This is a genomic window from Pseudomonas sp. DR48, from assembly GCF_019823085.1.
Lineage (GTDB): Bacteria > Pseudomonadota > Gammaproteobacteria > Pseudomonadales > Pseudomonadaceae > Aquipseudomonas.
The window spans coordinates 5013411-5071081 of the sequence record NZ_CP081946.1 but is presented as its reverse complement, the minus strand read 5'-3'; the positions used below and the strand labels follow the sequence as shown (position 1 = coordinate 5071081).

Sequence of the window (57671 nt, the reverse complement as noted above, 5' to 3'; positions counted from 1 at the left end):
TGGTTGTTTGCGTTAGACGCCCCGCATAACCTGTTACTGCAGACATCATGTTCGCTCTCCCCTGATGCACCTTAGATACACATTAGCGTCGCCGTTATTGAAGTTGTTTTTTTCGCTCGTCGACCATGGCAGGCGTGATCAATCCGCTATTTCGCCCAAGCCGCCCGGCAATGAAATTACTTACGGCGGCGATCTCACGGCTTTCGTAAGTCCGAATGAATCCCGGCATGTAATAGTCTCTGGAACGCTCGTCTGTTTCATGCCCCAAAAGGAGCGTTCCTAACAGATTGGCGGCCGAACTGTCGTTCAACGATTTGATGCCCTTGAGGGTCGCAACTTTGGTGTTGACGCCCTGCCCGGTAAGCGCATGGCATCCCGCACAGGCATCGGCAAAGATTTTGCGGCCTAACGTATCGTCCACCGTGTTCATGTCCGCTGTTGCGACGGCCAATGGAGGCATGACCCCGGTCGCCTGGGGCAGTGTGCTCTTCAGGTAAACCGCCATTGCCCGGATGTCGGCTTCACTCAAGTGGCGCAGGCTGCGCTCCACAACTTCAGCCATTGGCCCGTTCGCGAGGCCTCTGTCCAGGGTAAAACCCTTGGCCAGATAATGAGACAACTCTTCGACTGACCAATTGCCAATTCCGAACATGGGGTCCGAACTGATGTTGTAAGCATGCCACCCCTCGACGAGAGCGCCCGCATACGCGTCCGACGGTTTGACCGCTTGCATGAAGTTACGCGGCGTGTGGCATTCCCCACAGTGCCCTGGGCCTTCCACCAGAAATGCGCCACGGTTCCACTCTGCGGATTTGTCCGACGATACTTCAAAGCGCTTGTCATCGAAAAACATCCAGTTCCAGACCACCATCCCCCACCGCTGATTAAAGGGGAACACAAGGCTGTCGTCCTTGGACGGTTCGTGGATAGGCGGCAGGCTGAAGAGATATGCCTTGATAGCAAGCACGTCCTCACGCGACATAAGCGAGTATGAGGTGTAGGGGAACGCCGGATAATAATGTTTCCCCCCCTTACCGACACCGCGCCGGACAGCACTGTCAAAGTCGTCATCACTCCAAAGACCGATACCGGTTTCCTTGTCGGCTGTGATGTTGGGAGTAAACAAAGAACCAAAGGGTAATTTGAATTCTCTCCCTCCGCTGAATGACGCCTTGCCAGGCACTGTGTGGCAAGCGACACAATCGGAAGCCAGCGCGAGGTACTCGCCCCGAACAAGCAAGTCCGGCTCTGCGGCACCAGCAGGCGCCGCGCCGCATAACAAAACAGCAACGCAGATCATATAAGTAGCGACGTTCATGACTGCGCCCTATTCGTTGTGTAAAAGCCAAACCGCTTCAACGGAAGCTGTCTGATGCGTTGGCCGGAAGCGGCATACAGTGCGTTCACCAGCGCAGGTGCGATGAGTGCAGTACCCGCCTCCCCAACACCGCCGGGAGACTCATTGCTGCTGATGAGATGCACTTCAACAGGAGGCGCATCGCTCATGCGTAACTGACGGTATTGATGGAAGTTGTTTTGCTGCACGCGGCCGTCTTCGACCGTGATCTCGTTGAACAGCGACGCGGAAAGTCCAAAAAGCGTGCCGCCCTCGATCTGCGCCTTGACCGATCGCGGATTGGTCACCAGCCCGCAATCGATCACGCTGACCAGACGCGTGATTTGCAGCTCAGTGCCGCTGCTGACGCGCAGTTGAACCAAGGTCGCGACAAAACTTCCAAAAACGCTGCTTACGGCGACTCCCCGTCCCTCCCCTGCAGGCAGTGTGCTGCCCCAGTCACTTTTCTGAGCCAGCATTCGCAACACTTCTCGCGCACGCGGGTTTCGTATAAGCGCCAGCCGATACTGGACCGGATCTGTTTTCGTGTGGTGGGCAAGCTCATCGATAAAACACTCGACGGGGAAAGTGCCCCTCAAGGCGCCGACGCCTCGCCACCACGAAACCGGGAACACATTGGGGTCTTCACGAATGTAATGAAGTTTGAGGTTGCTCAAGGAGTAGATAGGGTCGCTGGCAACTTCCACTGCATCGGCATCAATGCCGGAAGCTGGCAGGTTACCGAGGAACCGGGCAATGATCGATGCGCCGGTGATTTTATGCTGCCATCCGAGAAGCCGGTTTTGCGCATCCAGAGCAGCGCTCATCCGGTCGACATAGTGGGGGCGATACAAGTCGTGAGTCATGTCCTCCTCCCGACTCCAGATCAACTTGATCGGGTAACTGACTTGCTTGGCAATTTCGACAGCCTGGGTGATGAAATCAAAATCCAGGCGTCTGCCAAATGCTCCGCCAATTAGCTGGTTATGAACTTGAATACTGGCCAACGGCAGCCCGGTGACTTTGGCTGCTGTCCGTTGAGCTGCGCCCGGTACCTGAGTGCCAACCCAAAGCGTGCAGCGGTCACTTTGAACGTGTGCGACGCAGGTCATGGGCTCCAATGGCGAGCGAGACAGAAACGGTTGCTGATAAACCGCGTCGAATCGGCCTGCAGCAGTTTTCAGGGACTGCAGCGCATCCCCGGTGTCCACAACGATCACGCCCTCACCCGTACTTGCTGTCATCAGTGCGGCCTCCAGAGCTTCGGAGTTCACCCCCGCCGACTTTCCGTAGTCCCAGATAATCTCCAGCGCCTTCAGCCCTTTAAAGCAAGCCCAAGTGGTTGTTCCCGTGACGGCAACAGCGTTTTCCAACTCGATGATGTCCAGCACGCCGGCAATCGCCTTGGCTTTGTTGCCGTTGACGCTGACTAATCGGCCGCCAAAAACCGGGCAGGCCATCACTGACGCAATCTTCATATCAGGCACAACCAGATCGATTGTGAACTGTGCCTTACCATTGACCTTGTTCGGCGTATCCAGACGCTGAGCGGGCGAACCGATCAGGGTGAAGTCTTGGTACCGCTTCAGGGGTACAGCCTCGGGCACCGGCAATCTCGCGGCGTCCTCGACCAGCTCACCGTATGCAGCCTGGAGTGTGCCGGGTCCATAAACATGTCCCAGGCGGGCATGGCATTGGCTCGGCGCGACTTGCCAACGAATCGCCGCGGCTTGAGACAGTAAAATTCTGGCCGTCGCTCCAGCCTTACGCAGCGGCTCCCAGACATAACGTGTCGAGGTTGATCCGCCCGTTACCTGTCCACCAAGCAACGGGTCGGTATACAGCAGGGCATCGGGAACGGCTTCTTGCACCAACACCTGACTCAAAGGTACTTCCAGTTCTTCGGCAACCATCATTGCGATGCTGGTTTGAATCCCTTGGCCCATTTCGATTTTGGGCGATATCACCGTCACGACACCGTCCAGACCGACTCGGACAAACGCCCCGAACCCTCCAGCGCCATCACCCAGTCGCGCGGACTTTACGACATCGGCAGCAGCACTTCGCGGGAGGGCCAAAGGCAACCAGGCCGGAACAAGAAGACCACCAGCCAAAGCACTACCACCTTGCAAGAAACGCCTGCGCGACAGCGGGTCGGGAGATTCGGGCGGCTTACTCATTGGCATTTCCTTGCGCAAGTTCAAGCGCGACGTTTTTGATCGCAGTGCGAATTCGGGTATAGGTTGCACACCTGCAAATGTTGCCGGACATAGCAGATACGATGTCCGATTCGGTCACTGACGGGTTCCGATGTAAAAGTGCCACGGCACTCATTATTTGACCGGACTGGCAATAACCACATTGAACAACTTCTTCGGCCAACCACGCCGCCTGAACTTTTTGTCCGATACGGTCACTAGCAATGACTTCAATAGTAGTGATGACTTGTTCCGCGATACTGCTGACAGGCAGCACACACGAGCGCACAGCGATGCCATCGAGATGCACCGTGCAGGCACCGCATTGACCAATACCACAGCCGTACTTGGTACCGGTCAACCCCAGGCTATCGCGCAAGACCCATAGCAGCGGAGTGTCTGGAGATACGTCGACCGACAATGTTTTGCCATTTACCGAAAGTTTTTGCATCACCGCCCCACTCGCCATTTGTCAGCCACAATAAATACCCAGCCGGGCACGCCGTTACTGCACGCCTCGGTACACCGATGAATAGCGGATATCCGTTAACGCTTTCTAAAAAACCCGATGAGCTAAAGCAAGTCACCGTACTTTTCTTTTCGCTTGAAAAACTTTTCCATCCGCTTGCTGATTGCCCGGAGTGTCGAAGTTTGTTCAATTAGCAGCTCGCGCAGCGGGCACTGAAAATAAACCCGCAAGAAGCGCAAATAGTCCCGTCGACTCAAACCAATATGTGCGGCGGAAAATGCCAGTGCGGCCAAATCTTTGATAAGCCATCGTCCTGCCACTTCACGGCGAACCTGAGCGCGATGAAGATCGATGACCGACAGTTTTATCGGTGCCTGAGGTGCGCCGGTATGCAACAGAAAATGGCACAAGTAACAATCTCGATGACTCACACCACCCCTGTGCATATTGCCTACGACGCGCGCCAACTCGTCGATCAGGGCGTTCTTGAACGCAATCGGCGGTGGCGATTTGCGCCAATCAAGAGTGAGCACTTCAAGGTCTGTTGTCGGCGTCAGTTCATCGGTGATGAGAAAAGAGCGTGAGCTGGCTGGAGTGCCCCCACTCATGCCGAAGGCCCTGACCGATAACGTCGGCACGCCGAGCGTGTGCATGCGTTCAACCGCACTCAACTCCATGCGAGCACCGATAACTGGCCACTTACCGACGCAAAGGTTTTTGAGAACCTCACTCCAGCCGACGCCCTGATGGGTTTTGACGAAATACGCAGCACCATTGATCTTGGTACGAAACGTCCGTCGTCCAGCGACATTTCTGAACTCTTCGCCGTCCAGTGCATTCACCAAAGCGAACACATCCTTGCCGCGCCACATAGCATCAAATGGCGCTGCGAGGATCAACGCTGGCACAGGGCTGCATATTCTGTTCAGCATCGCGATGCCCTCTTGGCACAGCTCGTGCGAGGATTCATTCCAACTCATTGAGCATTGGAAAATCCTGTTGATGCCAGGCCGGGTATGCCGGGCGCTGAGCACTGGCGGCATCCAGGCTCGAAAGCTGTTCAGGTGTCAGATCCCAGCCAATGGCACCCAGGTTCTCCAGTAACTGCCCTTCATTACGGGCACCGATGAGAATGCTGGCGACCGTCGGTTGCTGAATCAGCCAGTTGAGCGCGATCTGCGGAACCGTCTTGCCCGTTTCTTCGGCAATCACATCAATCGCATCAATGATGCGGAACAGGCGTTCTTCCGAAAATTGAGGGCCGGTACCGGCAATATCATAGGCTCGTGTGCCTGGCTGAGCGGCCTGCCCCCGACGGATCTTGCCAGTCAATTTGCCCCATCCCAGTGGACTCCAGATAATCGCACCGACCCCCTGATCGCGTGCGAGCGGCTTCAACTCCCACTCATAATCGCGATTCAACAACGAGTAATACGCTTGATGGGCAACGTAACGCGGGAAGCCATAACGCTCTGAACAGGCCAGTGACTTCATCAAATGCCAACCGGAAAAATTCGAGGCACCGATGTAACGAACTTTACCCTCACGCACCAATTGATCCAGAGTGCTGAGTGTTTCCTCAACCGGCGTATTCAGATCCTGGCCGTGCAACTGCAGCACATCGATATGATCAGTACCCAAACGGGTCAGTGCTCTTTCCACTGCCTCGATCAGGTGAAAGCGAGACGCACCGTAGTCGTTAGGCCCGTCACCAGTGGGAAAGGTCAATTTGGTCGAAATCAACAATCGATTGCGCTTGCCCTTGATAGCTTCACCAAGGATGCTTTCGGACAGTCCATCCGAGTAAACATCGGCACTATCGAAGAGAGAGACACCGTGGTCCAGGCACAGGTCGATCAGACGCGACGCAGCATCTGCTGCGGTTGAACCAAAACCGCGAAAAAACTCATTGCCGCCTCCGAAACTGGCGGTACCAAAACTCAGAATCGGGACTCGAAGACCCGACTTACCTAAACGACGATGAATCACGGTGACATCCTCATAAAAAGTTGATACGACGGCCTTGCTTACAGACCAGGCAAGAGCGTGGCGTGGAGCGTAATGTCGGAGGTGAACAGCTTTGAAACCGGGCAGTTCAACTTTGCCGCCAATGCCAACGCCTGGAATTGTTCTTCAGCGACACCAGGAATCGTGGCCTTCAACACCAGATGAACAGAGGTGATCGCAAACCCTTTCTCAACAGACTCGAGTACGACTTCTGCCGAGGTCTCAAGCTGAGTAGCGGTTAATCCTGCCTCACTTAACACCAAGGAAAATGCCATGGTGAAACAACCCGAATGCGCCGCTCCGATCAGTTCTTCAGGGTTTGTGCCTGGCTTGTCATCAAACCGAGTTGCGAGGCTATACGGGTAGTCAGATAACGACCTACTGTGGGTTGAAATGGTCCCGCTACCATCCTTGAAACCACCTTGCCAACGAGCTGAGCCAGTGCGTTTGATCTTCATGTAACGGTTCCTTAAGCAACGTTGAAAAAAGCTACTGTTAGATCGACGCCGACAACTGGTGTCGATTGGTTTTCATCGTGATTGCTCTTTGCAAAGCAACGCACTCAACGCAGGAAATCCTTGAGGTGGGCCAGCAATTCGGCAGGTTTCTCTTCAGCGATGAAGTGCCCGCTGCCTTCGACTCGAAACGTTTGCGAGTTTTCAGTCTGGGCTTCAAGAGCGCTCTTAAGCCTTGGATACCCTGGCCCACCGAGGCCCAGTACCGGCATGCTCAATTTCTGGTACGTCTGGCTGTCCGCGATGTCCTGATTAAACGCCTGATACCAGCCATTGCCGGCGCGGGTCGCGCCGCGGCGGTTATACGCAGCGGCAAAAACCGCGCGGTCACGCTCATCGATCGCTGCTTCGTTCTTGAGCATGTAACGGAAGAACCAGGCCTGCTCGATGCCTGCCCGGCCCTTTAGCAGATCTTCCGGCAAGCCCTTGACCTGGTGGAAGGCAAACCACCAGAGATAGGGATGGTCCTCATCAATCTTGTCGTTGAATGTGTCCGGATCCGGAAGCATCGGTATTTTCAGATAGCCAACAGTGGGGTGTGCCACATCCAGCATGACCAACTTGCGTACCTGGTTGGGATGGTTGGCCGCAAGGCTAAAGGCAACCATTGAACCGATATCGTGTCCGACGATGTCGGCCTGTTCATAGCCGAGCGCATGGATAAGCTCTGCAATATCCGCAGCCATGGTTTTCTTGTCGTAACCGCCGGAAGGTTTCGAAGAGGTACCCATCCCCCTGATGTCTACCGAGATCACACGGTGGGTCTTGGCAAGTTCCGGCATGATTTTGTGATAAGCCCACCAGGTCTCTGGCCAGCCAGGAATTAAAACTACCGGACTACCCTTTCCTCCAGTTACATAGTGCAGACGTACACCGTTGACCTCCGCGTAGGCGTTGCTGAAACCAGGCAAACTTTTGACCAGTACAGCGTCAGAGATATCTTTACGCTCACTGGCGAACACTAGCGGAGTCAAGGCCAACAAAGCCGAAGCCAGCGCAATTGCGCCAAGGGCACGAATCGGTTTGATCAACATAATATTTCTCTACTTTTAGATTTAAGGACTCCGTCGACTCTCGCGTATTCCAAGCCTTCGTCAGGTCACCCATAGGCCGACGACCGACATCAGCGCGTCAAGCAGTCGTAACAGAGCTCACCGGCAAGCTCCCGGGCTTTCATACGATCCAGCTTGTCGACAGCGACCGTTGATGACTTGGTCTTATCCGAACCATCTGAGGCCAGACCACGTTCGCTGCGACTGTCAGCAACGGCCCCCGCACCCACATGATCAGATCCATCGGCTGCCAGTGAATGCGCGCCAACGTGGTCGGCGCCATCGGCTGCCAATGAATGCGCACCAACATGGTCGGCGCCATCGGTTGCCAATGAATGCGCACCAACATGGTCGGCGCCATCGGTTGCCAATGAATGCGCGCCAACGTGGTCGGCGCCATCGGCTGTCAATGAATGCGCGCCAACGTGGTCGGCGCCATCGGCTGTCAATGCATGCGCGCCAACGTGGTCGGCGCCATCGGCTGTCAATGCATGCGCGCCAACGTGGTCGGCGCCATCGGCTGCCAATGAATGCGCACCAACGTGGTCGGCGCCATCGGCTGCCAATGCATGCGCCCCAATGTGGTCCGAACCATCAGATGCGAGCGAATGGACGATCACATGTTCTGGACCGCCTGACGCTACGGAGCGAGGTCCGACATCAGCTCCTTTCTCAGCAACGACTGGAGGTGCAACGCCTTCAGACGATGCATTTACCGGCAACTCATACAAACCGAGCATTGAGAAAAACATCGTGTAAACAATGGCTTTTTTCATTACGAAACACTCCAGATTTAGTTTCAACTTACCCTACGTTTTGCCGAGGTTCGTCAGTCAAACTGTCAGCCCTTTTGTTGGCTCAATGCTTCCGCAATTGACAGCCCATACGCCTGATCAGCCTTGTAGAAATGCAGCAACTGTCGATCCACAACGTCCTTTGAAACGCCAGACATCGCACCAGCGATATTGCTTACAAGCAGCGATTTTTGCGGTGCGCTCATCAGGTTGAATAACCGTCCAGCCTGGCTGTAGTAATCCGAGTCCTCACGATGGTCATAACGGGTTGCATCACCGTGCAACTGCAAACCAGGTTCCGCGATACTCGGGTCTTGTTTAGCCGATTCCGAATAGCTGTTGGGCTCGTAGTTAGGTGTGTTTGCACCGTTATCGCCAAAGCGCATCGCACCGTCGCGCTGGTAATAACGAACGGTATTGATCGGCACGTTGATCGGTAATTGCTGGTGATTGGTGCCCACTCGATAACGTTGAGCGTCGGCATAGGCAAACACACGACCTTGAAGCATTCGATCAGGTGACAGACCAACACCCGGCACGACATTGCTGGGTGCGAACGACGCCTGTTCCACTTCAGCAAAGTAGTTGGCGGGGTTTCGATTGAGTTCGAGTTCACCGACTTCAACCAACGGGTACTCTTTTTGAGACCAGGTTTTTGTCACATCAAAAGGGTTTTCCAAATGGGCGGCGGCCTGATGCTCCGTCATCAACTGAATGCACACTCGCCATTTCGGAAAGTCACCACGGTCGATTGCGGAAAACAGGTCGCGCTGCGCATAGTCAGGATCAACACCTGCAAGTCGAGCGGCCTCGGCCGGCTCCAGGTTCCTGATACCTTGCAACGTCTTGAAGTGCCACTTGACCCAAAAACGCGCACCTGAACTGTTGATCAGGCTATAGGTATGGCTACCAAAACCGTGCATATGGCGATAACCATCAGGGATGCCACGATCAGAAAAAAGCGTAGTGATCTGGTGCAGGGCCTCGGGCGAATGCGACCAGAAATCCCACATCATCTGGGCGTCTTTCAAGTTACTTTGTGGGTCACGCTTTTGCGTGTGAATGAAGTCGGGAAATTTCAGTGGGTCACGAATGAAGAACACAGGGGTGTTGTTCCCAACAATGTCCCAGTTTCCGTCTTCGGTATAGAACTTAACGGCAAACCCACGCGGATCACGTTCGGTGTCCGCTGAACCACGCTCCCCTCCCACGGTAGAGAAACGCAGAAACACTGATGTCTTTTGCCCAACCTCTTTGAACAACCTGGCACGGGTGTAGTGACTGATATCACGGGTAACGGTGAAGGTTCCATGAGCTCCTGAACCCTTGGCATGTACTCGACGTTCAGGAATGTTTTCTCGGTTGAAGTGTGCAAGTTTCTCAACCAGGTGAAAGTCGTCCAGCAACAATGGCCCTCTACCGCCGGCAGTTCGAGAGTTCTGGTTATCGGCAACTGGCGCGCCACTAGCGGTGGTGAGGGTATGGGTCTGAGTCATAAAGGATTCTCCAGCTATCTTTTATCAGGGAAGATTTAAACAGTCCGAACACACAAGTGCCGCGGCGTGGGCATTCAACGTTTATTGGTTGCCCAGGATCATCGAACATCTGGATCGGAGCCAACGGCTTGCCGGGTCATTGCTGGAGCTCGCTTGCCATGACATGAACAATCCAAAATCAATTTCACTGATCGGCACAGTTTCCGAGCGAAGTCCCCCCTTTTTCACCAACTGCTCAGCAACATAGTCCGGCACAATGGCTAGACAGTCGGTACCTGCCAACACCCCTGGTAAACTTTCGAAATGTGGAATCTGCATAACGACGCTTCGCTGATGACCTAGCTCACGGATAGCGCCATTGATATGCAAATCAATGTCTACAGCGAAACTCACAGCGGCATGCGGCCGGTAGCAGATTTCCTTCAACGACAGCGCACCAGGTGAAGAATCTGCACGCAGAACCATCGATCGCCCGCTACGCAACCAATGTGTGTCAGGCACACGGCGGGAGAGCGAGTCAGGCCCAATTGCGAAAGAAATTTCACCGCTTGCCAGCATCGACGGCATGTGCGACGGGTCAGCGCTTCGAATAATCACTGGAATGCCGGGCAGTTCCGAGCGCAATTTACAAAGTAATTGCGGAAGAAAAACATACTCCACGTCAGTTGAGATTCCCACGTGCAGCCCCTGGCTAAATGCACCGCGTAATGCCGGATTGACAACAGTATGGGGCGTCCGGTAATTCATTATTCCACCTGTCTCTTAATAGACGACATCCAAAGGGAACCCAATAACAGAGACTTATTAAACTAACCCGACTATCAACGCACCACAGAGAGAACAGTAAAACACTTGGAAATATTAAACCATCATACAAGAGTATTAGAGCGATCAATGAAACCCAAACCAACAGATAATATTAAAACAACACCTCGAACGCGCACTGAATAAGGATCCATACACCGAGCAAATTACTTAACTTAGTCGCTCAACTGCGCACTGCATTTAACAACTCCATACATCGGCAATTGAAAACCAACTACCGCACCACCTGTTAACTCGTTCGCAGCCCAAATCACTCCGCCATGCGCTTCAATAATCTAACGGCAGATTGAAAGGCCCATTCCCATGCCCGTCGGCTTGGTAGTGAAAAATGGCGAGAAAATACTTACCAATTGCCGATCAGAAAACCCCGAACCATTATCAATGACCACCAATTCCAATTGTTCGGCGGCACCACGTCGTACATGAACTTGCATATCTCGCTCACGTGTGGCGCATCTGCGTTCATATAGTCCCCCCACTTTTCGCGCGCATCTCACGACGATCATTTCAAGCTGTCCGGACACTTCGGGCTGGCTTTGAAATAGCGAGGGCAATCAGCGCTGCAATGAAGCACAACAGTCCGGCGATGAAAAACGAAGGGGTATAGGAGGCGAGTAAGGTGCGGATTAGCCCGGCACCATAGGCCGCAAAAGCCGCGCCTAACTGATGGGCCGCGAAAATCCAGCCAAAAACGATGTTGGTTCGCCGCACACCGAAGGTCGACGCGATAATTTTGATGGTTGGCGGAATGGTAGCAATCCAATCCAAACCATACAGCACCGCAAAAATCGTAAGTCCCGAAACAGCAAAATCGGTGAACGGCAGAATTATCAGCGACACGCCGCGCAGGCCATAGTAGAAAAACAGCAGTATTCGATTATCGTAACGATCGGATAACCATCCCGAACCAACTGTCCCGATAAAATCAAACACCCCCATCAACGCGAGCATGCCAGCGGCGCTGGTTGCGGCCAAGCCGAAGTCACCGCACATCGAAACAAAATGAGTTTGAATCAAACCCGCCGTCGTGGCGCCGCAGATAAAAAATGTGGCGAAAAGAATCCAAAATGTCATCGAGCCCGAAACATCTCGAAGCGTTCGCAACGGCTCTAGGAACATCTGTACAAGATTGCTTGAGACAGTTTTGTCAACAACCGCCACTTCGGTCTCGCCATACAAGGGCAATCCAAGATCGGACGGCCGATCACGCATCAAGGCTATTACGGCTACTGCTGCGACGACGAGCATCAGACAGATGAATGTCAGTGCGGTACGCCAACCATAGCTCTCGGTCAACTTCGCCAGCAGTGGTAAAAATACCAACTGCCCCGTTGCGGAGCTTGCTGCCAGCAGTCCAATGATTAAACCGCGTCGCGCCGTAAACCATCGCGTCGCTACCGTTGCACCGAGCACCATTGCAGTCAACCCAGTCCCGAGGCCCACCATCACACCCCAGAAAAAAACCAACTGCCAGAACTGGTTCATCACTGTTAACGACAAACCAAACCCACACACAACCATCGTCAGTGCGGTCAAAATAACCCGGCGCGTACCGAAGTAGTTCATGAACACAGCAGCAAATGGTCCCATCAAACCAAAGAGCACAAAGCGTATGGCCAATGCGGAAGAAATGTCTGCAGTTTGCCAACCGAACTCATGCTGCAAAGGCTGAATAAACACACCCGGTGCTCCCACCGCCCCAGCCATGACCAGCATCGTCAGAAAGGTAACAGACGCGACAACCCAACTGTAATGAATATTACGTCGAGCCATTGAGCCGGCAAGCAAAGATGAAAACATAGTTCGGCCTCTCCCAGACAAAGACGCTTAAAATATTACCGCTATAATTAATTATATGTTTTAGTTGTAATCTATTTGCTTGGCTTGCAACTATCTCTGCACAGAAAACTTGGCAGCACATAAGCTTTAATTATTAAACCATGCATGGCATGCGTCAAGCGATAATTGCTTCATTTATTAAAGCAACGTGCGATTTCTTATAATAATTTGCTGTTACCCAACATCAAGACGGTGCTGAACGGAGCATCGCGATAATAGCGATCCCCAGCACCGCAGTTGCCGCCGCTAGCAAAAAAGCGTCCGAATAAGCCAGCGTCTGCGCCTGTTCTCGCACCTGATTGGCCAGCAGTCCCACACTGCGCACACTGTTGGACGGATCCGTCACACCGAAACGTACCAACGGCCCATGGCTCAAACCGGATAAGCGCTCAGTTACAGAAGCATCACCGGTCATGACATGCACTCCCAGGAGATTTGAATGAATTTGGGTAGAGATCCGCGCATAGCTTTGGACCAACGCGCTGGCAAGCTCGCCACCCAGGAGCCTTGCAGTTTGGATGACTGCGCCAAACGTGATGACCAGTACAGGGTTGAGATGACGAACCGTGTAGTAGATCAATGATGTCAGGACCATTGTCTGGCCTACGGCCTGCATGAGCATCGAGGGTATGAACTCACTTTCCGACCAGGCAGACGTGAGCTCGCTGGCGACCAGACAGGCAACGAGAATCAGGCTCATCCCAACCGCCATCAAAATCCGCGCATCGATATAACGCAAAACGATGCCGACGCAGGGGCCGATCAGAAATTGCGGAAGCGCAACCCAGAGCAGGATCTGCCCCACTTGTTGAGGCCTGAAACCCGCCACTTGCGTCAGAAATTGAGGAACGATGAAGTTACTACTCAGCACCAACAATCGGGCAATTATTAACAACAGCAACAACGGAAGGATGTTCCGCTGGATAAGAAATCCAAAATCAATGAATGCATCGGGATTGCGATAGCCATGCACGATGAACGCGATAATCAGCAGGCCTCCCCCCAACAACAACCCAGCGACAAGCCCCGATGATGTCCAGTCCAACCGATTACCTTGATCGAGTGCCGCATATAACAAAGCAAAACCCAAACCGGCGAAGGCCATGCCCCAATAGTCACCCTTGCCTTTTACGTCCTGCTTGATGGGTTCACGTGGAATGCCAAAATAAACACAGGCAATCAGCGCCAGGGTCAATGGCAGGTTCTGCCAGAAAATCCACTGCCACCCACCATGATCGAGATGCCATCCTTCAAGTGTTGCCGCGATGTTCAGCGACAGTTCAAGGTTCATGGCGTAGACGCTGATACCCAGCGGCCAGAGATTGCGCGGAAGATTTCTTACCACCACCCCGATGGCCAAAGGCACAAACGTTCCCGACCCCAACCCTGCAACGAAATGCAAAACGAGAAACCCATCAAGCTCGCGACAGATCGGCAGCAACAATTCTGCAAAACCAAAGGTGATGGAGCCAGCAAGCAGGACCCGTCTTGGGCCGAATACCATCCCCAGCCAGACTGCCAACGGTCCCATCAGCATTTGAGCGGCACTGAAGGATGTGGTGATCCAGGCCCGCTCATCGAAACTGGCGCCGAGAGCGCCACTGATGTCGGCCACGCCGAAGTTGGTCAACCGACTCGACAAGGTAGAAATGAACGCCGCGAGTATGACTGCAAGAATGCCGATCCAGGGCCGGGTCGACTCGACACGGGGCCCATCCGAAAGGTGCAGCATGCCCATTAACCCATGCTTGCCCGCGCTTTCCATGTTATCGGTCTACCGACGAAGAAGTGTCCACCGACACCACCACCGACAGACCCGGTCGTAACAACGCGCTGGCTGCCTCGTTCGACAGATCATCCAGGACGATTTTTACTGCGACCCGCTGAATCACCTTGGTGAAGTTTCCGGTCGCGTTATCGGGCGCCAGCAACGCAAACCGAGAACCGGAGCCCGGTGCCCAGCTGTCAACGTGACCGTGAAAAACCGTGCCTGGAAACGCGTCAATCTCCACGGTCGCCTTTTGCGAAGCTCGAACGTGAGTCATCTGGGTTTCCTTGAAGTTGGCAATTACCCAGATTTCCGGCAAGCCGACCACAGTAATTACCTGAGTCCCAACCCCCAAATACTGTCCCGCCCGCACTTGTCGCGCCCCTACCACACCATCGACCGGCGCACGTATACGAGTGTATTCAAGGTTGATCTGGGCAAGATCAAGCGCCGCTCGCTGATTGGAGACGTCTGCTAGGGCAACGACGATTTGCGAATCGATGGTATCCAGAGCGCGGCGCACCGCCATCAACTGCGCCTGCTGCTGGACGTGTCCGGCAGTTGCTTGCTTGTCGCTTGCGTCAGCTTGGTCAACCGCCTGCTGCGAGGCAAAATTGCCCCTTTTAAGCAAGTCATGCTGGCGAACGGCCTCGAGTTTTTTCAATTGCGCGCCCGCAGCGGCAGCGGTAACGCCGGCGCTACTTGCGTTGATGGTGGCCTCCTGCTGAGCGCGTTGGCGTTCAAGGACCGATACCTGTGCCAGGCTCTTTTCCAGCCCCGCCTTGGCCTGAGCGACTAAAGCCTGGTAATCACCATCGAAAAGCTGCACCAGCAAATCGTGGCGATGCACCGCCTGGTAGTCCTTGACGGGAACGTTGCTGACCAGCCCGGGCACACGTGCAGACAATGGAATGACGTTACTTTCAAGGTAAGCATCATCAGTGGTTTGCACGGCTTTGAGCCCGGTCCAGAAGTTCCAGTTATTGGCGAACACCCACACCGACGCCACCGCCAAAAGCACGACTGCAAATCGAGCCAGCAGCGGCCAATGGTTTTCCTTGGGTGCTGGCAATGTTGTTCCCGCAGTCTCAGATGCCGGAATGGGATTTACTGCTTCATTCATACTCAAACCACAAACAGAAAAGTTGAAAACAGCGGCCTCAAATCAACGCAGTTCGAGTCAATGTTGACGCCGCGACGCTACCGAAAATCGACTAATCATCGAACTGCCGCCACTCCTCCAACCCGCCGATATTCCGACGGCGCGACTCGGTTGCACTCACGCGCAGAGGCGGAAAGGCTGTCGCACCCAGCATCCAGCGGGAGGTGGTGCGGGCGATGCGTCGGCCGAAACGTTCGGCAGTCAATCGATCGCCTGGATGAGGCGAATTTTCAGGCTCGACATCCCCTATGCTTTGGGTAGCCAGCCCCAGCCAGCTTCCATTGAGATTGACGTCGGTGACCTCGCTCGCCGAGTAGTTACCGCCAGGTTGGTCGCCCACACCGACCCAAACCATGTTCATCTGAGCGGCGAACACCGCTATCTGCTCCAGCGTCACCAGTTTGTCGCCTGAACGAGAACTTGAGTTGGTGAAACCTGCGGCGATTTTGTCTTTCCACTCTTGGCCCAGCCATGGCGCAAATGCGTGCTCCAGGAAAAGTTTGAACAGCCCATGCATCGAGCCCATGTAAGTTGGCGAACCAAAAACGATCGCATCGGCGGTGGCAAGACTCTGCATGATCTGCTCGTCGTACCAGCGGCCTTTTTCGGTAATGTGCTGTGGCAGGACTTCAATCAACTCACACCGCACACCGGCAAAAGCACTCGCCCCTTTTTGAATATGCTCGGCGACCGTGCGGGTGTGTCCTTGACCAGATGAATAGACAATCGCGACCTTGACCATTAGTTTTCCCGAAAGGTTTGTTTGGAGTAATGATGTCGCGGCAAGACTGACCGCAAACGACTCGGGTGTGTGAATCTCACCGAAACGCAGTCATCAGTTGAAATCAACAGTTAATAGTGCTGTCATCCACACGATGGATGACAAGAAGATTGACCTGAACCTGTTGCTCGCTCTCGAAGCGTTGCTCGCCGAACTCAACGTGACCCGTGCAGCCCGACGACTAAACCTCAGCCAGCCAGCCTTGAGCGCACAGCTTTCCAGGCTGCGGGGGGTGTTTGGCGATGAACTGCTAATACCCACCTCCCGTGGCGTGCTACCCACTGCCATGGCATTGGAACTGCAAGCACCGCTGCGCAAGACCCTCGACCAGATGCGCGAACTGGTGAGTAGCGCCCGGGCGTTCGATCCATCGACCGCCACCGCGACGCTGACCATTGCTTCCAGCGATTACATGCAGATCGCGATCCTCATGCCTTTTCTGCTGCAAATGCATCTAGCCGCCCCCAACGTGAGAGTCATGGTTCGCCTGCTGCAAGATAGCCATGTGGTCAAGACCGAGCTGGAGCGTGGCTTGATCGACATCGCCTTTCTGCAGTCCGAAGATGTCGAAGGCAGTGACCTGCGCCATACCGATGTATTGTTCGAGCGCTACATCGGCATTGCCCGCAAGGGCAGCATCGAGAATCGCCCCATGCCGATCGAGCGATTCATTCAGTCAAAACACATCATCGTCTCGCCCCGAGCGGAAGGCTTCCGCGGCTCTACCGACGAAGCGCTGGCCGCAATGGGGTTGAAACGACAAGTAGCTTTCGCCGTATCGTCCTTTATGTTTCTAATTGAAGCCGTCGCGCAGTGCGATCTTTTGGCCGTGGCACCGGAACGACTGGCATCACGATATTCTGATCGCATTGACATGTTCGCCACACCGGTCGCGGTGCCAGGCTTCAGCATCGCGATGGTGTGGCATGACCGCACTCACAATCATCCAGCACGTATCTGGTTACGCGAGCGACTTACGGCCTTTTGCGCGGAGCATTGAGGGCTACACGTAAAGGCCGCGAACGGCTGCTTCAGGCAGCGATCAGCTTCGCATCCATTGATATCTCGCATTTGAAAATCTTTGCCAACGTACAGTGCGTCCGCGCGCGTTCGGCGCAATGCATAAACATCGCCACGGATATTCCAGGAACAGATGCCTGCGTGACCACATGCACGTTTTTTATCGCCGGATGACCGTCGTCGCCAGTCCCCAACTCCACCGTCACCGAGGTCGAAATCGAATCGGCGACAAAGTCGTTCATGCCAAAGTTGTTGGCCAACGCTTGGTTGAAACAACCCGCGTGTGCAGTACCCAGCAGTTCTTCAGGGCTACCACCGGGCGAGCCTTCGAAGCGACTGGAATAGCTGTAAGGGCTGTCTTTCAGGGTATGAGAATCGGTCGACAAGGTACCGGAGCCCTCTCTCCATGACCCATGCCACGTCGCGTATCCGATTGCCTTCATGTTCACAACTCCTGAATCCAAAAAACGGAAAGCGACATCGCTTTAGTTTTTGAAGCATACACCAGTAATGTGATTCGAGAACAAGCGCTTTTTCACGATTTGATGAATACCTGATTGCGGCCGTCAACAGACGCATTGACCGCTTCAATTTATAAAGCTACTGTCCTAAAGTTGTGGCCTCGCTACTTGCTGCCCGTCTCATACCGGCTTGCGTAGCGCAGCATTGGCACGAAACCAGACAAAGTCCTGGAGTGTTTAATGGATTTTTTAGCGTTTTCCCACCCACTTGTCTGCGCAGGCGTCGTTCTGGTGACTGACTTAGTGCTGTGGCGAATGATCGGACTCAATCATGCTCACTGGAGAACGGCCTCTCGCTCGCTGCTATTTGCGCTTTACAGCACTGCATTGCTGAAGGCGGACCTCATGCCACTGACCACCATTCCCGATAAATTTAGCGGTGCCGAACATGCGATGGCCGTGACGCTGGGGATCGCTTGGTGGTTATTCGGCGCCCGTGCAATCACTGGCTTGATGATCCTGGCGCTAGAGTCTCGAATCGAGCGCAAAGGACATCTGCTGCAAGATCTGATCGGTGCCGGGATCTTTTTAATCGCCATCGTGGCTGCCGCGGCCTACGTGCTCGATCTACCAGTCAAAGGCCTGCTCGCTACCTCCGGCGCAGTGGCGATCATCTTCGCGCTGGCCGTGCAAAGTACGTTAGCGGATGTGTTTTCCGGCATCGTCCTGAATGCGACCAAGCCATTTCGGGTCGGCGATGTGATCAACATCGACGGTGTCGAGGGCAAAGTCGTGGAAATCGATTGGCGCTCGACTTATTTGCTGACCTCGGCCGGCAGCCTGGTGGTCATCCCCAATGCCATGGCAGCCAAGACCCGTATCATCAACCTGAGCCGGCCTGATCACTTTCATCCGGTAATCTTAACCATCGAATTGCCCGTGCGACTGCGGCCTGCGTCGATCCTCGACTCATTGCATAAGGCGCTGAAAGGTTGCCGTGAATTGATGCTTGAGCCAGAGGGCAGTGTTGTGGTGAAAAAGTCTGGCTTGCGCAGCGTCGAATACGAAGTGACTGGATACGTGAAGTCTCGCGATCGACGCAGTACTGCACGCAACCAGTTGTACGATTTGATCTACCGCCAGCTCGCGGCATCCGAAGCCGCCCGACCCAGCTCAACGCGTACGATCGCGAGCACCCGACAATCAGCAGCGCTCGATAGCGTGAATGTGCTCCGGACGCTGCCAACAGATGATCGCAAAGAGCTTGAACGGCATATGCGCCTGAGCTCCTACCCTGCTGGTGCCGCAATACTGCAACTGAATGTGATTCCGGACGCTCTTTTGATCGTCGAGTCCGGCGTTGTCACCGTCACGCTGGAACGTGTTGACGGTCCGTACGAATTGGGCCGCATGGGGCCCGGGGAGATAATGGGCGAAGGTGGACTCGTCGATCAGTCACCCACGGTGGTGATCTTCACCGCCCTTACCGATTGCGTGATTTTCAGAATAGATCGATTAGATCTCGAAGAAAGATTCGACGAACACAGCGAGCTTAGGCGTGCCTTGACAGGATTGGCACGTACGCGAACTCAAGTTAGAGAAACACTGCTGCAATACCGCCCCTCAGAAACCACTCCCGCCGGACTATTGCATTGGTTCCGCGGACGCGTTGCACGACCACGGGACTTGGGAAAACATCACCACCCCTGAGTCATTTATTCAGGGTAGTTATAAATCACGACTGGCCGCTTCGAAGATCTGCGCAACCACAGCCGCCCCTTCACCGACGGCAGCAGCAACGCGCTTGGTCGAGTTCGCCCGCACATCGCCAATGGCGAATATACCTTTACGATTCGTCTCCAAGGGCAGTACGGGCCAATGCCTCTCAACACTTTGCGCAAGTGCCGAGCCGGTCAGGATAAAACCTGAATCGTCAGTCTCAAGACAGTCGCCCAACCACCGAGTGTTGGGATCCGCGCCAATAAACAGGAACAAATGGTACAACTCGATTCGGTGTGATTCGCCGCTCAGTCGGTTTCGCAACAGCACGCCTTCAAGCCCAGTTTGCTTTTCGCCATGTAACTCACTGACCTCGGTGTAGGTGTGTAAGGTAACATTGCCCAAAGCGGAGATTCGATCGATCAAATATTTCGACATTGACGCTTCTAGCCCTGGGCCGCGAACCACCAGATGCAGATGCCTGACCAGAGGAGCCAAGAATACTGCAGCCTGCCCGGCAGAGTTGCCAGCGCCCACCAGAGCCACGTCCCGGCCTTTGCAGATAAAGGCCTCTACCGGAGAGGCCCAGTATGAGACACCAACCCCTTCGAACTGCCCCGCCGTTTCAACAGGGAGTCTGCGATAGTGCACGCCCGTCGCGACAACAACATTTTTTGCCTGGATGGTAGCGCCCGTGGTCAACAACAGCTTGAACGGTTGATCAGGTTCGATACAGTCCAGCTGTTCGACTTCTAGAGGAATGCCCATTGTTGCGCCGAACTTCTGCGCTTGGACAAATGCCCGGCTTGCCAAAGCCTGACCGGAAATGCCCGTGGGAAAGCCCAGATAGTTCTCGATGCGCGCTGAAGCACCGGCCTGCCCACCATAAGCACGCTGATCCAGAACCACTACCTCCAACCCTTCAGACGCAGCGTAAACGGCTGTTGCCAGGCCCGCCGGCCCAGCGCCTACGACGGCTATGTCATAAACCATGAGCGGGTCTATCTCAGGAGTAATTCCTAAAAAAATCCCCGCCTGAGCGTCGGTAGGTTGCTTGAGCACCGCACCATTCGGACAGATCATTAGAGGTGACTTTTCCTTGTCCATCCCCCCTAGCCTATCGACAAGCACACGCGTCTCTTCATCCATTCCTTCAATATCGACAAAGGAATGAGGGTAACCATTGCGGGTTAAAAATCCTTGCAAACGCACCGTCTGCATATCACCACGTTGTCCCACGATCACCGAACCCACACGATCCGATTCCAGCATTCCCACGCGACGTAATATCAAAGCGCGAACAACGATTTCGCCAAGGTCCGCCGAACCGATGATTAAACTCCGAAGATGCGTTGCATCAAACGGCACCGCAACACAGCCTTCGGGACCCGCATTGCCTTGTGCCAGAGCAGCACGTCCACCCAGCAGACCAATTTCACCAGTGAAATGCCCTCGCCCACCGCTACCTATTGAAGCTTCGCGCCCCAAGCCATCGCGACGCAAAACACTGACCGATCCTTCCAGCACCAACCAGATCGCCGCGCCCTGCGCGCCGACGTCAAAAATCAGCTCACCGGCAACGAAGTGCTGGGGAGTGTTGATCGCGAACCTCAGGGCATCCTTGATTTGCAGCTCGGTCAGAATCGGAAATATCTGGTGTTGGCGGGAATCACTTGAACTCATGGCAGACACCTTGGATATATCACGTTCAGTGAGCGGGATGAGAGCGATCTATTGACCGCTCTTGAGGTCCGGGTTTACTCAGGCAGACAACTGCTCGAGCAGTTGCGCGGTGGTCAGGATCGCATGAGCATAGGTCGGGCCATTGACGTCGAAGGCGGCATGCATGCCCTCATGACTGAATGCGGCGGCGGCATCACGCACCAAGGTCACGTGATAGCCAAGTTCCATCGCGAATCGCCCCGTTGACTCTAAGCAACTGTTGGCGATGACGCCCACCAGAATTACACGTTTGATATCGTGCTGCTTAAGCTGCTGGTCGAGATCGGTGTTGGCGAAACCGCTCTGAGCCCAGTGCTCCTGGATGACCACATCGCCCTTTTTCGGGCCGAACTCTTCATTGAACTCGCCACCCCAACTGCCCACGGCGAACGCTTGGAGCGGTACGCCGCTCTTTTGAAACGGGGTCATATGCTGCCAACCATCGAAGTCACCAGCATGAGAACGGTGGTGAGGCAAAACAAAAATTTGCAACCCCAACTGGCGCACGGTGGGAATGATCTTGCGCAGGTTGTCGAACATGCCCGACTCATCGGCCGTGGGCTTGATCGCCTCGAAAAGCTTGCCACCTTCGGACATGAAATCGTTGTAAGGATCGACGACCAGCAATGCCGTACGAGCGGCTGGGTATTGAGTTGTCATGTGCATAATCTCTATCAAGTGGCTGTATCAACGCGGAATCAGACGACAAGGCGCCTAGCATTGCGCGACTCAGGTAAACCCGATCAGGCAGGTAGCAGCTCGATCACTTCGGATGTGGTCAGCACAGAGTGGGCGAACATGGGCGCGTTCACGTTGTGTGCGATGTGCAGCGCTTCAGCGCTGAATGCGGCGGTGGCATCACGGACCAGTGTCACGTGGTAACCCAACTCCATGCCGTAGCGGGCAGTGGACTCGATGCATGTGTTAGCGACCATGCCCACAAGAATAATTTTTTGAATACCGTGCTGCTTCAATTGCTCATCGAGATCGGTATTTGCAAAACCGCTTTGCGCCCAATGCTCCTTGATAATTACATCGCCTGTCTTCGGCCCGAACTCAGGGTGCCATTCACCACCCCAACTGCCTTCAGCAAATGCCTGACTGTTTTTAGCGGCTACCTGCATAGGGCTCAGATGTTGCCATTTCTCGTAGTCACCTTCGCGGTAACGGTGATGAGGAACAATGAATACTTGAACGCCCGCAGACCTGACCTTTGCGAGGATTGCGCGAAGGTTTACGAATAAATCGACCTGCTCCGCGGTATCTTTGATCATTTCATAAAGCTTTCCGCCTTCGCTCAAAAAGTCGTTATACGGATCAACGAGGAGCAGTGCCGTCCGCTCGGCGGGATAAGAGGTGTTGGTCATGGGAGCTCCAGAAAGAAAAACGTATGCCGCCCGGCGCTTTTTCAGGCGCACCGCAAGTGGCCAATACTGCCGGGAAGGTACTGGTTTTGTTGGTCCATGCAGCGTGATTGGGGCTACACGCTTCAAAATATAAAGCAAATAGAGGTAGCGTCAAGGCTTCAATAGATAAAGCCTGTAATGTATATTTATAGGGGTATTGAAAATAGCGCTGCTGCATTGAGAACGCCGTATTGAAACGGTGGCAAAAGCAGGCTGATTGAAGGAAATAAATGATGGGTTGGGATGAAGAAGTCGGCGCCACTGTGTGCCCGATCGCAAAATCACTGTCTGCCGTGGGAGACCGCTGGACCCTGTTGATCATGCGCGAGCTCAGCCTCGGAGTGCGCAGGTTCGATGATATCCAGGCGCAACTTGGCGCCTCCTCCTACCTGCTTTCTACTCGGCTCAAGCGCTTGGAAAAAGACGGCATTATCGAGCGCAAGCTCTATAACGAAAAACCCGAACGCTATGAGTACCACGCCACTGCGAAAGGACGTGCTCTGGAACCTATCATGTTGATGCTACGAGCATGGGGCATGAAATATTGCGATCACAACCCGGGGGACGAACCTGCCGTTCATCTCAGCTACAAACCCACCGGTGAAGTGGTAGATGAAAACTGGAAAATCCCTGAGCATGAGTGGCCGTTCACTTTTGACAAGTTGGAAGCTCGCATCAGCGACACCTTTGAAGCTGAACGCGAGCAAAAGCGTCGAGGTTTTCGCAGGTCGAAAAAAACAGTCGACTCTTAAACGCCTGCTATCCACCCGCTGGATAGCAGACTCAACATCTTTCGATTTCAAATGATGACTGCACCTCGGTGAGACTATTCATGTCGGACACAATCCTGTCCGACATAAAGCCCAGGAGCAGCAAATGAAGATTCTTTTTATCGTCAGCAGTTCGAAGCTTGGCTATTGGCTCGCCGAATTGACCCACCCTTTCTGGCATCTGGCAGAGCGCGGAAACGAGATCGATATCGCCAGCCCCTTGGGCGGCAGAGTAACGTTCGACGCCACGAGCGACCCTTACTCCAGCAACTCTTGGGAAAAAGACGACTTGGTCAGTAAAGGATTTCTGAGTGACCCGTCGCTACTTGAGCGCCTCGACAATTCCATCCCACTGATAGACGTCAACCCTGCTGACTACGACGCCATTCATATCGTCGGTGGCGGTGGCGCAGCGGTGGATCTGTACCCCAACAGTGAACTGGCGAAGATCCTTGAACACTTCTGGAGCGAGAACAAGGTCATTGGTGCGGTCTGCCATGGTGCCATTGCGCTGGCCAACAACCCCGAGCGCGTCGCAGGCAAAACCGCTACCGGTTTCTCACGCGCCGAAGATCGCCAGGTAGAAGAACTTTACGGTAACGACTTCATTCCCAACTTCCCACAGCCGGTCATGGAACAGGCGGGGATCAAGTTCGTCCACACCGCCCCATGGGGTCTGCAGGTGGTGGTAGATGGACAACTTATCACCGGTCAAAACCAGCAGTCGGCCTCGGAATATGCTATCGCGCTCAACCATTTGTTGAGCGGCAATAGCCCTGTATTCACAGTCTGAGATCAGGATTCGGGGCAACCTTGTTACCCCGAATACGACACCAGTGTCCGCGATGATCAGAATGGTACGAACCTTAATCCATGACCACGAGGCCCCATGCCCAGAGTTTCCCGCCAGCAATCAAAGCTCAATCGCATAAGCATCGTTGAAAACGCGGCACGCCTGTTCAGAGAGCGTGGTTTCAGAAACATTCCGCTCTCGGAAGTCATGTCCTCTTCAGGCCTTACTCTCGGAGGATTTTATGGACACTTCGAATCCCGGGAAGCATTGGCCAATGAAGCCTGCCGACACGCATTCGAACAGGCGATCGCATTCTGGAAACGCCTCATTGACGAAGCACCAGACAGGCGCACCGCGCGACGCGACATCATCGACGACTATCTGTCACCGAAGCGAGTCATGAAGAGTGACAGCACCTGCCCGGTTGTAGCATTCGCCAGTGAAGTTGCGCAGGAAGCGGACGACTCAATAATACATAAAACCTTCTCCGAAGGTTTGAACGGCCTAGTGGATACTTACATGGAAACCCTGGGCTGCCCGCCTCACGGCGCTACTCAAAAGGCACAGAAGCAACAGGCGCTACTTGAGTACTCAGTGATGACCGGCGCTTTGACCTTGGCACGCGCAGCACGCAATACCGAGCTATCTGAAGAAGTCGTGCTGAGCGCCCGCAACTTCTTGGGCGTTACCGCAATAACCGAAGATCCCGCTTAACCGACTCATGCCCCCAAAACACGGATCTCTCACCCAGATCCTGCACCTGTGCAGTGCCTCAACCAGTCACTGCACAGGCTGCATACGATTGAAGGATCAGGTGCTGACAACGACCCCCAAGAATTCGTCCACAGTAGTCACTTCGTGGCCGAAAGCAGGATAGGAAACCTCCAGCGCCACCTTGTGCAGATCCTCCGTAAATTCGGCTACGGCATCAGCGACATAAGTTACATGGAAACCCGACTCCAACGCCTGAGTGCCAGTGACCTGAATACAGGTATTTGAAGTCAGTCCGGCCAACACCACATTTTGAATGTTCGCCGCCAGTAATTGCTGATGAAGGTCAGTCCCCTCGAACGCATTGAAACTTCGATGACGGCTGATCACCACTTCACTATCACGCGGCTGCAGGGGCTCATAAAACTCCGAACCCCATTCCCCAATCCAAAAAATCTTGTTGGTCATTGCCAGTTGCCAGCGCGGCAACACATGCTTCACTCCATCGAAACTATGCTCATGGAAACCGTGCGGCACATAAAAGACTTTTACACCCGCCGCGCGCGCGCCCTTCAGCAAGCGAAGCAGGTTAGGCTTGAGATTGGTTTTTACAATCATTGGGCCTATCGCGCTTGCCAACTTACCCTCTTCATTAAGGAAGTCGTTTAGCACATCAACGAGCAACAGCGCAGTGCAGGATGTTGAATAGTGGTGTGTCATTAGCCATATCCTATTTGATTCATTGAAACCAATTTGCCGCTCACATAACTCTTTGTACCGGCTATGACCTATCAATAGAAATCCAAAGTTATACGTACTGCCATTCACGCAGTGGATGACGGAAACCATTTAGGGCGCGTGTTTTCTCACGGCAGGCCGTCAGCCATTTCCCGCGGCCCCACCCATATCGGTAGGCAAAAAATCACGATCGGTCTTTAGATAGGCTTCCAGCGCCCCCAAGTTCATGGGAGAAAGAGTCAACGCAGCCTGAGTAGCCCACCAAAAATTTCCGCAAAAACAAAAACCCATCAAAGTCAGGGAAATGTTGTGCAGCATAGAATTTCCTTAGTAGAAAGGTGGTCGCCTGACGCCAGCAGGAATATACTTCATTTTTTGAAGCGTATATCTGTGAATAGACCGAGGCCGCATCCAATGAAAAAACCGAGCGCAGTCGTTGTCGGGGTAGGCGCCTTTAACGGACTGGGGGCCACGCTTTGCAAACTCTTTGCGAGCAAAGGCTTTCACGTCTGGGTCGCCGGCCGTACGGAAGAGAAGCTAGAGGCGATAGCCGATCACGTCAGGCTAACAGGCGGGACAGCCAATGCGTTCGTCATGGATGCCACAAAGGAACAGCAAGTGCTGGCGTTGTTTACCAAGACCATGCAACACCACGAGGACCGTGAGCCGCCAAGCCTGGTGGTCTTCAATACCAGCAACTTCGCACGAACGCCGATCCGGGAAATCTCTGCTGAGCAATTCGAAGATCATTGGCGCGTCGGCTGTCTAGCAGGTTTTCTGGTCGGCCGCGAAGCCGCCAAATGTATGTCAGCCAATGGCGGGGGTACCCTATTATTCAGCGGAGCAAGCGCTAGTCTGCGCGGCAAGGCCAACTATGCGCACTTCGCTTCTGCTAAAGCCGGCTTACGAATGGTCGCGCAAAGCATGGCTCGCGAACTGGGCACACTGGGCGTGCATGTTGCACATGTTGTCCTCGATGGCGGCATTATGCGCGAGCATCAGGCGGCGGCTTCCAGGCTGAATGTTCGTAACAATCCAAAAGAAAATCTGATGGATTTCGATGCCATCGCCCAAACGTACTGGCAGATTCACGAGCAACCCCGCTCCGCTTGGACCCACGAAATAGACCTGCGCGCCAGTGGCGAAGCATTTTGATCGTGCTGTCCCCCTGGAATTTAGTAACTCCGAATTTTTCTAGACAACTCACCGCTTGTAAATCGCGCCGCGAGTCAACGGTCGCGGCCTACATTAAGTTCGGCCTGCTGCATCCGCACATGATCCAGTAACACGGTTTACCGACTGAAGAAGAGAAAAGGCGCGTCGTGATCTGCTATGAGAGCGTTGGTAGATGATATGTGTAATATTTTCTTTATGCTCTCGGCATGAATAGGGTTGGGATCTGACCCACGGCGATCGACTCAGTTACGTTGGCATCGCAACATCATGGAGATGGGAAATGGGATGGGAAGAGGAATCCGGCTCCACTGTATGCCCGGTCGCAAGATCGCTCGCCGTTGTAGGTGATAGATGGACCCTCCTGATCATGCGAGAACTGAGTATGGATGTCCGCAGATTTGATGACATCCAGGCACAACTTGGTGCCTCTTCTTACCTCCTTTCAACTCGCTTGAAGCGACTGGAAAAAGATGGCGTCATCGAGCGTCGTCTTTACAGCGCTAGGCCCGAACGCTACGAGTACTACGCCACGGTAAAAGGCACAGCGCTTGATCCCATTCTACTAATGCTGCGGTTTTGGGGCATGCAGTACTGCGCGGACAAGCAAGGCGAAGAACCGGCTGTCTACCTTAAGTACAAACGAACCGGTGAGGTAGTTGATGAACACTGGCAGATACCGGCGAGCGAATGGCCTTTCTCTCTCACCATTCTTGAGGTAACTCTAAGCCCCCGCTTCGAGGCGGAGCGCGAGAAAAAACGTCGGAACTTCAGAAAATGATGAGGAAGGAGGCGAATGCCGTCGGCTTAATGATCAACTCCTGCGTCAAACGACCTGATCAAGCGCGGCATCAACCACTTCGCCGGAATGGGCTTCGAACGAACCACGATCGAGGAATAGAAACACCACGCCAGCAGTCAGAACAGTGATTGCGGATAGCACCCAAAGCAACGTACTGAACGCCGAGCTGTAGCCATGGGCCAAAAGCGCCGAGTCTGTTGCTGGCAAATAACCGACGGCGCCGGCCATGTCGCCTGTTATCAGGTGCTGAGCTGCGCCGATGACGTCCGCCGTGGAACCAGGAGCGAATTCGCTAATGTGACTGGCGGTGAACGCTGAAAGAAGCGCCGTGACGACGGCCACAGCCAAGCCTTCACCTGCAACGCGAGTCGTACTGAAAATGCCGGTGGCCATGCCGGCACGCTCTTTCGGCACCACGCTGACTGCCAAGCCATCCATCAGCCCCCAAGGCAAGCTGATGCCGACACCAATGATCAACATTGGCATCGCCATATCGATTTGAGCGCTACCCACTGGAACATAACTCAACCAGAAAAGACCAGCCGCCGAGATTAGCAGGCCCACTCCGCAAAGGATGGTAGGGGAAAGCCAACGGGTGAGGTAACCCGCGACTATCGGCAGGATCAGTAGTGGTGCCGACAAGGCGATCATCAATTTCCCTGCCTCAATCTCGCTCATGCCCTCGATACCGACAAAGCGAATAGGCAGCAGCAACAACAGAACGACAAACGCATAGGCAGGAGCGGCAGCCAGCAACTGCACACCGACGAAACGTGGGTAATGGAACAACGTTAGGTCGAGCATAGGCTGTGCAACCCGATGCTCGATCATGACGAATGCCACGAATGACACCAGCGCAATAGCAAACAGGCCCACTACCAGCGGATCACTCCAACCGGTTTCCGGGACCTTGAGGATGGCAAAAGTGAAAACCCCCAGCGCCCAAGTAAACGTGATAGCGCCAAGCCAATCGATACCCGCAGCGTCAGGGTTACGTGACTCGTGCATAAAGCGCGCGGCCAGCGTGAATGCAACAGCCGCCAGCACGGTAATCAGTAAAAAAATTACATGCCAGCCGAAGGCTTCAATCATCAAGCCTGCGGCAATGGGGCCAAACGCTAAGCCAATTCCGAAGCTGCTACCGACGAAGCTGAATGCACGGATTCGAGCAGGCCCATCGAACACTTGAGCTAATGCCGACATGCCCCCCGAAAAAGCGGCTGCTGCACCGACACCTTGGACCGCACGCAAAATGTCGAAGGTCAGCATTCTTGGAGCGAACGTTAGCGCAGCGGAAGACAACGCAAATGCCGCGATACCGCCCATGAACACTTTCTTGCGACCAAAACTGTCTGCCAATGCACCAGCTGCCATCAGCAAACTACCAAAGGTCAGCATAAACGCATTGGTAACCCAATTGATCTCCATCGGCGACCCGCCAAATTCACGGCCGATGGCAGAAAGAGCAACTGCCGCTGCAGTGAAGTTGAAAGGCATGGTAATAGCCGCTATGCACACGGCCAGTAGGACCCATGTGCTACTGACTGAATTTAACGCTCTTGAAACTTGCATAGCCGGGTCCTCGAGAAAGATGTGCAGGCCGACCATTACAGTCGTACCAGTGGCGAACGGTAACTTCCGGTATCGCCAAGGCTTGCAAGGATGTTAGATAACCGCCAATCAACTGAAAAACGGTAATTATTCCGCTCATAACGGAATAAAACGCTCGAATAGGAGGTAAAAATGGATCGACTGAGCGGGCTTATGTCGTTTGTGAAAACGGCGGAATTAGGTAGCTTTGTTGCAGCTGGTCGATCACTCGGCCTATCAGCTTCTGCGGTAGGTAAAGGCGTGACTCGCCTTGAGGAACAATTGTGTGTTCGCTTGTTCCAGCGCACCACCCGAAGCTTGAGCCTTACTGACGAAGGACGCATGTTTCAGGAACGCTGCAGGCGCATTTTGGATGATCTGGATGACGCCCAAGCGGCGCTTGCGCATTCGACAGAAACCCCACGCGGACGCCTGCGTATAAGTCTTCCGATCGCGAGTTATCACCTGTTCCGATCGGCATTTCTGGCTTTCATGTCGCTCTACCCCGATATCGAACTGGATGTGGATTTCAGCGATCTGAGGGTCGACCTGGTTGATGAGGGCATGGACGTGGCGATACGCAGTGGAGACTTACCGGACTCTAGGCTTATGCGGAGTACGCTACCTCCCGTGCAACTCATCCTGTGTGCCTCGCCCGCCTATCTTGAAAAGTATGGTGTACCACAAGTCCCTCGCGACTTGGATAACCACTTGGGCGTGCGTTTTCGGTTTTTCAAAAGTGGCAAGCTTCAGGATTGGCCATTGAAGCGTAAAGTCGGAGACCCAGAGCTGCGGACCAAAACCGCATTGATCTGTAACAACATGGAAATGGTTCGCAGCGCCCTGCTCAATGGCGCTGGCGTCGGAACCATTCCTGACTTCCTCGCGCAGGAGCCGCTGGCTGATGGGTCACTCCGAGCCATCCTTAAGGACCACCTGATTGCGCCAGATCCACTCAGCATGGTCTGGCCTTCCAGCCGTCAATTATCGCAAAAGATACGGGTATTCGTAGATTTCATCAGCCACCGCATGGAACAGGAAATGGCGATCGTCAACGCATCCATCGCTGAGAGTTTTCGCGCGTAGATCCTCGCGTTCTGTTGAAGGGCCATTTCAGATCGAGTCAACAGGCGCTGACAAAACCCTCAAGGCCCTCTCCTCACTAAGCAAGCAGACGCTCAACTGTTCTTATGGCCCAACGCTTCATTAAATGAAGCAGCGTTGACGCGACGGAGTTTTTGCTTCATATTTTGAAGCGATCTGAGCTATCGCAAGGTCGAAGATGAAAAGCGCTTATCCAGCCCCAAACTTTCAGGGGCTCTAATCATGACCGCTTCCCTATACGCTCAACAATGCTTGTATTAATACAAGGCCATGAAATCGCCTTTCTAAGTAGGAACTCACTATGCCTTTAGCCAGAATTGATGTTGCCGCTGATACATCCGAAGAGATTCTCGCTTCGATCAGTGAGGTGATTTACGATGCTATGGTCAGTACAGCCAACGTACCCGAGCATGACAAATTCCAGATTATCAACCGCCATTCTCAAGATGAATTAATCTATCCATCTGCCGGGTATTTGGGCATCTCGTACACGACGAAGATTGTTTTCATTCAAGTAACTTGGAATGCGGGGAGAACCATTGAGGTCAAGAAAGCTTTTTACAAAGCTATCGCAGAAGGCATCAATGCAAGAACAGGTCTGCGCAGAGAAGATATTTGGATCAGCTTAATTGATGTGAAGCGTGAAGACTGGTCGTTTGGGAACGGTGAGATGCAGTACGCCCCAGTAGAATGATTTAGGGTTGGCCTAACATCGTTTGGCAAAACCGTGAGAATGTTGTTTCTATATGCACAGTCGCAATCCTCCGCCAACTTCAGCGTAGGCTCCTCCATGTACACAGGCGTATAGGCCGCCATCGATCCCCCTAGAACTTCTCCATCCTGATAAGAAGCAGGCGAGCGATGAAATAGCATCAGTAGCTGAAGTCATGCCCCAACTCCTTCTGCATCCACTCTAAAAATCTTCTGACCCGAGGAAAGTTTGAGTGCGCTCTCGGGAACACCAAGTGATGTGCCGTGATGGGCGCACTCAACTGCGGCGCTACTTCGACCAGCGCTCCCCGCGCCAGATAATCCTGCGCGAGCAGCGTGCTTTCCAAGGCAAATCCAAGCCCGTGGCTGGCTGCTTCCAGCGTCATGTAGGAGCGGTCAAAGCTCAGGGTGTAAGGTTTTTCGGGACGTGACAGGCCATGTTGCGCAAAAAGCTGCGGCCACTTTATCAGCGTCGCCTCCGACAGAATCAAATTGCAGTCCAGCAAATCCGCAACGGCGCGAATGGGGCGTTTTTCCAAGAGTTTTGGTGACGCCATGACCGCGATTTTTTCATTGCGCACCGTGCGCACTTCGAAACTTGGCCAGTTGGGCATGCCATGGCGGATGTCCACATCGATCTTGTCGCGACTGAAATGCAGCGATTCGTAGGAGCACGACAGATTGAGCTGGATGTCGGGATGACTCTCGCGAAACTGTTCAAGGCGAGGCATCAACCACAACAGGCCGAAACTGGGCGATGAGTGCAGCCGCAAGCAATCGAGGCTGACATCGCTGGTGGCGCGCTCGGTCGCTACCGCGAGGCTGTGCAGGATGCCCGAAACCTCAGTGAGGTATTGCTCACCCACCGGCGTCAATGTCACGCCCCTGGCCGTTCTGAGAAACAGTTGGCGTCCAATCATTGCCTCCAGTTTGGCCAACTGGTGACTGACCGCTGAGGGTGTCAGATCGAGCAATTCAGCGGCACGGGCGACGTTGCCGAAGCGTGCTGTCTGCTCAAAGGCCTGAATGGCTTTCAGTGGTGGAAGGATCGGAGGTGCATCGCCAGGTGAACTCATGATTATTGTTATTCCGCTGCAAATGGCTTGGGCCGGGCTTGCCGCTATTCAAACACCGGAAGAGACCTCTGGCGAGTGCTGAATTTTTTTCAGCATCCAGTGAAGTTCGCGTTATTGCTCAGGGTCAGTCTGGAGCACAAGCTGAGTCATCGGTTCTTCATGGACCCGACCCAATAAAAACAATCAGAGGTACTCTTCCATGCTTCTTCAAGGCAAAGTCGCGATCATCACCGGTGCAGCTTCCGCTCGTGGCATCGGCCGCGCTACAGCGACCACTTTCGCGCAACAGGGCGCACGTGTGGTGATTCTCGATCTGGACGAATCCGCCGCACGCGATGCCGCGGCCTCCCTGGGCGAAGGCCATCTCGGTCTGGCCGCCAACGTCGCTGACGAATCCCAGGTGCAGCAGGCTGTCGCGAAAATAATCGAGCACTTCGGCCGCATCGACATTCTCGTCAACAACGCCGGTATCACCCAACCCCTCAAGACGCTCGATATCCGCCCTAGTGATTACGACAAGGTGCTGGACGTCAGCCTGCGCGGTACCTTGCTCATGTCCCAGGCGGTGATACCGATCATGCGCCAGCAGGTCGGCGGCAGCATCGTGTGCATGTCGTCGGTTTCCGCTCAACGCGGCGGCGGCATTTTCGGTGGCCCGCATTACAGCGCCGCCAAGGCCGGCGTGCTGGGGCTGGCCAAAGCCATGGCGCGGGAGCTCGGGCCAGACAAGGTACGCGTCAACTCCATCGCTCCCGGCCTGATTCACACCGACATCACCGGCGGCCTGATGCAGGACGAACGCCGTCACGCAATCATCGACGGCATCCCGCTCGGTCGTCTGGGCGAGGCGCAGGATGTGGCCAACGCGGCGCTGTTCCTGGCCAGCGACCTATCCTCATACCTGACCGGCATCACCTTGGATGTGAACGGCGGCATGCTGATTCACTGACAACACCTGGCGGGCCTCGCGGCCCGTGCGGTTCTGGATCGATGACACAGCCAGGTCTCATGGCCTGGCGGTCAATAAAAACAAGAGATCAGACCATCATGACTACCCTGTCGCTCGAAGCGGTTTCGACCGTGCGCTCCTCCGCCTACCGTAAAACCGCGTGGCGCCTGATGCCGTTCCTGATGCTGTGCTACCTGTGCGCCTATCTAGATCGCGTCAACGTCGGCTTTGCCAAGCTGCAAATGATGAACGATCTGTCGCTTAGCGAAACGGTCTACGGGCTGGGCGCAGGCATGTTCTTCATCGGCTACTTCCTCTGCGAAGTCCCCAGCAACATCATCCTGCACAAGGTCGGGGCGCGGGTCTGGATCGCGCGCATCATGATCACCTGGGGTATCGTCTCTGCCCTGTTCGCCTTCGTCGAGACCGCGTGGCAATTCTATGCACTGCGCTTTCTGCTCGGGATCGCCGAAGCGGGCCTGGCGCCGGGTCTGCTGTTGTATCTGACCTACTGGTTCCCGTCCTACCGCCGTGCGCGCATGACTGTGTTGTGGTTCATCGCGATACCGCTGTCAGGCATGGTCGGCGGCCCGCTCTCAGGCTGGATCATGAACCACTTCGCCGGCATGCACGGATGGGCCGGCTGGCAATGGATGTTCGCCCTGGAGGCGGTGCCTACGGTCATTGTCGGACTTCTGGTACTGAGCTATCTCAAGGATGGCGTGCATCAAGCCACGTGGCTCGATGACGACGAAAAGGCCCTCATCAGCCGCGAACTGGCCGAGGACGAACAGAAGAAAGTCACCCACGGTTCCGTGCGGGATTTCATCGGCGATCGCCGTCTCTGGTTGCTGGCCGCCATCTACTTCTGTGTGGTGATGGGGCAGTACGCAATCACCTTCTGGTTACCCACTCTGGTGCGCAACGCAGGGGTTTCCGACCCGTTGCACATCGGCCTCCTGACCAGCCTGCCCTACCTCTGCGCGATTGCCGCCATGCTGTATGCCGGACGCAGTGGCGACAAACACCGCGAACGCCGCTGGCACCTGATCGTCCCGATGATTGCCGGAGCCATTGGCCTGAGCCTGGCGGCCCTGATGGGGGGAAATGTGGTGCTTTCCATTCTGAGTCTTTGCCTGGCCGCTTCCGGGATTCTGTCCGCCACCTCGATGTTCTGGATGCTGCCCACCACGCTGCTCGGTGGTGTATCCGCTGCCGCTGGCATCGCGGCGGTCAACAGTTTCGCCAACCTTGCCGGCTTCTGCTCGCCCTACCTGATTGGCTGGGTAACAACACTGACCGGTTCCAGCGCCATCGGCATGTATCTGATCACTGGCGTGCTTCTCGTCGGTGCCACCCTGGTGCTGCGCATTCCCGCCGCCTTGGTCAATCGTTGATTCACAGGAGAACTCACCATGACTGCCATTCCTTCATTCGTGACACCCAAGACCCTGACGGAGCGCGCGCACAACATTCGTCGCCATGCGTTGCGCATGGGGCAAGTTCAGGGCCAAGGCTACGTCGGCCAGGCCCTCGGCGCTGCCGACCTGCTGGCGGTGTCCTATTTCCATGCCTTGAGCTATCGGCCCGAAGACCCTGAATGGGAAGCCCGCGATCGCTTCTACCTGTCGATCGGTCACTACGCCATTGCCCTGTACGCAGCGTTGATCGAAGCCGAAATCATCCCGCTCGATGAGCTGGAAACCTACGGCGCGGACGACAGCCGCCTGCCGATGTCTGGCATGGCCGCCTACACCCCGGGGATGGAAATCACCGGTGGTTCGCTGGGGCAAGGCCTAGGCATCGCGGTCGGTGCCTGCCTGGGTCTCAAGCGCAAAGGCTCGCCCTCCTTCGTTTACAACCTGCTGTCGGACGGCGAACTGAATGAAGGTTCGACCTGGGAAGCCGTGATGTCGGCGTCGCACTGGAAGCTCGACAACCTGATCGCAATCGTCGACGTCAACAACCAGCAAGCCGATGGCTATTCAAGTGAAATCCTGTCGTTCGAACCCATCGTCGATCGCTGGCAGGCGTTTGGCTGGTTCACCCAGCGCGTCGACGGCAATAACCTGGAGGCGCTGGTCACCGCGTTCGATGCCGCCCGCCAGCACACTGGTACCCAGCCACGGGTGATCATCTGTGACACCAAAATGGGCAAAGGCGTGCCCTTCCTCGAAACCCGGGAAAAGACCCACTTCATCCGCGTGGAAGAACACGAATGGGATCTGGCACTGAACAATCTTGAAGAAGGAAAAAACCAATGAGCAACGCCGCCAACACGCCGACTTCGACTGCCGAACCGGTCAAAAAGCGCCTGACTACGTCGGCGATGATCGCCTCGATTGCCTCGGAAGGCCAAGCCACGAAATCTGCACCTTTCGGCCATGCGCTCGCGGCGCTGGCAGAACAGCGTTCAGACATCGTCGGGCTGTCCGCCGACCTGTCCAAGTACACCGACCTGCACATATTCGCCAAGGCGAATCCCGACCGTTTCTATCAAATGGGCATGGCCGAGCAATTGCTGATGAGCGCAGCCGCAGGCATGGCCCGTGAAGGCTTCGTGCCTTTCGCCACCACCTACGCGGTATTCGCTTCGCGCCGCGCCTACGATTTCATCTGTATGGCCATTGCCGAGGAAAACCTCAACGTCAAGATCGTCTGCGGCCTGCCCGGCCTCACCACCGGCTACGGCCCAAGCCATCAGGCCACTGACGATCTGGCGATCTTCCGCGCCATGCCCAACCTGATGATCGTCGACCCTTGCGATGCCCTCGAAATCGAACAGGCCGTACCCGCCATTGCCGCGCATCAGGGGCCGGTGTACATGCGTTTGCTGCGCGGCAATGTACCGCTGGTGCTGGACGAGTACGGCTACAAATTCGAAATCGGCAAGGCCAAGACCCTGCGAACCGGTAACGATGTGCTGATCATCTCCACCGGCCTGATGACCATGCGCGCACTGGAAGCAGCCAAGGAATTGCAAGCCGACGGCGTCGATGTCGCCGTGCTCCACGCCCCCACCATCAAACCACTGGACGAACAGACGATTCTTGCCGAGGCCAGGAAGTCAGGTCGCCTGGTGGTCACCGCAGAAAACAGTTCGATCATTGGTGGTCTGGGCGAGGCCGTTGCCGGGGTGCTGCTGCGCAACGGGGTGACGCCAACCTTCAGACAGATCGCCTTGCCCGACGCGTTCCTCGATGCCGGCGCCCTGCCGACGCTGCATGATCGCTATGGCATTTCAACTCAAGCGGTCTGTGCTCAAATCAAAGCCTGGCTTTAACGGCGATGACAAGGCACCTGGCAACGGGTGCCATTGAGTTCGATGCGAAGGGAGGGGAACGTTGAAGCCACATGACCTGCTTGATCCCGAATTCCACAGCTTTCTAAACCTTGGCACAGATCAATGGTCGATCGATACGCTGCCGACCATCCGGGAGCGCGTCCACTCAACCTATGGAACTCAGCAAGGCTGTGGCTGTGAAGAGCGATGGATTACGGTGGATGGAGTGCGTCTTCGCCTGTGTCTTTACCGACCTGAAGCAACCTCGAAAACAGCCCTCCTTCCGGTGATCCTTTACATCCATGGTGGAGGCTTTGTACTGGGCCGGCCAGAAATGGCTGACAACTACCTGGCAACTCTTGCCGAAGAATTGAAAACACTTATCGTCGCGGTTGATTATCGACTGGCGCCTGAACACCCGTTCCCGCTACCCCTTGAAGACTGCTATACGGCGCTTGGCTGGCTGTTCGGTGATGACCATGAGTTGGGCATAGATACCCGAAAAGTCGTGATCATGGGCCACAGCGCTGGCGGAGGGCTCGCGGCTGCGCTGGGCATTCTGGCCCGCGACAAAGGGAGTATCCCATCGCCGCCCAGGTGCTTGTCTATCCGATGCTGGATCACCGCACGGGCACCTCGGACTCGCCTCACCAGAACGAAAGCACCGGGACTTTCAGCTGGTTGCCTGCGCCTAACCGGTTCTGTTGGGATGGCCTTCGCGGGGACTACAACCTTGACGATGATCGTATCGGCCTTTTTTCACCGTCCATGCAGCAAGACCTTCAAGGCCTGCCTCCCAGCTTCATATCGGTTGGTTCTCTGGATCTGTTTCTGGAAGAAGACGTCGAATTTGCATTGAGACTGTCGCGCGCAGGCGTTCCTGTAGAGCTTCACGTGTATCCCGGTGCCCCGCACATGTTCGATCAGAATCCAGGACGCATCACTGCGCAATCCAATTTGGATGTCGTTCGTGCGCTGAAAGAATTTTTACAGGAACGTTGAGCGAACCTAGGCAGCGGGCAGATTACGAATGCCAGAACGCCCTGCCAGTAATCTACCCTCTCCTCCCGTCGATTCGATGCCTTACATCAATTCGGCTGTTTCAGTTTGCCTCTGACTGAAAGGACTGATCTTGAACCAGATGGAGTACATCGCCGGCAGGAACACCAGCGTCACGATGGTTCCGACGAAGGTGCCTCCGATCAGTGTGTAAGCCAGGGTTCCCCAGAAGACGGAGTGTGTCAGGGGGATGAACGCCAGGATGGCCGCCAGCGCTGTCAGCAGTACCGGGCGAGCACGCTGTACTGTGGCTTCGATCACTGCTTGAAACGGATCCAGTCCTTCTTTTGCGTTGTGATGGATTTGTCCAATCAGAATCAGCGTATTGCGCATCAGAATGCCCGACAGGGCGATCAGACCGACCAACGCATTGATACCAAACGGCTGCTGGAAGATAAGCAGTGTCGGCACCACACCAATAAGCCCTAGCGGCGAGGTGAGGAACACCATGATCATCGCCGAGACCGAACGTACCTGCAGGATGAGGATCAGCAGCGTGATGGCAATCATGATCGGGAGCAGCGGCAATATCGCCTGGCCGGCCTTGCCCGACTCCTCAATAGCCCCCGACTGCTCGATACGATACCCATCAGGCAACTTGTCGATGACCGGCTGCAGCGCCTTCATGATGACGCTCGAGACGTCCGGTGGCTGCAGTCCTTCGGCAATGTCGCCGCGCACGGTAATGGTCGGCGTGCGGTCGCGACGCCGAAGGATCGGATCCTCCATGCGCACGTCCACCTGCCCTACCTGGGAAAGCGGAATCCGCTGGCCCGCCGTGCCCACGAGGGTAAAGCCTTCTATTTTTGCAGGGTCTAGCCGGATATCACCCGCCGCACGCCCGACCACCTGCACCGAACGAATGTCTTCACGAACTGCCGTGATCGGTACCCCCGTGAGCAGGAACTGCAACTGCTGCGCGACGGCGCTGGACGTCAGCCCCACCGCCTGCAGGCGGTCCTGATCCAGGGTGAAATGCAGCGTCGGTGTCAGCGGTCCCCAGTCAGTGTTGACGGTTCTCATCATGGGGCTCGCCTGCATCACTTCCTGTACCTGGCCGGCGATCTCGCGCAATTTTGATGGGTCAGGCCCCATCACCCGATAGGCGACAGGAAAGGGTGAATACGGACCAAACACCAACTGCGTGACCCTGACTCGTGCTTGCGGGGCAAGTCCTTCTGCAACTGCCTCGCGAATGCGGAACTTGAGGGCCTCGCGCGCCTCCTGACTGTCTGTCAGCACCACAATCTTCGCGAATGATGGATCAGGGAGTTCCGGTGCCATCGCCAGGTAGAAGCGCGGCGCACCTTGTCCGATATAGGCCGTGACGATTTTTGCTTCATCCTGCTTTTGCAGCCAGGCCTCGATCCCGGCGGTGGTGGCGCTGGTTTGCTCGATGGAGGTGCCATAAGGCATTTGCACTTCGACCAACACTTCTGGGCGGTCCGAAGTGGGGAAGAACTGCTTCTTGACCAGGCTCATGCCGAGAATCGCCAGGACAAACGCAGCGATGACGGTTCCGGCAACCAGCCATTTGCGGGCGATGACGCGTGTCAGAACCTGGCGGAAGCGGTTGTAATAACGGGTGTTGTAAATGGCCGCGTGACCACCTTCGACCTCCTTGATCTTCGGCAGCATCTTCACACCCAGATAGGGGGTAAAGACCACCGCCACCACCCAGGAGGCAATCAGGGCAATGCCCACGATCCAGAACATGTTGCTGGTGTACTCGCCAGCTGTCGACTGTGCGAAGCCGTTGGGCAAAAAGCCGATAGCGGTCACCAGCGTACCGGAAAGCATCGGTGCAGCCGTGTGACTCCAGGCATACGCGGAAGCTTTGATGCGGTCGTAGCCTTCCTCCATTTTCACCACCATCATCTCGATAGCAATGATGGCGTCGTCCACCAGCAGTCCAAGCGCCAGAATCAGCGAGCCGAGGGTGATACGGTCGAAGTTCTTTCCAGTGGCCGCCATCACCACAAACACCACGGCCAGCGTTAACGGCACCGCCGCCGCCACCACAATACCTACATGCCAGCCCATGCTGAGAAAGCAGACAAGCATCACGACCAGCAAGGCGACGAAGAACTTGATCATGAACTCGTCGACGGCCGAACTGATATTCACAGACTGATCGGTGACCTTGGTGAGCGTCATGCCCAGAGGCATGCCTTCATTGATTCTGGTCCTTTCCGCGTCCAATGCCTTACCCAGATCAAGACCGTTCCAACCCTCACGCATCACGACCCCCAGTAACAGGGCCTCCTCCCCGTCATTACGCACGAGGAAGGTTGCCGGATCTTCATAACCACGCTCGACCGTCGCCACGTCCGAGAGCTTCAGTGTTCGTCCTTTAATCGCAAGCGGTGTGTCACGAATCGTCTGCACCTTATCGAAGGCACCGTCGAGACGCAGGAAGACTTGCGGCCCATTGGTTTCAATTGAGCCGGCGGGTGTGAGCACGTTCTGATTGTTCAGCGCGGCAAAAATGTCCTGGGGAGATACGCCCAGCGTGGCCAAACGATCATGGGAGAAGGAGACAAAGATGCGTTCGGGCTGCTCGCCAATGATGTTGACCTTCTTCACGCCCGGCACATGCAACAGGCGCTGGCGCAACGATTCCGCATCACGCACCAACAGTCGCTGCGGCTCGCCTTTGGCTTTCAAGGCGAAGAGCGCAAATGTCACATCCGAAAACTCGTCGTTGACCATCGGCCCAATCACACCCGCCGGTAACTTGATGGCCTCATCGTCGAGCTTTTTACGTGCCTGATAGAACTCCTCCTGCACTTGAGAGGGCGGTGTGCGATCGAGCAGTGTCACCATGGTGAAGGCGAGACCAGGGCGGGTGTAGGTTTCCGTGCGGTCGTACCATTTCAGTTCTTGCAGGCGTTTTTCAAGTGGCTCTGCTACCTGGTCCTGCATCTCCTGCGCCGTAGCACCCGGCCACGCGGTAATGACCGTCAGTTGCTTGACCGTAAACGGAGGGTCTTCCGCACGCCCCAGTTGGAAAAAAGACAGGATCCCGGCAACACCGATCAGGAAGATCAGGAATACCGTGATCGAGCGCTCGCGAACGGCGATCGCCGAAAGATTGAAGCGCCCCTGGCTCATGGATGGCTCCCGGCAACCTTGACGTCACCCTGTTGAGCCAGTCTCACCTGCTCTCCGTCGCGCAGTAAATGTGCACCTAACGCTACGATCTGCTCGCCGACCTTGAGATCACCTGCCACTTTCGCGGCGTCATCGCTCAAACTCAAGACCCGGACAGGTCTCCAGATCACCTTCGCCGGGCTGCCAGCAATGACCCACACGCCTGTGCCTTTGCCCGGGTCATAAACGGCAGCGATCGGCACTTGCAACACCTGTCCACTTGCGGTGCCTTCAGCGATCCGAAGAGTGACTGTCGAACCTAAGGGCGCATTGGCCAGCGCGCCCTCAAGCACATACCGCGCCTCAAATGTGCGCGTCATACGATCGGCCGAATCGGAAAGTAACCTCAGCTTCGCTGTAACAGCCTCCGTGGTGTTGCCATAAAGCGTGGCCTGCGCAGTGGATCCTGCTGCCGGGCGTAGCGTCTCGGGCAAGTGCACGATGGCCTCGCGCTGCCCGGCCCGCGCCAGTCGAACCACAGGCTGCCCCGGGCTGACGACTTGCCCGGGCTCGGCGAGCGTCTCCACCACAACGCCGTCGGAATCAGAAAACAACACCGCATAACCAGACGCGTTGCGAGCTACGTCAGCCTGCGCTTCAGCAGCGCTGAGCTGCGCTTTTGCGGTATCAGCCGCGGCTTTGACCTGATCGTAAGCCGATGCAGAAATAGCACCTGCAGCGACCAGGTCGCGATATCGAGCCTCGTCATCTGCCGTCTGCTTGGCGCGGGCCCGGGCGGCTATGACCGACTCTTGCTGCGCGCGCGCCTGCAACCCCAGGTCGACAGGGTCGAGGCGCATGAGCGGCTGCCCCTTCTTAACGGTCTGGCCAGTGTCAACCAGCCGCTCAAGTATCTTGCCTGAGACCCGAAAGCCCAGGTCACCCTGGACGCGGGCAGCCACTATTCCAGTGAAAGAACGTGAAACATCGGACGCCTCCTGAACCGCAGAGGATCTCACCAGAGGGGCGTGCGTGCGTGGATCTTCAACGACGGATGAGTCGCCACACGCCGTCAGGACGAGGGGCAACAAGCAAGCAGTGATAGGGACAGGTCGAAGCCGGCGCATAGGTTCCCTTACTTAAACGATAGGACATGCGCTACATTCTCAGCAATGTGACCATATCTGTCAATGGTCACAACAAATGAGCGATTTAGCTCTCGCTATCCATGCCGAGACTCGGTATTCACTGAGCAAACTGTGAAAATATGAACAGATGGCATTGATTGACAGACCGTGACCATACCGTAATATGGTCACCTATCATCCCCGATTGAAGGAACCTCAATGCCTCCCCTTCGTCCCGTTATTCTTTTGGTGAGCGCCAGCTTGATGGCGGGCTGCGCGGTCGGTCCGGACTATCAACGTCCGGCCGCTCCTCTTTCGGATCGTTACCTGGGGCAGTCTGCTGTCGAGCAGAGGCCTGTAACGGCGCCGGCCAGCCCTGCGACCTGGTGGGAAGGTTTTGGTGATCCCGTGCTCAACGACTTCGTCTCCAAGGCGCTTGAACAGAACCTGGATCTGGCGCAGGCGTCAGCGCGAGTCACACAGGCACGGGCAGGACTGGGTGCCGCAAATGCCGCCTTGCTGCCCTCGGGGAACATCAGTGGCCAGGTCGCGCGCTCCTACCAATCAATCGAAACCCCACTCGGCCAGGTGTTGAACTCAACGCCTGGCTATGATCGGTACGGTAACTCCTACGAGGTTAACCTCGGTGCTGGCTGGGAGGTTGATGTCTTTGGCGGCCTGCGACGCGAACGCGAAGCCGCACTCGCCGAGTACCAGGCTTCCGAGGCGGGCGCCGCTGCCACACGACTGGCTATCGCCGCACAGACCGCCGATATCTACATCACCCTCCGCGGATTGCAAGCCCGGCTGGACATTGCGAACCGACAAGTCGAAACGCAGCAGGGACTTCTGGAAAAAGTCCGCTTGCTCTACGGCAAGGGCCTCGCTGCCAACTATCAGGTTCAGCAGACCGAGGGAGCGCTATCGCAAGTCCAGGCGACCGTGCCAGTCCTGCAGACCGGCCTGGATGCGGCCATGAATGCACTGGATGTCATGCTCGGAACACCGCCAGGCACTCATCGCACGCAACTGGCAAATGCCGCAAGCATTCCGCTTGCGCCGCAAATAAAGGCTACGGGAACGCCGGCCGATCTGCTGCGCCGCAGGCCGGATATCATCGTGGCTGAGCGACGCCTTGCAGCCTCCAATGCACGCATCGGGGCGGCGATTGCCGAGTACTACCCGAAATTCTCCCTTAGCGCATTGCTGGGTAGCGCCACGGCTGTATCCGGCGGCAACCTTTTCACTGGCGGCGCCAATCAGTCGGCGGGCGTACTGGGGCTGCGCTGGAGACTTTTCGACTTTGGCCGCATTAACGCTCAAATCGATCAAGCCAAGGGACAAGAAGCCGAAGCCCTGGCCGCTTACCGTCAGTCGGTATTGCGCGCCACTGAGGATGTTGAGAATGCCTTCTCCGCACTGGTGAATCGCGACGCTCAGGCAACCACCCTGACGGCAGGCGAGGCGTCTCTGAAACAGGCCCGCCAATCGTCGTTCATAGCCTACGAAAAAGGCACGGCCAGTCTGATTGATGTTCTGCACGCCGACGAAACGTTGCTGCAGGCTTCCGATTCCCGAGCGCAGGCGCGCACGGAATCGGCACGGGCGGCGGTCGCGGCATTCAAGGCGCTTGGTGGCGGATGGCAACCTCCTGAAGCCCAGCCTGTTGCGACGCGATGAAGCTTGCCAGGTTACCCCTGTCAAAGCTTCAACCTGCACCATGTCCTTGAAAGTCGGGAGGCAACACGCACTCCCGACCCGACATTTTCGGTGTATCAACGCTCAACTAGAAACGGTAGCTCACTGAAGTACCAAGCCCGCTGGCACTGTTCTTGAATTTGGCACTGTACGCGCCTCTGGTTGCCGAGGTGTCGTTGACCTGTACGCTCTCCTCCCAAAGATAGGAATAAGCGAGGTCGAACGTGACATTTTCCACTGGGGTCCAGCCGGCACCGAAGCTGATGACCTTTCGGTCGCCTGTAGGAATTCGGGGTCCCCGGTTGGTATTGTTGGTGGGCGACTGATCAACTGAAAAGCCCGCACGAAGTACCCATTGTTTATTCAGTTGATACGCCGTACCGATAGCGTGTGCCCACGTGTCATGCCAGTTCTGCTCTTCGGTAATCGTCCCCAATTGGCCGCTCAGTAACGGCGGCAAGCCACTGTTCTCAATCGTCAGCTCTTTGAAGCGGCTCCAACGCGTCCAGGTACTGCCAACATAGAGCGTCCAGTCGTTATTGAGCTGATGGGTTACCGAAAAGTCCACCGACTCAGGGGTGTCCACGTCCAGCGATGCGTCGTAGCTACGACCACTGACGCCAAGCACGCTAAAGATGCCATCGGTGACCTTGGTTTCGGCATCCAGGTGGTAACTGACCTTGGAGTGATAGGTCAGCCCCAAGCGGGTCTGGTCTGTCGCTTGCACCAGAACACCCACATTGAAACCAAGTGCCGTGTCGTCGCCAGTGCTTTTGAGCTTCCCGTCATTGCGGCCAGGGCTTAGCGGGTTGGGCACCATCCCCGATATCTCACCGCCGATACGGTTGATGGTCGGACCGAAGCCGATCGAAACCTTTTCATTGAAGGCGTAACTGACTGTGGGCTGAAAGGTCAGTGTCGTGACCTTGCTCTTGTTGGCGTAATAGCGTCCGGCAAAATCACTGCCATAGTCGGTGATCAGGCCAAAAGGCACATAAAACCCGACGCCGAATGCCCAATGGTCATCGACAGGCTTGACGTAATATCCCATCGGCACGGTGGTTGTGGGCACCATGTCACCGTCTTCCTTTCCCCCAAACGTACTGCGAGTCTGGCTAATGTCGGACTTCGCGAACAGCGTCGCCGCCCCCACACTGACCTGCTCTCTTTTAAGTCGCGCCATGCCAGCCGGGTTGCCGAAAACGGTGCTGGCATCTTCCGCAGAAGAGGAGCGACCGGCAAAACCGGATCCCATCCCGCTGATGCTTTGTTCGTTGAGTGCGAAACCACCGGCAATCACATTGGAGGACGCAATAACGACCGCCAGGCCAATGGGGCTCTTGAGCAATATTTTTTTCATTGTTTGGACTCTATGGGCGTCACTGAAAATAGAACATCGAGAACTACGGAGGCCCATACTATCCAAGTGACCATATCAGTCAATGGTCACAAACAGCAAAAATTCAATGCCCTCCCCGGCGCTCGTGCACCGGAGACAAAAAACTGATGAGGGGGATGTCGCGTTGACTCAAATGACCTGGCTGTTTTGGATCAGCGAAGAGTCAAGGCATGAGGCTACGCAAGATGAGGTTGGAGGTAAGCATGGGAGCTTCCTCAATCAAATCCAGATTGTGTTGCAGCAGCAAAGGGTTGACGAAAGGTCGCAGCGCCAGATGGATCGCTTCGACGGTCTCGTCCAGCGGGGTTTTGCGCTCGAACTCTCCGACCTCTCGCCCTTCACGCACAATGTCAACGATAAAGCGCTTGATCTGTGCTTCATAAACCTGGGCACTGGGCCAGTGCTCCCCAGCGGCAAAAGCTGCGATGTCGTAGAGCTTGCGTTCATTGAAGAACAGGTCCACCCCCGTAGCAATCACGGTTTTTACCAGTCTGCGAAAACGCTCGGTCGGTGAAATAGCTTCTGCGTTAACAGCCTGTTCAACGGCTGCAACGATTTGCCCCAAACAGTTTGAGCAGATGGCTTCGCCAATCGCCTGTTTGGAATCAAAAAACTTATAGATGTACGCTTTGGAAAAACCGATGGCCTTGGCCAGGTCGGAAACCGTGGTTTTACCGTAGCCATACTGACTGAAGTGCTCGTTGGCAGCCGCGACAATCTGGTCTCGAATGTCGTGCTCGGCAGGGCCACGAGTGCTCGGCGAGGATAAGGATATTGAAGGCTGATTCATGAGAGCAGCTTACCCACCCTATCGAAAACTGACAACTCGTGACTCTGTATGAATATAGTCACAACTCAGCCGCATTAAGTTCTTCAGACCACTTCATTGAGCGCGTAGATCGCGCTCACTTTTTAATAGGTGTAACGAGCGTCTTTTCGCCGGTGTCGAGAACGAACACGGCCAACAGGCGTGCAGGCTCGGTGTCGCTGGCGTTGGCGCTGACTTCGTGCACGGAACCCGGCTCCTCTACGAAGTTTTCGCCGACGTGGTAGATCTTTTCCGGCTGGCCTTTGACTTTGATGCGAAACGCGCCCTCCAGGACCGTTGCGTAGATGAAGGCCGTTTTGGGGTGGGTGTGGGACGGCGACGCGGCGCCCGGCCCATATTCGACGACCACACCCTTCATGCTCTTGCCAGGGATGTTGGGAATGGGACGGTCAAACACGACGGTCACTTTGCCGGGGGGCGGCTCGGCGGCCGACGCTGCGCTGATCGACAATGCTGCGAAAGCAGCGGCCAAGAGAAGTCGGGTAATCATGGCGATACTCCTTCGTGGGTAGGTGTTATGACGGCGCGCCCCATGACCGCGGTGGCGCCTTCCTGAGTTGCTCCTGGAAGCCTCAGCGGCCCGCTTCGGCCATTGACTGGCTGAGCCAGTCTTCGAAACGGATTGCGCCCAGGCGCGGGTTCTTGCTGGGTGTCAGCGATTGATCGTCAAGCACGGCGCCGTAGTAACGCGCGTGTACGTCCGGTACGACCTGGCGGGTATCCTGAGTGGCCCGCAGAAAGCGCCTGACCAGCTCGTCGAGCGGCATGGCCTCGGGCCCCGCGACTTCGACCGTGCCATTGAGCGGCGCTGCCAGCACGATGTCGGTGAGCGCCGCCACCACATCGTCGGACGCCAACGGCTGGATCAGCGCTGGCGAAACGCACAGCTCATCGCCGACTGTGAACGATTGGGCAATGCCGCCGACAAATTCGAAGAATTGCGTGGCACGCAAGATGGAGTAAGGAATGCCGGATGCCTTGATCAGATTTTCCTGCGCGACCTTGGCCCGGAAATAGCCGTTTTCTGGAAGCCGTTCGCTCCCGACAATCGACAGGGCAACGTGATGGCGAACCCCGGCGGCGGCTTCGGCGGCCAGCAGGTTGCGGCTCGACGTTTCGAAAAACTCGAGGACGGCCTGATCCTCCCACGACGGCGCGTTCGCCACGTCGACGACGATGTCGGCACCATCCATCGCCTGGGCCAAGCCCTCGCGGGTGATGCTGTTTACCCCCGTACTGGGGCTGGCAGCGAGCACGTCATGGCCGCGCTCGCGGAGGTTCTTCACAAGTTTCGATCCAATGAGGCCGGAGCCTCCGATAACGACGATCTTCATGGGCTTTCTCCACGTGTCGACTGCAACCATTGCGTCGGTGTAGAGCAAGATTGCCTGCGCGCATGAACGAAGTCCTTGGGCCTGCTGTGGGTTTCCCTCCACGAACGCTTGGTTTTACGTCCAAAGAGGCTGCAGCCCGACCTCATCACTGCTGCGGACGGTGCAGCGTGATTAGCGCTGCCGTATCATCAATTTCAAATACTAATCGCCAGCCGCCCGGGACTCGGAGTTGAGGGCGCGTCGTCAGGGGAACCTCACTTTGCCATTCGTGTTTGAAGACTACGTGCTCGACGACAAGCGCCGGGAACTCACCTTGCGCGGGCAAGTCGTGGCCGTCGGGCCGCAGGTGTTCGATCTATTGCTGTTGTTCGTCAACAACCCCGATCGCGTCATCAGCAAAGACGACCTGCTCAAGGCAGTGTGGAACGGCCGGATCGTCTCGGAATCGACGATCACCAGCCACATTAATGCGGTGCGCAAGGCCATCGGCGATACCGGCGAGGAACAGCGCCTGGTGCGCACCGTCGCCCGCAAGGGCTACCGCTTCGTCGGCCAGATCAAAGTCGACGAGATCGGCGAAACGCAACAGCCTGGCCGGCCTGACATCGACGAACGCGCGTCCACCGACCCGAATGAGATGCCCTCTTCGCTAGTCCTCCCGGACAAACCCTCGATTACCGTCTTGCCCTTCCAGAATTTGAGCGGCGATCCGGAGCAGGAGTATTTCGCTGACGGCATCGTGGAAGACATCATCGCGGCCCTGTCGCGTATCCGCTGGCTGTTCGTCATCGCGCGCAATTCGAGTTTCACCTACAAGGGTCGGACGGTGGACGCCAAGGGCATCAGCCAGGAGCTGGGCGTTCGCTACGTGCTGGAAGGCAGCGTGCGCAAGTGCGGGAACAAGGTACGCATCACCGGGCAGTTGATCGACGCAACGAGCGGGACGCATATCTGGGCGGAGCGTTTCGAAGGCGCGCTCAACGACATCTTTGAGCTGCAGGATCAAATCACCCAAAGCGTCGTCGGCGCCATTGCGCCGCAACTCGAACGGGCAGAAATCGAACGCGCCAAACGCAAACCGACGGAAAGCCTGGACGCCTACGACTACTATCTGCGCGCGATGGCAAAACTGCACAACGGCACCCGGGAAGCCCTCGACCAGGCGCTGCCGTTGTTCTACAAGTCCATCGAGCTCGATCCGGAATTTGCATCGGCCTATGGCATGGCAGCCTGGTGTTACTTTTGGCGCAAGCTCAACGGTTGGATGGCTGATAGAACGCTAGAGATCGCCGAGGGCGTACGGCTTGCGCGCCTGGCGGTGTCACTTGGCCGGGATGATGCGGTCGCGTTGACGCGAGGCGGACATGCATTGAGTCACCTCGCCGGCGAGGTTGACGGCGGCATTGCCTTGCTCGACAGGGCGCGCCTGCTCAATCCCAACCTCGCCCCTGCGTGGTTCCTGGGCGGCATCCTGCGCGCGCTGCGCGGTGAAACGGACGCCGCCATCGAGCATCTGACCCACGCCGTTCGCTTGAGTCCGCTGGACCCGGAAATGTTCAGGATGCAGGTCGGCATGGCGTTCGCGCATTTCTTCGCCGGGCGTTTCGATTCCACCACGCAATGGGCGGAAAAAGCGTTGGGCAACCTGCCCAGTTTCCTGGCCCCGGTGGCCTTGCTGGCGGCCAGTCATGCCCTCAGCGGACGGATGGATAAAGCCTCGTTGGCGATGCAGCGTCTACGTGAGCTGGATCCCTCGTTGTGCCTCTCCAACCTGAAAGACTGGCTGCCCATCCAAAGGCCCGAGGATTTCATGCGCTTCGCCGAAGGACTGCGGTTGGCCGGGTTACCCGAATAAACGTGGGATGGCGCGCCGCTGGGTGCAATCGCAATCCGCGTGGCTACCGGACGCCCTGCTGATATTCACGGGGCGTACATCCAAACTCGCGACGGAATACTGTGTGTAGATATTGTGCGGATTTGAAGCCGCAAACGCGGGCAACGTCCGCGATGGCTGAATCGGTATTTTCCAGCCCGCTGGTGGCGGCCGCCAGTTTGAAACGCAAAATCTCGTCGTGCACGCTGCAGCCTCGCACAGTGCGAAAGTGCGACTCCAGCGATGAGCGCGAAATGCCGACATAAGCCGCCACCTGCGCCGTCTTGATGCCTTGGCAGGCATATTGGCGGATAAACAGCAGCGCTTGCATGACGTAGGGGTTGCCCAAAGGTTGGTGCAAACTCGACACCTGCACGTTGATCGCATCAGGAGGGATCAGAATGTGTGTGCCCGTTGACGGCATGCCGTGCAGCATCTGGTGCAGCAGTTGAGCGGCGGTGCGGCCCATGGTTTCGGTGCCCTGGATGACCGAGCTCAAGGGGACTCGGGTCAGGCTGCGTGTCAGGGGGTCGTTGTCGATGCCAATCAACGCCACCTGCTCCGGCACGGCAATTCCGGCGGTCAGGCAGGCTTGCAGCAACTGCCGGGCGCGGGCGTCGCTGACGGCGATGATGCCAATGGGTTTGGGCAGTTTTTGCAGCCAGGCAATCAGTTGTTCCACAGCGCTATCCCACAGCGGTGCGCTGGTGCCCATGCCGCGATAGACCTCGGCATGCAAGCCGTCACGTTGCATCAGTCGTCGAAAGGATTTTTCACGTTCCTGAGCCCAACGATTAGCCTGCGCTTCGGGCAGGCTAAAGCAGGCAAAACGTTGCAGCCCCGCCTCGATCAAGTGCTCGTAAGCCAGCGTGATCAGCGCGTTATTATCGGTAGCGACATACGGAATCCCTTTCGGATAGGCCCCCTCATCCTGATAAGAACCCCCCACCGCCACCACCGGCAACTTGATGTCGGCCAACGCCTCGCCAATCAGTGGGTCGTCGAAATCGGCAATGATCCCATCACCTTGCCAGCGCTCGATCCCTTTTAACCGACAGAGAAAATCCTCTTCCAGGAACAGGTCCCAGGACGCGCGGGTGCTGCTCAGGTAGTTGCCGATGCCGCTGATGATGCCGCGGTCATAGATCTTGCTCCCGTTGAACAACAGTGCGATGCGATGAACAGGCGGTACTGTTTTCATTGTTTTCAGGCTTGTTCCGAAGCCCCTTGTCACGGAGGCGATTTACGCAGACTAGGCGCGCGGACGACAAATCTCAATACGCAAAATCGCACCCTGTGTTGGTGATTTTCATAATCAGCAGGCACGGAGCCGTTGTTAGTATCCAGACACCGCCAAAAACAAAAAGGACATTGCCAATGCTGTACTTCCCCGATGTCGACCACATTCGCTATGAAGGTCCTGCCAGCGATTCCCCCCTCGCCTTCCGCCACTATGACGCCGACAAAATCATCCTCGGCAAACCCATGCGCGAACACCTGCGCATGGCTGCCTGTTATTGGCACACCTTCGTCTGGCCGGGTTCTGATGTGTTCGGTGCAGGTACTTTCAAGCGCCCGTGGCAACGCACTGGCGACCCGATGGAACTGGCCATCGGCAAGGCGCAAGCCGCGTTCGAGTTCTTCTCCAAGTTGGGTATCGACTATTACTGCTTCCACGACACGGACGTCGCCCCGGAAGGCAATTCGCTGAAGGAGTACCGCAACCACTTCGCGCAAATGATTGATCACCTAGAGCGGCACCAGGAAGAAAGCGGGATCAAGCTGTTGTGGGGCACCGCCAACTGCTTCAGCAATCCACGCTTTGCCGCAGGCGCCGCCAGCAATCCAGACCCCGAAGTATTCGCCTACGCCGCCGCACAAGTGTTCAGCGCCATGAACGCGACTCAACGCCTGAAAGGGTCCAACTACGTGTTGTGGGGCGGTCGCGAAGGCTACGAAACCCTGCTCAACACCGACTTGAAACAGGAGCGCGAACAACTGGGCCGCTTCATGCGCATGGTGGTCGAGCATAAGCACAAGATCGGTTTCAAAGGCGACCTGCTGATCGAGCCCAAACCGCAGGAACCGACCAAGCACCAATACGATTACGACAGCGCCACCGTATTTGGCTTTCTCCAGCAGTTCGGCCTGGAAAAGGAGATCAAGGTCAACATCGAGGCCAACCACGCAACCCTGGCCGGGCATAGCTTTCATCACGAGATCGCAACAGCCGTCTCGCTGGGGATTTTCGGCAGCATCGACGCCAATCGCGGTGATCCGCAAAACGGCTGGGACACCGATCAGTTCCCCAACAGCGTCGAAGAAATGACCCTGGCCACCTATGAAATTCTCAAGGCCGGTGGGTTCAAGAATGGCGGATTCAACTTCGACTCCAAGGTTCGCCGCCAGAGCCTCAATGAGATGGATCTGTTCCATGGCCACGTTGGCGCAATGGACGTCCTCGCCCTGTCCCTGGAGCGGGCAGCCGCCATGGTGCAGAACGATCAGCTTCAGCAGTTCAAGGATCAACGCTACGCCGGCTGGCAGCAGCCGTTTGGGCAGGCGGTGCTGACGGGTGAGTTCAACCTCCAGTCATTGGCCGAACACGCATTCGCCAACGAACTCAATCCACAGGCTGTCAGCGGCAGGCAGGAGATGCTCGAAAACGTCGTCAACCGGTTTATCTATCGCTGATCGCCAACGAAGTCCGCAGGCGCAATAACGCTGTGACATTCGCACGACAAATCTGTGTCCGCAGCGTCTGCCGATTCTCTAGAGTTCTACCAGCCCGATACTCATCGTCAGGCAGTGTCTTTCAAACAACAATAAAAGGACGCACCACCATGAAGAAAGTACAACGCGCGCTATTGGCTGGCGCCCTGGCTCTGCTGTCACTGCCGGTGATGGCCGATGCTGCCCACCCGAAAATCGGTTTCTCCATTGATGATCTGCGGCTGGAGCGCTGGTCACGTGACCGCGATTACTTCGTTGCGGCGGCGGAAAAAATGGACGCCAAGGTCTTCGTACAGTCGGCCGATGCCAATGAGCAAAAGCAGATTTCGCAAATCGAAAACCTCATTTCCCGTGGCGTCGATGTGATCGTCATCGTGCCGTTCAACGCTACAGTACTGACCAACGCCGTGGCAGAGGCGAAGAAGGCCGGAATCAAGGTCGTGTCCTATGATCGTCTGATTCTCAATGCCGATATCGACGCCTACATTTCCTTCGATAACGAAAAAGTCGGCGAGATGCAGGCCAGCGGCGTGCTGAAAGCAGCGCCCAAGGGCAATTACTTTCTGCTCGGCGGTGCGCCCACCGACAACAACGCAAAAGTCCTGCGCGAAGGTCAGATGAAAGTGCTGCAACCGGCCATCGACAAGGGTGATATCAAGATCGTCGGTCAACAGTGGGTGAAGGAATGGAACCCTACCGAAGCACTGAGCATTGTTGAAAACGCCTTGACCCGCAACGCCAACAAAATCGACGGCATCGTCGCCTCCAACGACGCCACGGCAGGCGGCGCCATCCAGGCACTGGCCGCTCAGCAACTGGCCGGCAAGGTGCCGATTTCGGGGCAGGACGCGGACCTCGCAGCGGTCAAGCGAGTGATCGCTGGCACTCAAACCATGACCGTGTACAAACCGCTGAAACTCATCGCCTCCGAAGCCGCCAAGCTCTCGGTGCAACTGGCGCGCAACGAGAAACCCGCCTACAGCTCGCAGTACGACAACGGCAGCAAAAAAGTCGACACCATCCTGCTCACTCCGACTCCGTTGACCAAGGACAACATCGACCTGCTGGAACAGGACGGGTTCTATACCAAAGCGCAGATCGCCGGACAGTGATCAGCCCAGCGTAACGTCTCAACGGCCCTCTGCAGGAGCGATAGGAGCGTCCCCTCGCTCCTGCAGTAGAAGCCTCGTACCTGCCGCTTGTGAGTCCTGAACATGTCCGACTATCTGCTGCAAATGAACGGTATCGTCAAAACCTTCGGCGGTGTCAAAGCGCTCAATGGCATCGACATCAAAGTCAGGTCGGGCGAGTGCGTCGGGCTGTGCGGCGAGAATGGCGCCGGCAAGTCCACGCTGATGAAGATCCTTTCCGCGGTGTACCCCCATGGCACCTGGGACGGCGAAATCCTCTGGGACGGTCAACCACTCAAGGCGCAATCGATCAGCGAAACGGAAGCCGCCGGTATCGTCATTATTCACCAGGAACTGACGCTGGTTCCCGACCTGTCCGTGGCCGAAAACATATTCATGGGCCATGAACTGACGCTGCCCGGTGGACGCATGAATTACCCGGCGATGATCCACCGTGCCGAAGCCCTGATGCGTGAACTGAAAGTGCCGGACATGAATGTATCGCTGCCGGTTTCGCAGTACGGCGGCGGCTATCAGCAACTGGTGGAAATCGCCAAGGCGCTGAACAAGCAAGCACGCCTGCTGATCCTCGATGAACCTTCATCGGCCCTGACCCGTTCGGAAATCGAGGTGTTGCTGGACATCATTCGCGACCTTAAAGCCAAAGGTGTTGCCTGCGTTTACATCTCCCACAAGCTCGATGAAGTCGCCGCCGTGTGCGACACCATTTCGGTGATCCGTGACGGCAAACACATCGCCACGACCGCCATGGCGGACATGGACATTCCACAGATCATCACTCAGATGGTCGGACGGGAGATGAGCAACCTCTACCCCACCGAGCCACACGACATTGGCGAAGTGATTTTCGAGGCCCGCCACATCACCTGCTACGACGTCGATAGCCCCAAACGCAAACGGGTCGATGATATTTCATTCGTGCTCAAACGCGGGGAAATCCTCGGCATCGCCGGGTTGGTCGGTGCCGGCCGCACTGAACTGGTGACAGCGCTGTTCGGCGCCTACCCCGGTCGCCATGAAGGCGAAGTCTGGCTCGACGGCCAACTCATCGACACCCGCACGCCGCTCAAGTCAATCCGTGCCGGACTGTGCCTGGTGCCCGAGGACCGCAAACGCCAGGGCATCATTCCAGACCTGGGAGTCGGCCAGAACATCACCCTGGCTGTGCTGGACAGTTATTCGAAACTGACCCACATCAATGCCGAAGCCGAACTGGGCTGCATCGATCGAGAAATTTCGCGCCTGCACCTCAAGACCGCGAGCCCGTTCCTGCCGATCACCAGTCTGTCTGGCGGCAATCAACAAAAAGCAGTATTGGCGAAGATGCTGCTGACCAAACCCCGGGTCCTGATTCTCGATGAGCCCACCCGCGGTGTGGATGTCGGCGCCAAGTACGAGATCTACAAGTTGATGGGGGCGCTGGCGGCCGAAGGCGTGTCGATCATCATGGTGTCTTCGGAGCTGGCCGAAGTGCTCGGCGTTTCCGACCGCGTACTGGTGATTGGCGAAGGCCAGTTGCGTGGTGACTTCATCAACCAGCAACTCACTCAGGAACAGGTGCTCGCCGCCGCACTCAGCCAGCCTGATCGCCACAATAATAATGATCGGAAATCCGCGTAAATGAATCAGGTCAAACAACTCTTCACCCGCTACAAGATGCTCGCGCTGGTGTTTGCCGTAGCGTTTATCTGGTTGTTCTTCAGTTGGCAGACCGAGGGTGGATTCCTGACACCGCGCAACCTCTCCAATCTGCTGCGCCAGATGTCCATTACCGGGATTCTCGCCTGCGGCATGGTGCTGGTCATCATCAGCGGCGAGATCGATTTGTCGGTCGGCTCATTACTGGGCTTGCTCGGTGGCGTCGCAGCCATTCTCGACGTGATCTACCACATACCGCTGCTGGCGAACCTGAGCCTGGTCGCCTTGTGCGGACTGCTGATTGGCCTCGCCAACGGCTACATGGCCGCCTACCTGCGCATTCCTTCGTTCATTGTGGGGCTGGGGGGCATGCTGGCTTTCCGGGGCATTTTGCTGGGGATTACCGGCGGCACAACCATCGCCCCGGTGTCGCCGGAGCTTGTCTACATTGGCCAGGGCTATTTGCCACACACGCTCGGCACGGGTCTGGGCGTTCTGCTGTTCGCACTGACGTTGTTCCTGACCTGGAAACAACGGCGCAATCGCGCCCTTCACGGCCTGGCGGCACAGTCGCTGGTGCGTGACGTATTGCGCGTGCTGTTGATCGGCGCGGTGTTGGCCGGCTTTGTCCTGACCCTTAACAGCTACGACGGTATTCCCGTGCCGGTCCTGCTTCTGCTGATTTTGCTGGGCGGGTTCAGCTACGTGACCAGCCAGACCGTCTTCGGTCGACGCGTCTATTCCGTAGGCAGCAACATGGAAGCCACGCGCCTGTCCGGTATCAATGTGCAGGCCGTGAAGCTGTGGATTTTCGGGATCATGGGCGTCATGTGCGCCCTTGCCGGAGTGGTCAACACCGCACGCCTGGCCGCCGGTTCGCCCTCGGCCGGCAGCATGGGAGAACTCGACGCCATCGCTGCCTGCTTCATCGGCGGCACCTCCATGCGTGGCGGCTCCGGCACTGTCTACGGAGCCCTCCTCGGCGCGCTGGTCATCACCAGCCTGGATAACGGTATGTCGATGCTCGACGTCGACAGTTACTGGCAGATGATCGTCAAAGGCAGCATTCTGGTGTTGGCCGTGTGGGTGGATGTGAGCACCCGGACTGGACGACGCTGATCGGCTACGGATGAGGTTATTCACGACCGCGCTTGTGGTGGTAACGGTCGTAACATTGCCATCGATAGTAAGTGTCCGGAAGCTTTCGGCCAGATACGACGAAGCCCTGATCCTTCAGGGCTTTGTCATATCTGGCGTCTGGGAATATTTGCCAGCCCACACTCCAGCAAAACGAATCCTCTTCACTCACTTCGCCGTAATGACCGACAACTTGGTAATTCCGGCCCGCTCGATCGAGGCCATGGCCCGAGCCACTTCGCCGTAATTCACGCCATTGTCGGCTTGCAATTGCACGCGCAGGTCAGGGCTTTTCGCTTTGGCGGCTTGCAGGTTGAACTCAAGCAGATCCGGCTGGATTTCGTCCTTGTTGATGAACACTTTGCCCTTGTCGTCGATGCTCACCACCAGGGGATCTTTCTGTTCTACCGGCGCCACCGCTTCGGTTTTCGGCAGGTTGATGGGAATCGCATTGGTCAGCAGCGGTGCGGTGACGATGAAGACCACCAGCAGCACCAACATCACGTCTACCAACGGCGTGACGTTAATCTCGCTAAGCACTTCATCGCTGTCTTGTGTTGAGAAGGCCATGTCAGGAGGCCTCCTTCACTTTCTGCCCCGCGACCGTCGCGCCGGATTTGCTGAGTACCGGGTGCAGCAGCACGCGGAACGAATGCTTTTGCGCCAGGCTGTAGAAGTCGTGAGCAAAGTCATCAAGATCGGCAGCGGTCAGTTTCAGACGGCGCAGGAAATAGTTGTAGACCAGCACCGCGGGCACCGCGACGGCGATGCCCACGCCGGTGGCGACCAGCGCCGCACCGATGGGACCTGCCACGGTTTCGAGGCTCGCCGAGCCCGCCGCGCTGATGCCTTTCAACGCCGACATGATCCCCCAGACCGTCCCGAACAAACCGATAAAGGGCGAGGTGCTGCCGATACTGGCGAGGATCGCCAGGCCGCTTTCCAGCGAACGCCGCTCACGTACGATCTGCTGACGCAAGGCACGTTCAAGACGGTCCTGATGGTTGATCGACTGACTGAGATCGGAGTTCTGGTTATCGCTGACCTGGATCGCTGCATAACCGGCCAGTGCCACCCGAGCGGCGGCGCCGGGTTGGTTGTGGGCCAGTTCGGCGGCCGAATCGAGGCTGGAAGCGGCCCAGAAGTGTTTATGAAATTTGCGGTCCTGGCTCCTCAACCGGGTGAACTGCACGCCCTTGAGTAACGCGAGGCTCCAGGTGGCGACGGAAAAGAGGATCAACAGCCAGATGACGGCGTGTTCGATGGAATCGAAGGGGGATGCGATCAGGTTCATGGTCAGGCTCTCCGGCAAGGCATTGGATCGGTTGTAGCGATGCGCCTTGTGTGAGGTAGCCCGCAGTCTGTAGTGATAGGGTTGAGTTACTTGATTTTGAAATCGATTGGCACGCTGACCCAGCCGTCCTGGGCAACATCGCCCTGCTTGGCCGGCACGAAACTCCAGCGCTTGACCGCCGCCAGGGCTGCGTCGTCGAGTTGATCGCGGCCGCTGCTTTTCTGGATCTGGATCTCACCCGGCTTGCCGCTGGCCAATACATGCACCCGCAACAACACCGTGCCTTCCCAACCGCGACGCATGGCCAGCGACGGGTATTCCGGCGCCGGGTTCTTCAAGTAAGCGGCGCTGGCGGACGCCGGCGTCACCGGTTTTGGTGCCCGCGGTGCAGGTGGCGCCGGGGCGGCGACCGGTTGTGGCGGCGTCGGCGGGGCCGGTGGCTGCTCGACCGGTTTGGCCACGGGTTTCGGCACTGGCTTGACCACAGGCTTTGGCTTGGGAATCGGTTTAGGCGGTGGTGGCTTCACCGCCAACTCGTCCTCCACCGGCGGTGGCGGCTCGACCACTGGTGGCGGAGTCGGCTCGGGTGGAGGGGGTTGCACCACTGGTGGCGCAGGCTGCGAGAACTCGATGGTCATCGGCGGAATCTGCGGCGGCACCACCGGCAATTGCGCGGGCGGCGCCTGATTTACCCAGACGATCACCGCGCCATGCAGCACCAGCGCAAACACCCCCAGCAACACCACTTCGCGGCGGCTCAACACCCGCCTGGGCGTGCTGTGCAAACGCGACAGTGCCAGCGGCTCGCGAAAGACCCGGCCAAGGTCGAGCAGCTCGCCACCGGGTAGCGGCCGTCGGAACACCTCTAAGACACTGGTGGCGCTCTGGACATTGCCCATTGATAGACTCCTGTAAATCTTCTGATAGAACCCGGACTAGCGCGCCGGCTGCGATTGCGTCACCGTCAATGGCGCCGCAGAAAACACCGCCGTGTCCGTGAGTTTTTCCACGTCGACACGATGGGGAAAGATCTTCT

General features: G+C 56.3%; 54 protein-coding genes and 1 pseudogene (2 of these 55 cut by a window edge). 20 read left to right on the top strand and 35 right to left on the bottom strand.

Features of this window, described 5'->3' with window-relative positions:
- From K5K95_RS23085 to K5K95_RS23010, 16 genes are all read right to left on the bottom strand, one after another.
- On the bottom strand, nt 1–49 hold the 5' end (the start) of the coding sequence (locus tag K5K95_RS23085) for a sensor histidine kinase (RefSeq protein ID WP_261398041.1). Its footprint begins 1427 nt before the window's first position; 49 of the gene's 1476 nt are visible here — the first part of the coding sequence; it begins with the start codon at nt 47–49; its stop codon lies beyond the left edge, outside the window.
- Between the two features lie 45 nt (nt 50–94).
- Nucleotides 95–1318 (bottom strand): c-type cytochrome, encoded by a 1224-nt coding sequence (locus K5K95_RS23080; RefSeq protein WP_222586274.1) that lies wholly within the window; start codon nt 1316–1318, stop codon nt 95–97.
- Nucleotides 1315–3516 carry a xanthine dehydrogenase family protein molybdopterin-binding subunit gene (locus K5K95_RS23075; protein ID WP_222586273.1) on the bottom strand — a complete coding sequence of 734 codons (2202 nt, stop codon included), beginning with the start codon at nt 3514–3516 and terminating at the stop codon, nt 1315–1317. The genes K5K95_RS23080 and K5K95_RS23075 overlap by 4 nt, the downstream gene beginning before the upstream one ends.
- The gene (locus K5K95_RS23070; RefSeq protein WP_222586272.1) at nt 3509–3985 is read right to left on the bottom strand and encodes a (2Fe-2S)-binding protein; all 477 of its coding nucleotides are present in this window, start codon (nt 3983–3985) and stop codon (nt 3509–3511) included. The genes K5K95_RS23075 and K5K95_RS23070 overlap by 8 nt, the downstream gene beginning before the upstream one ends.
- Before the next feature lie 122 nt (nt 3986–4107).
- Nucleotides 4108–4935: a lipopolysaccharide core heptose(I) kinase RfaP gene (rfaP, locus tag K5K95_RS23065; protein ID WP_222590397.1), complete on the bottom strand. Its 828-nt coding sequence runs from the start codon at nt 4933–4935 to the stop codon at nt 4108–4110.
- Between the two features lie 34 nt (nt 4936–4969).
- Complete coding sequence (locus tag K5K95_RS23060) at nt 4970–5992, bottom strand: aldo/keto reductase (protein WP_222586271.1); 1023 nt, start codon at nt 5990–5992, stop codon at nt 4970–4972.
- A gap of 38 nt (nt 5993–6030) precedes the next feature.
- The gene (locus K5K95_RS23055) at nt 6031–6462 is read right to left on the bottom strand and encodes an OsmC family protein (RefSeq protein WP_222590396.1); all 432 of its coding nucleotides are present in this window, start codon (nt 6460–6462) and stop codon (nt 6031–6033) included.
- 110 nt (nt 6463–6572) lie between these two features.
- Nucleotides 6573–7559: an alpha/beta fold hydrolase gene (locus K5K95_RS23050; protein WP_222586270.1), complete on the bottom strand. Its 987-nt coding sequence runs from the start codon at nt 7557–7559 to the stop codon at nt 6573–6575.
- An 89-nt stretch (nt 7560–7648) separates the two neighbouring features.
- Nucleotides 7649–8353: a hypothetical protein gene (locus K5K95_RS33235; RefSeq protein ID WP_261398040.1), complete on the bottom strand. Its 705-nt coding sequence runs from the start codon at nt 8351–8353 to the stop codon at nt 7649–7651.
- A gap of 65 nt (nt 8354–8418) precedes the next feature.
- Nucleotides 8419–9867 carry a catalase gene (locus K5K95_RS23040; protein WP_222586269.1) on the bottom strand — a complete coding sequence of 483 codons (1449 nt, stop codon included), beginning with the start codon at nt 9865–9867 and terminating at the stop codon, nt 8419–8421.
- A gap of 81 nt (nt 9868–9948) precedes the next feature.
- Nucleotides 9949–10614, bottom strand: a complete 666-nt coding sequence (locus K5K95_RS23035; RefSeq protein ID WP_222586268.1) for a LysR substrate-binding domain-containing protein — start codon at nt 10612–10614, stop codon at nt 9949–9951.
- Between the two features lie 353 nt (nt 10615–10967).
- Nucleotides 10968–11126: an ATP-binding protein gene (locus tag K5K95_RS23030; RefSeq protein WP_315903113.1), complete on the bottom strand. Its 159-nt coding sequence runs from the start codon at nt 11124–11126 to the stop codon at nt 10968–10970.
- A gap of 73 nt (nt 11127–11199) precedes the next feature.
- Nucleotides 11200–12492: an MFS transporter gene (locus K5K95_RS23025; protein WP_222586266.1), complete on the bottom strand. Its 1293-nt coding sequence runs from the start codon at nt 12490–12492 to the stop codon at nt 11200–11202.
- Nucleotides 12493–12715: 223 nt separating this feature from the next.
- Nucleotides 12716–14296, bottom strand: a complete 1581-nt coding sequence (locus K5K95_RS23020) for an MFS transporter (protein WP_222586265.1) — start codon at nt 14294–14296, stop codon at nt 12716–12718.
- Between the two features lies 1 nt (nt 14297).
- The gene (locus K5K95_RS23015) at nt 14298–15422 is read right to left on the bottom strand and encodes an HlyD family secretion protein (protein WP_222586264.1); all 1125 of its coding nucleotides are present in this window, start codon (nt 15420–15422) and stop codon (nt 14298–14300) included.
- Nucleotides 15423–15513: 91 nt separating this feature from the next.
- Entirely contained in the window at nt 15514–16203 is a 690-nt protein-coding gene (locus tag K5K95_RS23010) for a flavodoxin family protein (RefSeq protein WP_222586263.1), read from the bottom strand.
- Nucleotides 16204–16300: 97 nt separating this feature from the next.
- On the opposite strand from K5K95_RS23010, the gene K5K95_RS23005 reads away from it, so the two are divergent.
- Nucleotides 16301–17242, top strand: coding sequence for a LysR family transcriptional regulator (locus tag K5K95_RS23005; RefSeq protein ID WP_222586262.1), 942 nt, complete (start codon nt 16301–16303; stop codon nt 17240–17242).
- A gap of 31 nt (nt 17243–17273) precedes the next feature.
- On the opposite strand, the gene K5K95_RS23000 is transcribed toward K5K95_RS23005, so the two are convergent.
- Nucleotides 17274–17705 (bottom strand): OsmC family peroxiredoxin, encoded by a 432-nt coding sequence (locus tag K5K95_RS23000; RefSeq protein ID WP_222586261.1) that lies wholly within the window; start codon nt 17703–17705, stop codon nt 17274–17276.
- Between the two features lie 258 nt (nt 17706–17963).
- Here K5K95_RS23000 and K5K95_RS22995 point away from each other — a divergent pair, with 258 nt between their 5' ends.
- Nucleotides 17964–19433 carry a mechanosensitive ion channel domain-containing protein gene (locus K5K95_RS22995; protein ID WP_222586260.1) on the top strand — a complete coding sequence of 490 codons (1470 nt, stop codon included), beginning with the start codon at nt 17964–17966 and terminating at the stop codon, nt 19431–19433.
- A gap of 18 nt (nt 19434–19451) precedes the next feature.
- Here the strand turns inward: K5K95_RS22995 and K5K95_RS22990 are convergent, their stop codons facing one another.
- The 3 genes from K5K95_RS22990 to K5K95_RS22980 all read right to left on the bottom strand — a co-directional run bounded on the left by K5K95_RS22990 (nt 19452) and on the right by K5K95_RS22980 (nt 22531).
- A complete protein-coding gene (locus tag K5K95_RS22990) occupies nt 19452–21125 on the bottom strand; it encodes an FAD-dependent oxidoreductase (protein ID WP_222586259.1) in 1674 nt (557 codons plus the stop codon).
- A 78-nt stretch (nt 21126–21203) separates the two neighbouring features.
- Nucleotides 21204–21824 (bottom strand): cysteine hydrolase, encoded by a 621-nt coding sequence (locus K5K95_RS22985; protein WP_409999706.1) that lies wholly within the window; start codon nt 21822–21824, stop codon nt 21204–21206.
- A gap of 83 nt (nt 21825–21907) precedes the next feature.
- Entirely contained in the window at nt 21908–22531 is a 624-nt protein-coding gene (locus K5K95_RS22980) for an isochorismatase family cysteine hydrolase (RefSeq protein WP_222586257.1), read from the bottom strand.
- A gap of 269 nt (nt 22532–22800) precedes the next feature.
- On the opposite strand from K5K95_RS22980, the gene K5K95_RS22975 reads away from it, so the two are divergent.
- The 3 genes from K5K95_RS22975 (at nt 22801) to K5K95_RS22965 (ending at nt 24847) form a co-directional block, all read left to right on the top strand.
- Complete coding sequence (locus K5K95_RS22975) at nt 22801–23322, top strand: winged helix-turn-helix transcriptional regulator (protein WP_222586256.1); 522 nt, start codon at nt 22801–22803, stop codon at nt 23320–23322.
- 124 nt (nt 23323–23446) lie between these two features.
- On the top strand, nt 23447–24133 hold the full coding sequence (locus K5K95_RS22970) for a type 1 glutamine amidotransferase domain-containing protein (RefSeq protein ID WP_222586255.1): 687 nt from the start codon (nt 23447–23449) through the stop codon (nt 24131–24133).
- A gap of 96 nt (nt 24134–24229) precedes the next feature.
- Nucleotides 24230–24847: a TetR/AcrR family transcriptional regulator gene (locus K5K95_RS22965; protein ID WP_222586254.1), complete on the top strand. Its 618-nt coding sequence runs from the start codon at nt 24230–24232 to the stop codon at nt 24845–24847.
- 96 nt (nt 24848–24943) lie between these two features.
- Here K5K95_RS22965 and K5K95_RS22960 read toward each other — a convergent pair whose 3' ends face one another.
- Nucleotides 24944–25564 (bottom strand): cysteine hydrolase family protein, encoded by a 621-nt coding sequence (locus K5K95_RS22960; protein WP_222586253.1) that lies wholly within the window; start codon nt 25562–25564, stop codon nt 24944–24946.
- A gap of 159 nt (nt 25565–25723) precedes the next feature.
- Nucleotides 25724–25900 carry a hypothetical protein gene (locus K5K95_RS22955; RefSeq protein ID WP_222586252.1) on the bottom strand — a complete coding sequence of 59 codons (177 nt, stop codon included), beginning with the start codon at nt 25898–25900 and terminating at the stop codon, nt 25724–25726.
- Nucleotides 25901–25996: 96 nt separating this feature from the next.
- On the opposite strand from K5K95_RS22955, the gene K5K95_RS22950 reads away from it, so the two are divergent.
- Both K5K95_RS22950 and K5K95_RS22945 read left to right on the top strand, forming a co-directional pair.
- Nucleotides 25997–26737, top strand: coding sequence for an SDR family NAD(P)-dependent oxidoreductase (locus K5K95_RS22950; RefSeq protein WP_222586251.1), 741 nt, complete (start codon nt 25997–25999; stop codon nt 26735–26737).
- A gap of 301 nt (nt 26738–27038) precedes the next feature.
- Nucleotides 27039–27536 (top strand): winged helix-turn-helix transcriptional regulator, encoded by a 498-nt coding sequence (locus K5K95_RS22945; protein WP_222586250.1) that lies wholly within the window; start codon nt 27039–27041, stop codon nt 27534–27536.
- 45 nt (nt 27537–27581) lie between these two features.
- On the opposite strand, the gene K5K95_RS22940 is transcribed toward K5K95_RS22945, so the two are convergent.
- Nucleotides 27582–29054 (bottom strand): MFS transporter, encoded by a 1473-nt coding sequence (locus tag K5K95_RS22940; RefSeq protein ID WP_261398039.1) that lies wholly within the window; start codon nt 29052–29054, stop codon nt 27582–27584.
- A 246-nt stretch (nt 29055–29300) separates the two neighbouring features.
- On the opposite strand from K5K95_RS22940, the gene K5K95_RS22935 reads away from it, so the two are divergent.
- Together K5K95_RS22935 and K5K95_RS22930 are read left to right on the top strand one after the other, a co-directional pair.
- Nucleotides 29301–30233, top strand: coding sequence for a LysR family transcriptional regulator (locus K5K95_RS22935; RefSeq protein ID WP_222586248.1), 933 nt, complete (start codon nt 29301–29303; stop codon nt 30231–30233).
- 319 nt (nt 30234–30552) lie between these two features.
- Nucleotides 30553–30945, top strand: coding sequence for a tautomerase family protein (locus K5K95_RS22930; protein WP_222586247.1), 393 nt, complete (start codon nt 30553–30555; stop codon nt 30943–30945).
- A gap of 178 nt (nt 30946–31123) precedes the next feature.
- On the opposite strand, the gene K5K95_RS22925 is transcribed toward K5K95_RS22930, so the two are convergent.
- Nucleotides 31124–32038, bottom strand: coding sequence for a LysR substrate-binding domain-containing protein (locus tag K5K95_RS22925; RefSeq protein WP_222586246.1), 915 nt, complete (start codon nt 32036–32038; stop codon nt 31124–31126).
- Between the two features lie 199 nt (nt 32039–32237).
- On the opposite strand from K5K95_RS22925, the gene K5K95_RS22920 reads away from it, so the two are divergent.
- The 5 genes and pseudogenes from K5K95_RS22920 (at nt 32238) to K5K95_RS33665 (ending at nt 37272) form a co-directional block, all read left to right on the top strand.
- Nucleotides 32238–32987: an SDR family NAD(P)-dependent oxidoreductase gene (locus K5K95_RS22920; protein ID WP_222586245.1), complete on the top strand. Its 750-nt coding sequence runs from the start codon at nt 32238–32240 to the stop codon at nt 32985–32987.
- Between the two features lie 98 nt (nt 32988–33085).
- Nucleotides 33086–34384 (top strand): MFS transporter, encoded by a 1299-nt coding sequence (locus K5K95_RS22915; RefSeq protein WP_222586244.1) that lies wholly within the window; start codon nt 33086–33088, stop codon nt 34382–34384.
- Between the two features lie 18 nt (nt 34385–34402).
- A complete protein-coding gene (locus K5K95_RS22910) occupies nt 34403–35251 on the top strand; it encodes a transketolase (RefSeq protein WP_222586243.1) in 849 nt (282 codons plus the stop codon).
- Nucleotides 35248–36270 (top strand): transketolase family protein, encoded by a 1023-nt coding sequence (locus K5K95_RS22905; protein WP_222586242.1) that lies wholly within the window; start codon nt 35248–35250, stop codon nt 36268–36270. The genes K5K95_RS22910 and K5K95_RS22905 overlap by 4 nt, the downstream gene beginning before the upstream one ends.
- Nucleotides 36271–36487: 217 nt before the next feature.
- Nucleotides 36488–37272 (top strand): annotated as a pseudogene (locus K5K95_RS33665) (alpha/beta hydrolase).
- 81 nt (nt 37273–37353) lie between these two features.
- Here K5K95_RS33665 and K5K95_RS22895 read toward each other — a convergent pair.
- On the bottom strand, nt 37354–40443 hold the full coding sequence (locus K5K95_RS22895; RefSeq protein WP_222586241.1) for an efflux RND transporter permease subunit: 3090 nt from the start codon (nt 40441–40443) through the stop codon (nt 37354–37356).
- Nucleotides 40440–41549: an efflux RND transporter periplasmic adaptor subunit gene (locus K5K95_RS22890; protein WP_222586240.1), complete on the bottom strand. Its 1110-nt coding sequence runs from the start codon at nt 41547–41549 to the stop codon at nt 40440–40442. The genes K5K95_RS22895 and K5K95_RS22890 overlap by 4 nt, the downstream gene beginning before the upstream one ends.
- Before the next feature lie 219 nt (nt 41550–41768).
- Here K5K95_RS22890 and K5K95_RS22885 point away from each other — a divergent pair, with 219 nt between their 5' ends.
- Nucleotides 41769–43229, top strand: a complete 1461-nt coding sequence (locus K5K95_RS22885; RefSeq protein ID WP_222586239.1) for an efflux transporter outer membrane subunit — start codon at nt 41769–41771, stop codon at nt 43227–43229.
- A gap of 106 nt (nt 43230–43335) precedes the next feature.
- Here the strand turns inward: K5K95_RS22885 and K5K95_RS22880 are convergent, their stop codons facing one another.
- From K5K95_RS22880 to K5K95_RS22865, 4 genes are all read right to left on the bottom strand, one after another.
- Nucleotides 43336–44607 carry an OmpP1/FadL family transporter gene (locus K5K95_RS22880; RefSeq protein ID WP_222586238.1) on the bottom strand — a complete coding sequence of 424 codons (1272 nt, stop codon included), beginning with the start codon at nt 44605–44607 and terminating at the stop codon, nt 43336–43338.
- A 202-nt stretch (nt 44608–44809) separates the two neighbouring features.
- Nucleotides 44810–45436, bottom strand: coding sequence for a TetR/AcrR family transcriptional regulator (locus K5K95_RS22875; protein WP_222586237.1), 627 nt, complete (start codon nt 45434–45436; stop codon nt 44810–44812).
- 115 nt (nt 45437–45551) lie between these two features.
- A complete protein-coding gene (locus K5K95_RS22870) occupies nt 45552–45965 on the bottom strand; it encodes a cupin domain-containing protein (RefSeq protein ID WP_222586236.1) in 414 nt (137 codons plus the stop codon).
- Between the two features lie 82 nt (nt 45966–46047).
- Nucleotides 46048–46809 carry an SDR family oxidoreductase gene (locus tag K5K95_RS22865; protein ID WP_222586235.1) on the bottom strand — a complete coding sequence of 254 codons (762 nt, stop codon included), beginning with the start codon at nt 46807–46809 and terminating at the stop codon, nt 46048–46050.
- Nucleotides 46810–47068: 259 nt separating this feature from the next.
- Here K5K95_RS22865 and K5K95_RS22860 point away from each other — a divergent pair, with 259 nt between their 5' ends.
- Entirely contained in the window at nt 47069–48664 is a 1596-nt protein-coding gene (locus K5K95_RS22860) for a winged helix-turn-helix domain-containing tetratricopeptide repeat protein (RefSeq protein WP_222586234.1), read from the top strand.
- Nucleotides 48665–48707: 43 nt separating this feature from the next.
- Here K5K95_RS22860 and K5K95_RS22855 read toward each other — a convergent pair whose 3' ends face one another.
- Nucleotides 48708–49883 (bottom strand): XylR family transcriptional regulator, encoded by a 1176-nt coding sequence (locus K5K95_RS22855; protein ID WP_222586233.1) that lies wholly within the window; start codon nt 49881–49883, stop codon nt 48708–48710.
- A gap of 176 nt (nt 49884–50059) precedes the next feature.
- Between K5K95_RS22855 and xylA the strand changes: the two genes are divergently transcribed.
- The 4 genes from xylA to K5K95_RS22835 all read left to right on the top strand — a co-directional run bounded on the left by xylA (nt 50060) and on the right by K5K95_RS22835 (nt 55323).
- Nucleotides 50060–51376 (top strand): xylose isomerase, encoded by a 1317-nt coding sequence (gene xylA / locus K5K95_RS22850; protein ID WP_222586232.1) that lies wholly within the window; start codon nt 50060–50062, stop codon nt 51374–51376.
- A 149-nt stretch (nt 51377–51525) separates the two neighbouring features.
- Entirely contained in the window at nt 51526–52527 is a 1002-nt protein-coding gene (gene xylF / locus K5K95_RS22845; protein WP_222586231.1) for a D-xylose ABC transporter substrate-binding protein, read from the top strand.
- A 102-nt stretch (nt 52528–52629) separates the two neighbouring features.
- A complete protein-coding gene (gene xylG / locus K5K95_RS22840; RefSeq protein ID WP_222586230.1) occupies nt 52630–54186 on the top strand; it encodes a D-xylose ABC transporter ATP-binding protein in 1557 nt (518 codons plus the stop codon).
- Complete coding sequence (locus tag K5K95_RS22835) at nt 54187–55323, top strand: sugar ABC transporter permease (protein WP_222586229.1); 1137 nt, start codon at nt 54187–54189, stop codon at nt 55321–55323.
- Between the two features lie 186 nt (nt 55324–55509).
- Here K5K95_RS22835 and K5K95_RS22830 read toward each other — a convergent pair whose 3' ends face one another.
- The 4 genes from K5K95_RS22830 to K5K95_RS22815 all read right to left on the bottom strand — a co-directional run.
- Nucleotides 55510–55911, bottom strand: a complete 402-nt coding sequence (locus K5K95_RS22830; protein ID WP_222586228.1) for an ExbD/TolR family protein — start codon at nt 55909–55911, stop codon at nt 55510–55512.
- 1 nt (nt 55912) lies between these two features.
- Nucleotides 55913–56635 carry a MotA/TolQ/ExbB proton channel family protein gene (locus tag K5K95_RS22825; RefSeq protein ID WP_222586227.1) on the bottom strand — a complete coding sequence of 241 codons (723 nt, stop codon included), beginning with the start codon at nt 56633–56635 and terminating at the stop codon, nt 55913–55915.
- Nucleotides 56636–56721: 86 nt separating this feature from the next.
- The gene (locus K5K95_RS22820; RefSeq protein WP_222586226.1) at nt 56722–57534 is read right to left on the bottom strand and encodes an energy transducer TonB; all 813 of its coding nucleotides are present in this window, start codon (nt 57532–57534) and stop codon (nt 56722–56724) included.
- A 36-nt stretch (nt 57535–57570) separates the two neighbouring features.
- Nucleotides 57571–57671, bottom strand: partial view of an ABC transporter substrate-binding protein gene (locus tag K5K95_RS22815; protein ID WP_222586225.1) — the end only. Its footprint extends 925 nt past the window's final position; the window shows 101 of its 1026 coding nt (coding positions 926–1026); its start codon lies beyond the right edge, outside the window; it ends in the stop codon at nt 57571–57573.

Excerpts from the sequence above, each read along its gene's own strand:
- K5K95_RS22935 (WP_222586248.1), top strand. The coding sequence starts at position 29,301 with ATGGATCGACTGAGCGGGCTTATGTCGTTTGTGAAAACGGCGGAATTA.
- K5K95_RS23080 (WP_222586274.1), bottom strand. The coding sequence starts at position 1,318 with ATGAACGTCGCTACTTATATGATCTGCGTTGCTGTTTTGTTATGCGGC.
- K5K95_RS23040 (WP_222586269.1), bottom strand. The coding sequence starts at position 9,867 with ATGACTCAGACCCATACCCTCACCACCGCTAGTGGCGCGCCAGTTGCC.
- xylA (WP_222586232.1), top strand. The coding sequence starts at position 50,060 with ATGCTGTACTTCCCCGATGTCGACCACATTCGCTATGAAGGTCCTGCC.
- K5K95_RS22820 (WP_222586226.1), bottom strand. The coding sequence starts at position 57,534 with ATGGGCAATGTCCAGAGCGCCACCAGTGTCTTAGAGGTGTTCCGACGG.
- K5K95_RS22890 (WP_222586240.1), bottom strand. The coding sequence starts at position 41,549 with ATGCGCCGGCTTCGACCTGTCCCTATCACTGCTTGCTTGTTGCCCCTC.
- K5K95_RS22835 (WP_222586229.1), top strand. The coding sequence starts at position 54,187 with ATGAATCAGGTCAAACAACTCTTCACCCGCTACAAGATGCTCGCGCTG.
- K5K95_RS22865 (WP_222586235.1), bottom strand. The coding sequence starts at position 46,809 with ATGAAGATCGTCGTTATCGGAGGCTCCGGCCTCATTGGATCGAAACTT.
- xylG (WP_222586230.1), top strand. The coding sequence starts at position 52,630 with ATGTCCGACTATCTGCTGCAAATGAACGGTATCGTCAAAACCTTCGGC.
- K5K95_RS23000 (WP_222586261.1), bottom strand. The coding sequence starts at position 17,705 with ATGAAGGCAATCGGATACGCGACGTGGCATGGGTCATGGAGAGAGGGC.
- K5K95_RS22870 (WP_222586236.1), bottom strand. The coding sequence starts at position 45,965 with ATGATTACCCGACTTCTCTTGGCCGCTGCTTTCGCAGCATTGTCGATC.
- K5K95_RS22990 (WP_222586259.1), bottom strand. The coding sequence starts at position 21,125 with ATGAGTTCAAGTGATTCCCGCCAACACCAGATATTTCCGATTCTGACC.
- K5K95_RS23030 (WP_315903113.1), bottom strand. The coding sequence starts at position 11,126 with ATGCAAGTTCATGTACGACGTGGTGCCGCCGAACAATTGGAATTGGTG.
- K5K95_RS22980 (WP_222586257.1), bottom strand. The coding sequence starts at position 22,531 with ATGACCAACACCTCTTATCCCGCCGAGCGGACGGCACTGCTCCTCGTT.
- K5K95_RS22970 (WP_222586255.1), top strand. The coding sequence starts at position 23,447 with ATGAAGATTCTTTTTATCGTCAGCAGTTCGAAGCTTGGCTATTGGCTC.
- K5K95_RS22995 (WP_222586260.1), top strand. The coding sequence starts at position 17,964 with ATGGATTTTTTAGCGTTTTCCCACCCACTTGTCTGCGCAGGCGTCGTT.
- K5K95_RS23035 (WP_222586268.1), bottom strand. The coding sequence starts at position 10,614 with ATGAATTACCGGACGCCCCATACTGTTGTCAATCCGGCATTACGCGGT.
- K5K95_RS22915 (WP_222586244.1), top strand. The coding sequence starts at position 33,086 with ATGACTACCCTGTCGCTCGAAGCGGTTTCGACCGTGCGCTCCTCCGCC.
- K5K95_RS22895 (WP_222586241.1), bottom strand. The coding sequence starts at position 40,443 with ATGAGCCAGGGGCGCTTCAATCTTTCGGCGATCGCCGTTCGCGAGCGC.
- K5K95_RS22955 (WP_222586252.1), bottom strand. The coding sequence starts at position 25,900 with ATGCTGCACAACATTTCCCTGACTTTGATGGGTTTTTGTTTTTGCGGA.
- K5K95_RS22830 (WP_222586228.1), bottom strand. The coding sequence starts at position 55,911 with ATGGCCTTCTCAACACAAGACAGCGATGAAGTGCTTAGCGAGATTAAC.
- K5K95_RS22950 (WP_222586251.1), top strand. The coding sequence starts at position 25,997 with ATGAAAAAACCGAGCGCAGTCGTTGTCGGGGTAGGCGCCTTTAACGGA.
- rfaP (WP_222590397.1), bottom strand. The coding sequence starts at position 4,935 with ATGCTGAACAGAATATGCAGCCCTGTGCCAGCGTTGATCCTCGCAGCG.
- K5K95_RS22975 (WP_222586256.1), top strand. The coding sequence starts at position 22,801 with ATGATGGGTTGGGATGAAGAAGTCGGCGCCACTGTGTGCCCGATCGCA.
- K5K95_RS22960 (WP_222586253.1), bottom strand. The coding sequence starts at position 25,564 with ATGACACACCACTATTCAACATCCTGCACTGCGCTGTTGCTCGTTGAT.
- K5K95_RS22855 (WP_222586233.1), bottom strand. The coding sequence starts at position 49,883 with ATGAAAACAGTACCGCCTGTTCATCGCATCGCACTGTTGTTCAACGGG.
- K5K95_RS22965 (WP_222586254.1), top strand. The coding sequence starts at position 24,230 with ATGCCCAGAGTTTCCCGCCAGCAATCAAAGCTCAATCGCATAAGCATC.
- K5K95_RS22930 (WP_222586247.1), top strand. The coding sequence starts at position 30,553 with ATGCCTTTAGCCAGAATTGATGTTGCCGCTGATACATCCGAAGAGATT.
- K5K95_RS22940 (WP_261398039.1), bottom strand. The coding sequence starts at position 29,054 with ATGCCTTTCAACTTCACTGCAGCGGCAGTTGCTCTTTCTGCCATCGGC.
- K5K95_RS23050 (WP_222586270.1), bottom strand. The coding sequence starts at position 7,559 with ATGTTGATCAAACCGATTCGTGCCCTTGGCGCAATTGCGCTGGCTTCG.
- K5K95_RS23025 (WP_222586266.1), bottom strand. The coding sequence starts at position 12,492 with ATGTTTTCATCTTTGCTTGCCGGCTCAATGGCTCGACGTAATATTCAT.
- K5K95_RS23010 (WP_222586263.1), bottom strand. The coding sequence starts at position 16,203 with ATGGTCAAGGTCGCGATTGTCTATTCATCTGGTCAAGGACACACCCGC.
- K5K95_RS22825 (WP_222586227.1), bottom strand. The coding sequence starts at position 56,635 with ATGAACCTGATCGCATCCCCCTTCGATTCCATCGAACACGCCGTCATC.
- K5K95_RS33235 (WP_261398040.1), bottom strand. The coding sequence starts at position 8,353 with ATGAAAAAAGCCATTGTTTACACGATGTTTTTCTCAATGCTCGGTTTG.
- K5K95_RS22875 (WP_222586237.1), bottom strand. The coding sequence starts at position 45,436 with ATGAATCAGCCTTCAATATCCTTATCCTCGCCGAGCACTCGTGGCCCT.
- K5K95_RS23075 (WP_222586273.1), bottom strand. The coding sequence starts at position 3,516 with ATGAGTAAGCCGCCCGAATCTCCCGACCCGCTGTCGCGCAGGCGTTTC.
- K5K95_RS22925 (WP_222586246.1), bottom strand. The coding sequence starts at position 32,038 with ATGAGTTCACCTGGCGATGCACCTCCGATCCTTCCACCACTGAAAGCC.
- K5K95_RS22905 (WP_222586242.1), top strand. The coding sequence starts at position 35,248 with ATGAGCAACGCCGCCAACACGCCGACTTCGACTGCCGAACCGGTCAAA.
- K5K95_RS23015 (WP_222586264.1), bottom strand. The coding sequence starts at position 15,422 with ATGAATGAAGCAGTAAATCCCATTCCGGCATCTGAGACTGCGGGAACA.
- K5K95_RS22910 (WP_222586243.1), top strand. The coding sequence starts at position 34,403 with ATGACTGCCATTCCTTCATTCGTGACACCCAAGACCCTGACGGAGCGC.
- xylF (WP_222586231.1), top strand. The coding sequence starts at position 51,526 with ATGAAGAAAGTACAACGCGCGCTATTGGCTGGCGCCCTGGCTCTGCTG.
- K5K95_RS22885 (WP_222586239.1), top strand. The coding sequence starts at position 41,769 with ATGCCTCCCCTTCGTCCCGTTATTCTTTTGGTGAGCGCCAGCTTGATG.
- K5K95_RS23020 (WP_222586265.1), bottom strand. The coding sequence starts at position 14,296 with ATGGAAAGCGCGGGCAAGCATGGGTTAATGGGCATGCTGCACCTTTCG.
- K5K95_RS23070 (WP_222586272.1), bottom strand. The coding sequence starts at position 3,985 with ATGCAAAAACTTTCGGTAAATGGCAAAACATTGTCGGTCGACGTATCT.
- K5K95_RS22985 (WP_409999706.1), bottom strand. The coding sequence starts at position 21,824 with ATGACAACTCAATACCCAGCCGCTCGTACGGCATTGCTGGTCGTCGAT.
- K5K95_RS22920 (WP_222586245.1), top strand. The coding sequence starts at position 32,238 with ATGCTTCTTCAAGGCAAAGTCGCGATCATCACCGGTGCAGCTTCCGCT.
- K5K95_RS22945 (WP_222586250.1), top strand. The coding sequence starts at position 27,039 with ATGGGATGGGAAGAGGAATCCGGCTCCACTGTATGCCCGGTCGCAAGA.
- K5K95_RS22880 (WP_222586238.1), bottom strand. The coding sequence starts at position 44,607 with ATGAAAAAAATATTGCTCAAGAGCCCCATTGGCCTGGCGGTCGTTATT.